Below are 57,671 nucleotides of genomic sequence, written 5' to 3'. Positions count from 1 at the left end.
TCGTGTACAGCTCGTCGTCATTGGTAATGACGATGCCGCCTTCCCCGGAAGTCAGGTTTTTGGAAGACTGGAAACTGAAACTGCCCACATGCCCGATCGTGCCTAATTTTTTCCCCCTGTACTCGGCCCCGTGGCCGTGCGCGGCGTCTTCGATCACTTTGAGATTGTGACGCTGCGCAATAGCCATTATCGCGTCCATATCACATGTCAAACCACCGAAATGCACCGGAATGATCACTTTTGTACGGGGGGGTAATGGCGGCTTCTATGGCCTTGGGACTGACATTATAAGTATAAGGATCGATATCGGCGAAAACAGGGACGCAATTGCATTCGATGACCGACGACGCCGTGGTAATGAACGTATAAGGCGGAACGATCACCTCGTCACCCGGCTTCACGCCACATGCCATGAGCGCAAGCCTTAGCGACACCGAGCCATTCACGCAAGTGATCGCATATTTACTGCCGCAATAAGCCGCAAAATCACGTTCGAAGCGCTCCACCTCGTCGCCACAATCCGGATTGCCCCATTTACCGCCCGCAACGACCGCCGACACGGCATTTACCTCATTGTCATCGTAAATCGGCCATGGAAATGTTTTACCAACGGTCCTGGGGCCTCCGTTTAACGCAAGTTGATCTTTTTTACCACTCATAGATAGGTGTTTCCGGGAATGTCCCGACAATTAATCCAGACGAAATACTAGCACGACAGGCTTTCGGGCTATTGCCTTTGAGCCATCGGCAATGATATAGCCTTTTTGAACGGCAATCCAGTATTTAACCCACAAACCCTTAGTCGCATTCATACATGAACAACAGACAATTACTTTACGCCCTGCTGGTTGCCGGTATTTCGCTGGGGACTGCCTGGGCGATCCGAGGCCAGTTCGGTCACGAACAGGGCGCCGCATGGGCCGGCGGCATCGGCGGCCTGAGCATCGTTCTCATTGCCAAACGAAAAGACTGGTATGCCAAGGCGTTCCAGCTCGCATTGGCTTCGGCCGCCGGCTGGGGCATAGGCGGTATTATCAGCTACGGAATCGTCGTCGGCTATGCGCGCGGGCTCGAATTCGGGAATGTTTATTACGGTTTTCTGATGCTCTTCATTATCGGAGGGCTGTTCGGGTTAATCGGTGGCGGGTTGTTCGGGCTTACGCTGGCGTCCTCGCGCGAAAAACCAGTCCAATGGCCGCAATTGATCACCGAAATGACGGCCGGGGCAATCATTTTCTATTATCTGCTCATCGAACAGCTCGGCTGGCTCATGACCCCGCCGCGGTCGGAAGCCTGGGCAGCCTGTTTCGGGATGACCGTCGCGCTGTTCTGGTACATGATCCGGCACAGGCAATATGCCGCGATGCGGGTCGCCGTTTTCGCCGGTCTGGGCGGCGGGTTCGGATTTGCGTTCGGCAACTTCCTGCAAGTAATAGGCAACGTGTCGGGCATCGACTTTAATTTCTGGAATGTCATGGAATACGCTATCGGATTTTTCGGCGGTGCGGGAATGGCTTATGGCACTTTTACTTCCGAATGGGAAACGACCGACAGCCGGACATCCCGAACCTCCGTGCTTGTCCCGGTCATTATCCTGGCTTTAATTATCCCGTTCATCGTCTGGGACCAGTCATTTCAAACGAAACGGCTGGTTGAAACGATCCAGAGCTTCAATCCACTGGCCGATGCCGCCGGGATCACCGTCGCCGTGCAATGGATCGCATTGCTGTTAGTCCTCGCTTTTGCGGCGTTTACAGTGTCCAAATACTATATTCAGGAGAAAGCGCCGTTTTCGGAACTAACCTATGAGAGAATCCAGCTGTTCTTCTTCCTTAACCTCGGTTTGTACACCATTTACAGCATCCTCATCACCTGTGCATTCATGAGCTTGTACCGGATCGAGCAATACCTTTATATTCTGAATGTAGTGCTACTGGGTTTCCTCATGAAAAAAACACAGGCATCCTTCTCCGATCGCGGTCTGAACATCAGCCGCTGGGCTATCAATTTCGCATTCATCATCGCCATTTTCGCTATCCTCACCGCCGTCGCCATCAGCACGCACGGCGAGTTGAACGGGGCTAACAGGCGGTTTGAGTGATAGTAAATGAAAGTAATCGGCCATTCCGCTGAAATTCGGAATGGCCGATTGTTTTCATTTGTGCAATCCCATTTCCCGTAATCCCCGGATCACCTTTTCAGGTTCGTCCGTCTGGATAATGTTCGCGCCTTGTTTCGTAAGCTTTGTAAGTGCGTCGCGTACATTCCCTTTGCGGATCTCTTCATCGGGAAGGCCCAATGCATTGATCCAGACTCTCGCTCCCTTGCTCCCGATGAGTTTGGTAACCTCAGCCGTGTAAAACTTCGAATCGATATGGATCGCTTCCGGTCCAAAACGGGTCAATGCGGAGTCGGCCATGGCCTGCGAGTACGCCCGGGGCATAAGCATGTATGCTTTGGATGCGGAATCCACCTTTGCCAGTATTTCATAGTCGCTGTCGAAGAAGAAAACGTAATCCCGGGCCTGCATTTTTTTCACTACTTCAATAACCTTGTCGATCCGGTCGGTTTTGAGGTCGAGGTCAACCAGGATATGTCCTTTCGTAATCCGCAACGCTTCTTCCAGCGTGGGAATCGTTTCTTCCGTCACCTGGCCGTTTGAAACGAGCCGCAACTTCCTGAGCTCTTCGAAGGTTTGCGTTTCCAGATTTCCCTTACCGGTAGTAGTACGATCTACTTTGCCGTCATGCATCAGCATCGGAATGCCGTCTTTGCTCACTTTGACGTCAACTTCGACAATATCAGCACCTAACCGGATCGCTTCCCTGATCGCGGGCAGCGAATTTTCAGGTAATTGATGATGCACCGCGCGATGCGAGGCCACCAGCACATTTTTAGAGGTTGGGTCCAGGAATTCCTTCCTGATCGGCCGGATTTGTGCGTGGGTTTGGAAAAGAATAAGCAAGAGGAAAATAACGGGTAATGAAATGCGGGTCATTATAATTGAAATTATTAAATACTATTTTGTAATCGTCAGTTCGTCCTTTATCTCTCCGTCGGGATTGTAACACTTGTAATACAGCGAATTGCCCTTAATCGAGATGTGCTGATAAAGCGGCCCATCTTTATATCTTACCACTGCATAGTCTTCGTTCGGCCATCGCTTCTGCTTACCGGGAATACTGATAGACATCAGATAAATAGTACCCTTAGCCGGGCTTGCTGCTTCCTTATCCGCAAACATCGGCTTCGTACGCAGGTAATAATGCATATGCCCGCTCATGACCATATCCACATGGTATTTGTCAAAAAGCGTGCACCACTCCCGCTTGATCTCGTCATAGGGTTCTTCGAAATTGTAAGGTGGGAAGTGGAACATCGCGAATTTCCATTGGGCTTTGGAGTTGCGGAGCTGATTTTCCACCCAGGCACTTTGTTCTGCCACCGGGAGCGTCCCATCGAGCATCAGAAACAATGCGTCCTGGTAATTGAAAGCATAAGTCATTTCAGACGGTTGCCCTGCCGGCCCGTTCTCGGGCAGACTGAACATCTCCTTGTACATCCAGCCACCCAGGCCGTCCTGACTATCGTGATTGCCAGGCACGGGCATTAACGGCCGCGTCGTGAATGTCGGTCCGGCATGCGCCCAGAGCTGATCCCAATCGTCGCGGTGAAGGCCGGTCGACACAAGATCTCCCGCAATGGAAAAGAATGCCGTTTCCGGGTGTCTTTTGATTGATTTCTGAGCCATATCGCCCCAGATAGGTGAATAATGCGTGTCCCCGAACCAAATGAACGAGAAGTCCCTGACCTTGTCGGAGGCCGTTCGGAACGACGACGGCGCCGACCATTGCGATTTGCCTGTACCGATCGCGTACTGGTATAAAGAACCGGGACTTAACCCCTTCAGCCGGGCGGTAAAGCGGTTCACAAACCGGTCGTTCCGCAACAGCCTGTCTTCCATATTAAATACCGACGCAGGGGTAAAAAGCGTGTCGGAGGAACCGTCTTTCCAATATTTTACTTTGCCGGCAAGTATCCGGGGGCTGGTGCGCCATTGAATATCTACCGTCGTTGCCGGGTCGCCACTCCAGGTCAGGATCGTCTGATCAGGTTTTTCGGAAGAAGGAGTAGCTGTTTGCCGGAATGCTTTTACAAGATGTGCTTCGCGCGCACGTCCGCGTACGGTCGTCAGGAGCGCCTGCCCTTTCAGTTCCTCGGGCACTTCGGTCAACACCAGGCTGTCCCAGTCGTGGTAGGTAAATGCGCCCGGCTGCATGGTACCGAGCGCATATTGTGAAGGCATTACATGGGTAACCAGCAGCTTGTCGGATTTGTTTTGCGGCGCCACGCTCACGAAATACACGGGCCGGTCCTTATCGAATCCATTGATCCCCAACCCGATCACCCCCCTTATCGAAGTCCTTTTGCCAAACCTCATAAGTATACTCCTCGTTTTTGACGAGCATCGAGGTTTTTCTGAAACCATTCCTTTCCAGCCAGAATGGTGGTATTTTCTGTCCTGTATGCCGCATAACCGACACTTTAACGGGCACATTCGCCTCAAATGTCCAAAAACGCGTCGCCAGCGTTTCCTGATCGCGCCGACTGAGAACGCTGAGAATGTAGGCATCCGAAATGGTATCCAGCTGGGCCGGGGTCAGCGTTTCATATAACCTGGTCACAACGCGGTCCACCACTTCCTTAACCGTACGTTCGGGTTGCTCGCTATCGGCTGTATAGCAAGATACCCAGACCAGGCATAGCAAGCACCAGCGCTTTGTTTTGTTTTGCATCATACTATTCAGCTCACATTTAAATGTAGGCGCTTCTATTTCAGGAATTTACAGAACCGACTTATTATCCGTTAAGAAGACCCTCGTGCTCTCGGTGTACAACTGGCCCTGCGGTGTTTTGTATTTCAAATCCACATAGAAAGCACGGAAACCGCTGGACGGTAACTCGGCAGTCACCCTGACATTGGATTTCTGGCTTATTCTCAAACTTCTGGCAGTCCACGCGTCATTCCGCAAATCCTGGTCAGGCGAGCTGGCCGACCACAGGATCACGTCCACCAACGCATCCGGCGTCGCTTTAATGTCCAGGTTCACCTTTCGATCGGCCAACGACTGGCTCCATTTGCATTCGGTATAAGGCCGCTTGTTAATCGTCGCGCTGAAGAATGCGCTCAGGGCATCCATTGCCTGTTTGCCGTCGCCGAGGTCGTGGCCGGCATTGGGCACATAATGCAACATATTCTGCCCGGGAATCTTATCGAGGTAGTTTTTGACATTATCCACCACCCAATATTCATCGTTTGTTCCCATGAAAATCATTTTCGGCATGGTCAGTTTCGACCGGTAGGAATACGGGTCGATCATCGCAGTGATGGCTTGTCCGTCCGGTGAGCCTGTCGACTGTGGAATGCCGAGTTTCACATAATCCTCGATCTGAATGCTGTAATCTCCCCACGATTTGATCTGATAATCGAGACTCACAGGCATATTCAGCACGTCGATCACCATAGGCGCAATGGCTTCCACGCGTTTATCGCTAGCGCCGGTAAGCCAGGTCGTCCAGCCCCGCTTGGACGCACCCGTAACCACAAAGCGGTTGACCGTGTGTTTCAATTGCTTCTGAGCGAACTCCTGCACCGCATCCATGGCCTTTACCGCGCTTTTGACCATCGGAAATAACAGTGGCCAGGTGTAATCCTTGTCTTTCTTGAAATTGTGTAAAGTGTAAGAAATCAATGCGTCCTCGGTGAGATCGCCGAAAAAGGGCTGGTTCGGCGTCTGTTTAAGCAAAGCCACAATGGCCTGATTGGTCGAAGCCACCGCGCCGAGGGACGCATACATTTTTTCATCTTTTTTTGCTATTCCAATTGGGCTGCTTATTGGAATTGGAACCGCCTGTAATGAACAACAATGCGTCGTCGTGACGGTTCTCTTTGGGGACAATCAGCGTCAGTTGGTGGGTCCATGTAAATTCGCGCCATTTCTGGGACGTCAACAGGATCTGGTAAAAAGTGAGGTCGTCACGCGAAAACGACTCTTTCAATTCCCATTTGAATGTTTTGTCGCCATTGTTAAGATAACTTTCAAGCGCATTTTCCGGCGTCACTTTTTGGGCGTGTGCGGAAAATAATGTCAGAAATATGAACAGAATGATTTCGATAGCCCTGGCTGCTGTTTTCAAAAACATGGTTATTCGTATTTGGGTTTAAGAATCGGTTTTACTTTCCTTGTGATGGTTGGGGGCTTTCCTCGATCAATTTTAATGCCTGCTCAATGTAAATTTCACCCGTCATTTCGCCCAGGCTTGTCCGGCTGATGTAATCGTATCTTTTAAAACTGTTGAAATCGACTTTGGTAAGCATATAACCGAACGCGTCGTTCGTCAATCCGAACAGGAACGGTTGTTTGGTATTCATATGCCTTTTTACATAGTACCCGATATTGGGTAATGCCTCTCCGGGTACCGTCAGCACCTGCGCAGTACCGATATTGAGCAGGTTAATTCGCGTCGCAACGCGGTTATCTCCCGCCATTTCATTTTTAATCGGAGATTTTTGAAGGATAAAACGCATGATCTCCGAATCCACCGGAAACTCGATCCTGCGCGAAGCGCAATACAGACCGGGATTTTCCTGTTTGGGCGCCTCGCTTACGATCCGCAATGCCTCGTCGGCGAGCAGCTCTCCTATTCTCTTGCATTCGTTCCAATCGTTGGCTTCCTTCCCGTTGTCGAGGCGATTGTCGGCTGTTACCATTCCGCCCTGCGCCCCGTTCATGAAAATAGCGATGCCGCCGCCCCGCGCTTCGATCCGGTCGTAAAGCGGCCCACAGAGATCGGGGCTCAGAATGCCTCTTCCCGATCCGATCACTTCCGGGTGTATCGCATAATTCACCAGCGTTGCGATCGGCTTCCCTTTGCCTGCGCCCGACGTAGCCACGGCCTGGATCACACCACAGCGCGGGTCGTAAAGCCGGTCGGCGTAGTAGTTGTACGCGATCTTACCCTTTGCGTCGGCTACCGCTATTTTCAACGAAGCGTCTTCCAGCTTTCCTACCGCCTCGTTCACGGCATCCGCGATTTGTTGTACGCATCGGTCGAGATACGCCAGGTCGGCAAACGACTCGCCTTTTTCATTGGGAAACCCGTACGCGTCGGGCCCGCTATGCGTGTGCGTAGCGCCTATGAGCACATTTTCGGGTGCAATGCCTTTGATCAGCTTCCTCGATCTGTTTCCCAAGGCGGCCGGCCAGCCCAGGTTGTCGACATTCACGATCGCAATCCGTATCGGTCCTTTTTCCATTACGAACGCCCTCGCGTACAACTCACCGTTTTTCCCGGTAGCTTTTTTGGGCGTTCCGATGCCACCCGATACCGGCAGCAGCGGATCAGGCGTAATCACCCGCACGGCCGCCGCCGCTCTGAAATGCTGCGCCGTCACCACCGATGAAAGGCATATACAAAAGCAGCAAAATAGAATGGCCCTGGTTTTCATAACGGATTGGGTCTATGGGGAAAACTAAACCGGAACTGCGGGATTAGGCCCCCAGTCCCGGTTTTAAATACTCACCTTAAAACAAATATGACTACCAAGGCTTACCGGTTCCCTGTAAAAGCCATTGTTTCGACCATGGGCTATTGGCACCGTCGGCCTGGGAATAGCTGGTTACTTCCAGTTTGCTTACCGCATCCTGGGCGTTTGTTTTATTGATACGCAGTTCATCCTGCATATAGTAGAAACGCACTGGCAAAACTTCCCTTTTGGCCGCCGGACCGGCTTTCAAAGCAGGCAAACCGGTGCGGCGGAAATCGAACCACGCCTCGGTCGCGGCGGTCCAGCTGGCGATCCATTTTTGCTCGATGATCTGTTTCAGCGTATTGTCGAACGCCACACCCGGCGTGGCAATATAAGCCGCATATTTGTCGCCTACCGTCCAGGTTTCCATCGACGCTTTCACACCCGCCTCGTAGCGGTCTTTGGCAACCCCGGCCGCCCAGCCTTTCACCGCGGCCTCGGCCAGGATGAAATTCACTTCGGCGGCGGAAATGAGCCGTGCGCGCAACAGCGGGCCTTTTGCAGCTTTGTAAATGTCATTCAGGAACGATACGTGCGGATTGAACGACGTTTGGCCTGGTGTCGGATTGAGATTATAAGTCGACGGCAATGCGGAGAAGCTCGGTGGAAGGCCCACATATTCCGGATCGGTATCCACTACCGTGTTCTTAATCTTGTCTGGCGACAGAATGCGCTTACCGTTCACGATTTTGTCCGTTCCCGCCGGTTGGGTTGGGTCCACCACTAAAAGGGATTTCCACTTTGTTCGCCCAGATGCCCAGACGCGGATCTTTCAACGCCTGCAATTTTTCCACCAATGTCGCGCACATCTTGATGCGGCGGTAGTTGCTTCCGCTGGCGTCGATTACCGTGTTGGCCGGCCATGAATCCGCCTCGCTGTTGCCGGGGAAACCCATCGTAGCGTCATCCGCATTGGAAGTAATAATAGGATATTGCGCCGGATTGGCTACGATTTTCTCAATTCCTGCCTTCGCCACGTCCGGCTGCTTGGCCGAAATCCGCATATAATACCGCAACATCAGCGAATTGGCCATTTTACGCCATTTGCCCGGATCACCTCCATAGAATACGTCCACGTTATCGATAATACCTTCGTATTCCGCTTTCGGTTTTGACAGCAAAGTATTGGCCTTTTCCAGGTCGGCGATGATGCCCGCATAGATCTTGTCCTGGCTGTCGAATACCGGAAGAATATCTACCGTTGAACCAGCCTCCCCCTTCAATGCAGCAGAGTAAGGCGCGTCGCCCCAAAGGTCGGTGATGAGCCCGAACATGAACGATTTCATCACCAGCGAAACGCCCTGGTGAAACTCGAAATTCGTCTGAACGGCACGTTGGTACACAAGATCGTTGTTGCGGAGCACGTCGTAATAGGCATTCCAGCTCTGATCGCCACCCCAGTCGTAATCATTATGCCCGTTCGACCAGGCGTCTTTCTGCGTGTGCTGCACCACGCCCGCAATGTCCTGATAGCCCAGGTTCACATACAGTTTCGCGGCTTCCGTCAGCACTGTCGGCAGCACCAGATTCGGGTTCACCGACTCCGGCGCGACGCCGTTGGGGTTTTCATTGAGCTCCGTCAGGTCTTTACAGGAAAAGACCATGCATGCCAGCAGCAGCGGTATGATGACGAACTTGTTATGAAGCTTTTTCATGAATTTATTTCTGTTAAAATAGAATATAACCTGATATCAGAATGTTAAACCAAGTTTGAAACCAATCGGAATCACCCACGGCGTAACGTTGTAGCGCTCGATACCCTGCTTGAACTGGGTACCTGCCTGTGCACCCGACTCCTGCTGGAACGCCTGCTCGGGATCGATGCCAATCTTTGCTTTAGTCCAAAGGATGATGTTGCGGCTGTACACGGCGATGTTCGCATTCTGCAAACCGACGCGCTTCACGAATGCCGACGGAAGGTCGTATCCCAGCGAGATCTCACGCAGTTTGATAAATGACGCATCGAATGTAGCTGCACGGGTGAAATCCCATGGGTAATTGTCGCCGTACGGGATGTACTTCGTATCCGGGCCACCAAGGTTTTCGGTGTAGCCTGTAATTTCGCCGGCTTCGTTATACTGCGCAATCACGCCCGGGTTGAACACGGCGTAATCATACGTTTTATTGGCGTCCACAAACGGGAAGCCGCCATATTCCTTCGTCGGACCGCCTACGATATTGAATTTATTGCCCCGCACGACCACCTTGTCATTGTTCACAAGGTAGTTACGCAACTGGTCGCCCGTCATGCCGTTAGGATTGATCAGATTGTCCAGGAAACGCTGCGATTTGAGGTCAGATTCACTGTAACGATAAGTTTGCGACACGAATTCGCCGCCCTGCCGCCAATCGAACGACATATTCAGGCTGAAACCTTTGTAGGACAATGACGTCTGTAAGCCCATTAGGAAGTCGGGATTAAAGTTACCGATCTTATTGCGCGTTTTAGAAGCCGCAACCGCCTGCCAGGAGCCGTTTTTATCCAGGATAGGATAACCGTAATAGGGCGAGTTCTTATCTGTAACAGTCACGAGTTCCGCATCGTAAATATCGCCGATCTGGTCGCCTACGTATGTCCAGGCACCACCTTTCGCATCGGTCCAAAGGGTGTAGAATTCGAGACCGTCAGAAAGCGACTTGATCGTCGTGCGGTTTCGCGACCAGTTGGCATTGATATCCCAGCGCCATCCATTCTTGTCAATCGGCGTGCCGCCCAGCGTCAGTTCAAGCCCTTTGCTCACGAGCAAGCCCGCATTGATATTTTTGGAGGAAAACCCGCTCGATCCCGGAAGTTTGGTCGGGATGATCTGGTTGCGGTTTTCTACCTGGTAGTAAGTAGCAGTGAGGCGTACTTTATTTTGGTAAAGGTTCAGATCCAGCCCGTATTCATAGGAAGTCGCGATTTCCGGTTTTAGGTCCGGAAGCAGAATCTGGCCCGATTTGGAAAGGCGCGTAACGCCATCCCAGGCACCTGCATTACCCAATGTAGCAAGCAGGTTGTAAGGCTGCGTATCGTTACCCACCTGCGCCCAGCTTCCTCTCAGTTTCAAAAGGCTGAGCTGACCAGGCATCGGGATCATCTCATTCAGGAGCACACTTAATGACGCGGACGGATAGAAGTACGAACGGTTGGCTTTCGGCAACGTACTCGACCAGTCGTTGCGGGCGGTCAAGTCGAGATACACCATATCTCTGAACCCTATATTAGCCAGTCCATACACGCTGAAAACCGCTCTTTCCGACAGGTAGCTTGAATAGTTAAGGTTTGCCGGAGCAATGTTCGACAGGGTATAGAGTCCCGGGATCACCAGCCCGGTTCCGTTGCGGCTCGCATTGGTGAGGTCCGTATTTTTCTGGTAACGGGTATTTCCACCACCGGATACCGACAAACTGAAGTTGCTGATGTCACGCTTGTAGCTCAAGAGGAAGTCGGCATTGCGCTCGAACCGCGACAGGTTGATTATGCCATAGCCGCCGCGGCTGTCGTTGGTGTAGCTGTTTCCGATTTTGGTTTCGCGCTGTTCGCGGTAGGTGTCGAGCGCGTAGCGTCCCATGAGGCTCAAATGCGGAGTGATCTGCCAGTCGGCTTTCACATTTCCGAAAACCCGGTCGCGCACGAAGCTGTTGTTGACCTCGTAGGCCAGGAACCACGGGTTGTTATAAGCACCCGGACCTTGCGAAAGTTGTTGCAAACCTTCCTGTCCCGGTACCCAATAGTTGCGCAGATCGCGGATATCGATATGCGGAGAGACGGCGTAAGCCCATTGCAACGGGTTGGTTCCGCGGTTCGTCGCCGGCCGGTTGTTGGAATTATTGCGGCTGAGATCCACATTCGTACTCAGGGTCAGCTTTTTACTAAGCTTGACAGACGAGTTGATGTTCAAAGAATTGCGGAATAAATCCGAGTTCGGGATTATGCCGCGGTTCGACATATTCGAATACGACAGGCGGTAGGCCACCAGGTCGTTGCTATTGGAAATTGCCACACCATTGGTGGTGGTTATGCCGGTACGCACAAAGTTTTTAACATTATCGGGATGCGAAACGAGCTCGGTCGGGATCGGATTGCCGTTAGCGTCCTTCGGGCTGTTCCATTGAATAGCCTTGTAGCCTTTATCGAGCTCGGGCCCAACTCCTCCGGCCGATTTCTCGTCGATTTGCAACACACCGTCCGGATACGGGTTGTTGTCCGGTGTAAATGGCAGGACACCAGTTGCAAACTTGTGGTGCATGTCCAGGTATTTGTAAGGCTTGTCAAAAACGGTGTTCGAATTCACGGACACCGTCATTTTCGTGGCCTTGCTGCCGCTTTTGGTGGTAATCAGAACCACTCCCCGACCGGCGCGCGAGCCGTAAAGTGCCGCAGCGTTCGGGCCTTTCAGGATCGACACGCTCTCGATGTCGTCCGGGTTAAGGCTTGAAATTGCATTTCCATAATCGACGCGGTTGTCGTTACCGATCTGACTGACGTTGTTCAACGTGTTCGCGATAGGGACTCCGTCGACCACGAAGAGCGGCTGGTTATCGCTGCTGAGGGATGTGGCACCGCGGATGATCATGCTAACCGACGAACCCGTGCCGCCAGTAGAACTGATCGTCACGCCCGGAACCCGGCCGGAAAGTGAGTTGAGGACGTTTTCCTGCGCTACGCGGCTGATGTCCTTTCCGTTCACCTCGGCTACCGAATAGCCCAGAGAGCGTTTTTCACGCGAAAGTCCCAAAGCCGTTACCACCGTTTCGTTGAGGGTTTCTACCCCCTCGGCCAGAACCACATTGATCACCGACTCGTTACCGACAGGTACCTCCTGGGTTTCATGCCCGATGTACGAGAAAACCAGCACAGGCATGCCGGCTTCATTAATATTGATCGAATAGTTACCGGAAGCGTCGGTGGATGTACCGACCTGCGAACCTTTGACCACAATACTGACGCCCGGCAACGCTGCCCCGTCGATTTTGGAAGTTACCTTCCCTTTGATGGTCTTGTCGACCATCGGTTTCCGCGCCATTGCAGGGGTGGCCAGAAAGACAGCCACGAAGCAGCTTAGAAGCAACCTTCGCAGGCTGACAGTAGAATTTGGATCCATAGTTTTCGTGTTTAAGGTGATGGGCACTGTACATGATATTGGGAAATAGGCTTATGTTAAAAATGAAAGCGCGACAGAACTTATATCATCCGTGTCAGAAATTATTTACAACAAAACGCTATGTATCAAGCGGGTAGCAGGTCACATTCCGAGGCAAATGCCGCGGAGGGAAAATTTTCCGAAATCCTGATTACATTACTTGGGCTGGTGTTTCAAAGGCTATTCAGGCGCGTTAACTTTTAGTGATTTTTGAACCAAACAAACGATAAAGGAGGTTGCGTTACGACTATTTCTTATTACAATTATCATGTCCCGGCTCCGTCGCCGGATCCGTTTTCGTTCAACAGGCGATTAAAATAGATTTCGAGGGCATCGGCGTACTTTTTTCGTTCCTCTTCATCGGTAATCCCGGCCAGCAGCTCCGCCAGCTCCCCCTCGGATATCCTGTTGCTGATTAGCTTATTAATCAATGTTTCTGCCCGGGAGAATGACATGGTGTTAGTTAGTTTTGGTATGTGAACAGGATACTCGCCGGGCAGCATATCAGACTACTATTTTTGCCTGGATTTTTTACAATTTTTACTACTTTTTTCCTAAGCGTTGGCTGAGCTGCATTTTCCTGGTTCCATTCGCAAAACCGGAGGGCGCATGGTTGTAAGCCAACGGTCGCGGATTACACGACATGGGCCGGTAAAAAACAGAGGCTACCCGGCAGCCCAATTTCCGTTAATTGAACGTTGTCATTCCCACCGAACCCCTATTTTTGCCAAAGTTTTACCATATTAACAGGAAGTATCGTTTCTATACCGAAACCGGGCCGTGAAGAATGAACCCTAAGAAGTGCTGTCAGGAGATTTACTTTCTGCTTTTTATCCTTTTGATTTCACATTTTGCCGCTGGCCAGACTGTCGTGGCAGACAGCGCGGGCAATGTGATCGTAGGCGATATCACGGTGGAAGGGAACCATCGTACCCGTACGGGAATCATCATGCGCGAGATGGCCATCCGGCGGGGCGACACGCTGACCACCGAACTGCTCGCGGAAAAACTCGAAATCGACCGCAGAAAGGTAATCAATACCAATCTGTTTATCACGGTCGACCTGCTCACAAAACCTAATCCCGACTCCATTCACACCGACATCCGCATTGTGGTGAAAGAGCGATGGTACTTTATTATGCTGCCCGTTTTCCAGTTGGCCGACCGGAATTTCAACGAATGGTGGTACGAACGCAAACGCGATTTGTCACGCACGACCTACGGCGTATATCTGAGCTACGGTAATGTCACAGGCCGCGCCGACAAGCTTCGTTTCCTGGCCGAATTCGGCTTTATTCCCAAGTTCGAGTTGGCATATACGTTGCCTTACATCGATAAAGCACAGAAGACAGGCATTACCGTCGGGACTTCCTACTCCATTAACAAAAACACCGCATTCAGGACATGGCGCGACAAACTGCAATATCTGAGCAGCGAGGAGATCAACCGCGAGCGGTTTTATACTTATGTTAGCGTAACACGCCGCAACAGGTATTACACTTTCCATTCATTGGACCTGCGGTGGAGCTACATGACGATTTCGGATACGATAGCGGCACTCAACCCCAATTATCTGCTGAATGGGGATAAACGGCAGCGTTATTTCCAGCTGACCTATACATACAGCTACGACAAGCGCGACAATGCCCAATATGCTTTGCAGGGGCAAACGGCAGGATTGCAGATTTCCAAAACCGGGCTGCTACGGTCCGACGACGTGAATACGCTGTATCTGTACGGTTCCTACCGCAAATTTATCCCGCTGGGCAAGAAGTTCTTTTTCAACACCAATGTTCGCGGGCGGCTTTCATTTCCCAAGCGACAGCCCTACACGCAGACCGTCGGCCTCGGCTACCGCAACGACCTCGTACGCGGGTATGAGTTGTACGTGATCGACGGACAGGATTACGCATTGATCAAGAATGAATTGAAATACAGACTATTTTCCATTCAAAAACATTTTTCGTTTATACCGGTCAGGCAGTTCAACACTATTCCGCTGGCTGCCTATATCAATACTTTCGCGGATGCGGGTTATGTAAAAAACAGCTATCCGGAGTTCAGCAATACGAAACTGGGAAACTCCATGCTGTACGGGGCGGGGGCGGGACTGGATGTGGTGACTTTCTATAATATCGTGGCCCGATTTAATGTTACGCTGAATGGCCTGGGCGAACGCAGGTTCTTTTTCAACCTTGCGCGGGAGTTCTAGGTCGTTTCCCGAAGCGATAAATATGTATAAATTGCAATTGAACTACCGTCGAATTAGTTATAAGGCACGATAATTTTTCAACTTTATTTAAACCGGATGACACAACCTCTACGCTTATGAATACGCTGAAAAACGGGGCCGCAATCCTCATTCTGGCACTGTTTGCCACGGCTTGCGACACTAAAACAAACGAAAAAACCGAAGCCGCAGCCGATTCCGTCGCGCTGCATGAACCCGCACCGGCGGATTTGAACAGCGACCAGTCCGCATTGTTGAAAACAATCCTCGGCCCTGCGGAACAAAAGCTCCGCAGGCACGGTTTTAAGAGGCATTGCATTCGGCGATCCCATCGCCAAAGTGAAAGCGACGGAAACGTTCGAGATGTTCGAAGAAACGCCCGACCATTTGGGTTACACCTCGGAAACCGCCCAACTGGAAACAATCGACGTACAGTATTTCCTGACGCCCGATAAAAAGGTGAACAAAATCACGATCGACGTTTATCTCAACAGTCCGGAAGCGACCAAACAGCTTTGGAACGCCAGCAAGCGGTATTTTAGCGAAACTTATTCTTCACCCAAAGAAGACGCCAAAAAGATTACCTGGAACAACAAGACCGTCCGGGTAGACATGGAGGATGTTTCGGAGGGAAAGGATTATGGCCTGAAATTTCAATTCTTTCCGGCCGACAAAAATGTACTGGCCGCTAAATAACACCTATGAAAACCAAAAGATCGATTATCCTGGGCGCATTGTGCCTCGTTGCCCTCAATGTTTGCGCACAAAAGCCGTCGAAGAAAGATGAAGTGATTAGTATTGAAACCGACAAAGGAACGATGCGTTTCATCCTTTTTGACGAAACGCCCAAGCACAAGGCCAACTTTATCAAACTCGCCAAAGAGAAATTCTATGACGGATTGCTCTTTCACCGCGTTATCGACGATTTCATGATCCAGGGCGGCGATCCAAATTCGCGCAATGCGAAGCCCGGTGAAATGCTCGGCCGCGGAGATAACGGTTATAAAATCCCGGCTGAGTTCAATGGAAAGTTGTTTCACCAGAAAGGCGCATTGGCCGCCGCCCGGGACAATAACCCCGCAAAGGAATCCAGCGGATGCCAGTTTTACATCGTAGAGGGCCGTAAATGGAGCAAGGCCGATCTGGAAAAGCAGTCTGCCCGCGCAGCCCGTAAATTGACCGACGATCAAAAGAAAGTTTATGAAACCATCGGGGGAACACCGCATCTGGATGGCGCATATACCGTTTTCGGGCAGTTGATCGACGGGATGGATGTGATCGATAAAATCGCGTCGGTCGATAAGGACGAGCGCGACCGGCCTGAAAAAGACGTGGCCATGAAAGTATCGGTCAAAAAAATGAAGAAGAAGAAGATTACCCGTAAATACGGCTGGAAATACGAAGCTTAACTTGGAAAAGAAAAAGATCCTGATCACCGGCTCCAACGGGTTGCTCGGACAAAAACTGGTGGAACTGCTGGTTTCAAAAGCACATATCGAGACGATTGCCACGGCCAGAGGTAGTAACCGCTTGCCTTTCAGCAGCGGTTACCGTTATATCGAAATGGACATTACCCGTCCGGAAACCGTTGATCAGCTGCTGGGAGCGGAACGTCCCGATGTAATCATCCATACTGCGGCTATGACCAACGTGGACCAATGCGAAACGGAAAAGGACGCCTGCTGGAAACTGAATGTAACGGCCACCGAAACGCTCGTCGCCGCCTGCGCGAAGTACGGAATTTTCCTCGTGCACGTTTCAACCGACTTCGTTTTCGACGGAACCTCCGGCCCTTACCGTGAACAGGATATTCCGAATCCGATCAGTTTTTACGGTTGGAGCAAATACGCTGCCGAAAAGGCCGTCATGTCGTCCGACATTGACTGGGCGATTGCACGCACGGTGCTCGTGTACGGCGTCGCGCACGACATGAGCCGGAGCAATATCATCCTTTGGGTAAAAAAATCATTGGAAGAGGGAAAGGCGATTAAAGTCGTAACCGATCAGTTCCGCACCCCTACACTTGCCGAAGACCTTGCGACGGGCTGTTTTCTGATCGCCGACCAGGAGGCGAAAGGCATCTATCACATTTCGGGGAAAGACTTTCTGACTCCTTACGACATGGCGATTATGACCGCGGAACACTTTGGTCTGGACGCTTCGCTGATTTCGCCTACGGATGCGTCCGCTTTCACGCAACCGGCCCGAAGACCGCCGAGAACTGGTTTCAATCTTACGAAATCGAGGAATGTGCTGGGATATGAGCCACATTCATTTCGCGAAGGGATCGAGATTTTGGCCGGGCAAATTTGAGTTTTTAATGCCACGAAGGCACGAATTTACACGAAGCATATTCGTGCCTTCGTGGCATCTTTTACTTTTCTATATCAGCCAGATTCAAAATAAAGCCAGGAAATAGCGGCTCTCCTGAAAGTTGAATATCAAGACTTGAATATTCAACGATGGCACGCTCGGGTTCATAAACATATGCTTTCTTTCCATACCGGTCGATCAGCCAGGCAAGGCGACAGCCATTGGCCAGATATTCCTGCATTTTATTTTGCAGGTAAATGAGGCTATCCGATTTTGAGCGGACTTCAATCACAAAATCGGGGCACAATGGAGCGAAGCGCTCTTGCTCGTCCCTCGACAGAGCATCCCATTTTTCATGGCTCACCCAGGCCACATTCGGCGAACGGACGGCGCGGTTCGGGAGTGTAAACCCGGCCGAAGGACCGAAAGCCTTCCCCGGAATTTTGTTTTCGCGCAGCCATGTGCCGAAAATAGTAGAAATTTCAAAATTAAAGCTGTCTGAAAAACATCCCGCAGGTGACATAAAGATAATGTTGCCTTCGCTGTCACGCTCCAAGTTCAGCGTATCGTTCATCTGGCAGAAACGAAAAAATTCGTCCTCGCTCATGATATCTCCTACAATGAATGTAACAGGCATGTCCATAACTTAACGATGTCCTGGAAGTCTTTCAATAATGTAAATCAAATATAACGAATTTGCCGCAAAGGCCTGACGGCGGCTAACAGCCGATTTTCATAGGTTCAACCATAAGTACCAACTGCCAGCCGCCGCTTTTCTGTGGCTCAAATTAATTATACAATAACTCATAATATTCCCTCGCCATCCGGTCCGAGTTGAATGGTTCCGAAACGTCATTCATACTATTCAAAATCATCTGCCGCCATTTCTGTGGCGCATTGTAGTAGGTCGGAATGACGGTGCGTTCCAGCGTTTCCATCAGGTTATCGCAGTCCTGTTTGTTAATACCCTCCCCTTTGGCAACCGGCAACAGAAATGCATTATGCCCGTCCCTCGCGAATTCGCAGATCCAGCCATCGAAGGTCGACAGGTTCAGGGCGGCATTCATAGCGGCTGTCATCCCGCTGGTCCCCGACGCCTCGCGTGTAACTACGGGGGTATTGAGCCACACGTCCGCGCCGTCTTTCAGCATTTTCGAAAGCGCCAGTTCATAGCCCGTCAATACTGCCATATTGGGAAAAAGATGGCTGAGATAAAACAAATGGTTAAACGTCCCGACGGCCCCCTCATCTTTCGGATAAGGCTTTCCGGCCCAGATAATCTGCACCGGCTGGTTTTTGTTTCCCATGATCCGCTTAAACCGCTCTATGTCCCATACGAGCATATCCGGCCGCTTGTAAGCCGCAAATCGCCGTGCCCAGACGATCGTCAATACGTCGGGGTCGAAAAGCTTCCCGCTCTGGTCGGCGACTGTTTTGAATAAAACTCTTTTCAGTTCCTTCTTTCGTGCCGCTATCGCATCGACATCACCGGCCAGCCTTGCTTTTTCCAGTGCCGGATCTACCCAGTAAGCATTATTCTGTGCATTGGTGATGTGCCCGATCGGCGCGATCCCGGGATATGCCTTCCACATTTTTCTCGAAACTTCGCCGTGCAGTTTCGACACCCCATTTGCCTTTCGACTCAAATTCAATGCTGCAAGCGAATGGTTGAAAACGCCGTCGCGGATGCCGCTGAGCTTCCGCACCGTTTCCAGATCGATGCCCGAGAAGAACCCGAGTTTTTCCAGAAAATGAATGTCGTGTTTTTCGTTACCGGCTTCTTCGGGGGTATGGGTTGTAAAAACCACCCTCTTCCGGACCTCAGCAGCACTTTTATATTGATTATACAAATGAAAAACCGCCGAAACCGCATGTGCTTCATTCAAATGATAGACGTTCGGCTCATATTGCAGCGCTTCCAGCAACCGGGCTCCGCCGATGCCCAGCACCATGCATTGCGCTACTTTATAAGTCACGTCGGCGTCGTATAACGAATAGCTGATCGCCCGCGTCGATTCGTCGTTACCGTCCGTGTCCGTAGTCAGGAGGAATAACGGGGCCGAGCCGAATGTTTCCGGATCGAGGTAATAGGCGGCTACCCATACGTCCTTTCCCATGAGCGGTATCTGGAAACGGATTTGAGTGTCGATCAGATAAGAATACATTTTCTCCCGGAACTCTGGCTGCATGCTGCCGTCCTTTTTCCGGCCCTGATCGTAATAGCCGTATTTCCACAGCACTCCGATGCCGATCAGGTTCTGTTTGAGCGCGTATACGCTCCGCATATGCGAGCCTGCGAGAAAGCCCAGTCCGCCGGAATAGATCTTTAAAGCCTGATCAATGGCGAACTCCATAGAAAAATAGGCAACTGATTTCTGGTATTTTTTATCCGCCGTAAATGGATGCTGGTAGGGAAGAGAGAAAGTTTGTTGTGACATTACAAGTAATTTTAATAAAACAAAAAAAGGTGCGGGACCGACCCCGCACCCATTATCTTCCAAAGAGGCGTGCCCAGAAGCCCTTGGCCTTCGTTTTCGTCTCGACAACCTTTTCCGATGTTTCCTCTTTCAGTTCCGCTATTTCTTCGGCGGCTTTCGCTTTGAGCTCCGCAGCCTTGGCCTGCGCTTCGGCCAGTTTCTCTGCCGCGGCTTCCCTGGCGTCCGCGTATGCTTCGGCAGCATCTTCCCTGATGTCTTCGAATTTATCGGTAGCGGCCTCTTTGATATCTTCAAATTTGCCCGCCGCAGCTTCTTTTATATCAGCAAACTTGTCGGTGGCCGCTTCCTTGAGATCGTCCAGCTTGTCGGTAGCGGCGTCCCGGATTCCCGCCAGCTTCGCTGCGAAACCCGACTGTACTTCTTCTGCTTTTGCAGCTACTTCTTCTTTCGCCGTCTGCGCTTTGGCGGCTACCGCCTCTTTGGCTTCGCCAACTGCCTCTTTTAGCGGCCTCCGCTTTCTCGCTGATTACCTCCTCTACTTCCGTGGTTTTGGTCTCCGCTTGCGCTTTCAGGTCGTCCAGCGTTTCGTAAACTTCGGTTTTAATGCCGTCGGCGGCCTCTGCCGCCTCCTTCGCTTTGTCCTCCGCCTTCGTTTCAAGCGCGGCAGCTTCTTCTTTCACAACCTCCTTCGCCTCATCCTTGATTTCCAGCACTTCTTCCACGATCTCGTCTTTGGCATCGGCCCCCGTGGATACGGTTGCAGTGGTTTTGAGCTCTTCAACTTTATTTTCCAGCGATTCTTTCGCTTCTTCTGGTGTAGGTTCGGTATTCTCAGCCATGGGAAATCAGGTTTTAAAGTAAGAACTGTTGATACGATGAATGCGTAAGCTACAAAGGAGTTCCCAAGGTTGCAAGCAATTCGGGCAGCTTTCTGTTACGTTAAACGTCTAATCATCAAATTTTTAACCAACTCATAAAATGGTTCCGGCTGCATGGTGCGCCAGTTATCGAGGTGCAGCGTACCACCGAAATTGATGTAATAATCGAGCCTGTACTTCTTCCATTGCTCCTCCACGTGTTCCCGGAAGTTGATCGCCACGATCCAGCCGTCCTCCACATCGTCGAACCATTCTGCGTAGTAGTCGTCCTCGTTGCCGCCATGGAAATCGAGTACATTTTCGCCCATGAGAATAAACTGGTTAATGCCCTGGCCTACGAGCGGGTCTATCACCTGCCGTTTCAGGAACATAATGTCGTTATGCAATGCGTCGTTCCATTCCCCGAACATTTCGACAATCACGAAATGTCTTTGGTAATCCGCGAAAAGGATTTTCACATACAATGTCTCCGAACCGATATCGTCCCAAAGCGGATGAATATAGTAGCCGTAGATCGCGTTCTCGTAATAATCAAGGTTATAAGTCCTGCCATAGAACGGCGAGCGTTCATCGTGGCTGGCTACATAATGCTTTTCCCAATTATAATAGGGTTCTAATTCCTGCATGGCGACGGTTGGGATAGGGTAAAAACGAATACAAATGAAAACAGAAAAGGTGTGCTCCGTGTTACCAATCGTTTAAAGGATTTAAAATTATTATACCGGACGAATTACCTGTTGCCGGCAGGCGGTCCTGAGAATATAGCCCGGGCAGCGCTCATGGGAGCGGCCACTGTGCCCAATAACCTTACCTCCAAAAAGGAGCATTGTCACCGGTTGAACCGCGGATTTGTCATTAAAGAATATAAAAAAGGCCGCTCCCTGCATGGAAGCGGCCTGACTCATTATATGCTGAAATCTTACAACTCGCGGATCCAGATGTTCCGGAAGCTGGTAGTATTGTTGTGGTCCTGCAATTTGATCGGGCCCTTGCCATGCGGCTCGATCGTCGGCTGACCAATATAAGGGGTCGTTCCCTGGATGGCCGTGTGGTTTTGCACCAATACCCCGTTGTGGATCACGGTAATATATGGCGGATGTGTCATCTGACCGTCTTTATTGAAATGCGGCTGGGTATAGATCACATCGTAGGTCTGCCATTCGCCCGGGCCAACGGAAGCATTCACGAGCGGCATGGTTTGCTTGTAAATCGATCCGGCCTGGCCGTTGGAATAAGTCGGGTTATTATAGCTGTCGAGTACCTGCAATTCGTAGATTCCCTGCATAAAAATACCGCTGTTACCACGACCTTGCCCGTTTCCGTCCACTTTCGCGGGGGTTCTCCATTCGATGTGCAGCTGGTAGTCGCCGAACGTCTGCTTTGTTTGAATATCGCCTGATTTGGGTGCAACGGTCATAGCGCCGTCGGCTACCGTCCAGGGTGCTGCCGATTTGCCGTCCTTGCCCGAAACCCATTGATCGAGGTTTTTACCATCGAACAGAATGATCGCGTCGGAGGGCGCCGTGAAGCCGGAAACGGCCGAAGAACTTTTACCGGGGGTTACAACACGGGGTACCGGATTCCACAATTCGCTGGATTCGGGTGTTTGCTTCGCAGGTTGCAGTTGCGCGTGTGCGGCGAAGGCAGCAGCCATGCTGAACGCGGTAAGCATCAATTTTTTCATTTGAAAGGTAACAGTTTTAGTCTAATAACTCTTTGATATCGTATCAAAACACAACATTAAGTAAAAAGCAGCAACAAAAAGGATTCTCATCTATATAAATGTAATTTTCCCGATTCTTATCGCGTAATTTGCAGGGCTAAAGGCATTCGTGGCCTGGATTGCTAATCTAAAACCGACTAAGCTTACTGCAAGTATGTTTAAAACCAACCGTTCACTTTTTCAATTAATCGCCTCTGGGGTAGCGGCCTTCGCCATGCATACCGCCTGCGCCCAGCAGCCCATTCCCCTCAACGACCTCAGTGCTTTTACGACCAAATCCAGTGACTGGAAAATCGTCGGTAACGCATCGGCGGATCTCTCCAAAGAAAATGCGCTGGTAACCAGCCCGGGCAAAGGCGTGCTGGCCTGCCTCCACGAAAAAGGCAAGTACGGCAGCGACTATGAACTGATTTCCAACTTCAAACATGGCGATCTCGACATTGAACTGGATTTCATGATGAGCAAAGGTTCCAACTCAGGAATCTATCTGCAAGGCAACTACGAAGTACAGCTTTTCGATAGCTGGGGTAAAAAAGGCGCTAAATACAACGACTGCGGTGGTATTTACGAGCGCTGGAACGACTCCAAACCCGAAGGTGAAAAAGGCTACGAAGGATATGCGCCACGCTTTAATGTGGCGAAAGCGCCGGGCTTGTGGCAGCATATCAAAATCTCCTATCAGGCTCCCCGTTTCGATGCCAATGGCAAGAAAATCGCGAATGCGGTGTTCCTTTCGGTGGTGCTGGACGGCGTTACAATCCATGAAAACGTGGAAGTAAGCGGCCCTACCCGCGGTTCACTGACGGCTGAGGACGTACCTATGGGCCCGATCCGCATCCAAGGCGACCACGGTTCGCTGGCAATCCGCAACATCGTGGTCAATAATTTTGACAAGAAACCGGCTACCCTTTCCGAATTGACTTACAAAACCTATTACGGTGCGCTGTCGGAAACGGAGGATCTCTCCAAGCTTACCCCCGCTGAAACCGGCAAATCGGAATCGCTGAACTGGGAAATTCTGAAAGAAAACAATAATTACTCTTACATATACAACGGCCGTTTCAATGCCCCTACCGAAGGCGAATATGTTTTCCGCTTGCAGGCTTCGGGTAACTCCTACCTGAAAATCGACGGCCAGAATGTGATCAAGCCCGAGTGGAAATCGAACAACGAGTTCCGTATCGGCAAAGTAAACCTGAAAGCCGGCGACCATATGCTTGAAGTTTTCAATAACAAAAGAGACGGCTGGATGCGTCCGGTATTGGGCCTTTGGGCCAGCGGACCGGGCTTCCGCGAGGTAGCTTACCACGCCAAGAGCTCTGCGATGGGCGGCGGCTCTGCCGACCCGATCCTGATCCAGGCGCCTACCAACACCATTACCCGCTCCTTCATGGATTTCAGGAAGGACGAAAAAGCCAAAAGAACACGCGTAGTGCATGCCGTATCTGTGGGAAGCCCTGCGAGCCTGCATTATACGTATGACCTCGACAAAGGCGCGATCCTGCAAGTTTGGCGCGGCGAGTTCCTCGATGCAACCCCGATGTGGCACGACCGAGGCGACGGTTCTTCCCGCCCGCGCGGTAGCGTGACTTTGCTTGGCGACGACATGTTTTTGGGTAAATCAGGTAAATCAAAATGGGAAGCGGATACGACCGGCAGCGGTTACCGCCCGAAAGGTTATGTATTGGATGACGCGGATGTGCCTACCTTCCAGTACCAGGCATTCGGCTCGGCGATTACCGACTATATTTCGGTCGTAAATAACCAGTATTTCGAGCGCATTGTGAAGGTGAACAACCCCGCAAAAGACCTCGTGGCACGCCTGGCAGACGGCTCTTCCATTGAAAAAATCTCGGAAGGACTTTATGCGGTGGATGACAAATCGTACTACATCCAGCTGGCCGACAAAAAACTTAAACCGGAAATCAGAGGCGCCAAAGGCGAGCAGGAACTCATCGTGCCTGTGTCCAATGGCGAAGTGAAGTACTCTATCCTGTTCTGATTTTAACCTTATTATTCCTGATTGAACAATGAAAAAACTTGCTCATATAGCATTTGCTCTTTTGGCCTCACTGTGTACGCTGAAAGCGCAGGAGTCCCCGAAAGAAGAAGATTTTTACAAGATTATCACCCCGCCGATTCCGGAGGGTATTATCCTTGAAGTTGGCGGTCTGACAACCCTGCCAAATGGTTCCCTGGCGATTTCAACCCGTCGTGGTGAAGTTTGGATCGTGGACAACCCAACCAGCCGCACGCCGTATTTCCGCAAATTCGCGACCGGTTTGCATGAAATCCTGGGTTTGGCTTATAAAGAGGGTGCATTGTATTGTGCACAGCGCGGCGAACTGACCAAGCTCGTTGACAAAAACGGCGACGGCAAGGCGGACGTTTACGAAACGGTTTACGCATGGCCACTGTCGGGTCACTATCACGAATATTCGTTCGGTCCTAAACTGGCTCCGGATGGCAGCTTTTTCGTGAGTGGCAACGTGGCGTTCGGTGACGAAGAATGGTGGAGAGGCGAAAGCCGTGTACCTGGCCGTGGCTGGATATTCCACATTACCAACGACGGAAAATATGAACCATGGGCAACGGGTGTACGCTCCCCAGCGGGTATCAGCATGCTGAACGGCGAGCTGTTCTATACCGACAACCAGGGCGACTGGATGGGTACGGGCGGTATTTTCCAGGTTAAAAAAGGTAGTTTTATGGGCCACCCGGCAGGTTTGAAATGGGCGGGCCTTCCGAACTCACCTGTTAAACTGACTGAAAAACAGTTCTTCGCAGAGCGTGATAACCGTCAGCACAAAGACGCGAACGGACGCGCTATCAAGCCTGAGAACACATTGGGAGAAGAACCACAGTTCCTGTACCAGCTGAAACAGAAATACGACATGGTACAACTTCCGGCCGTATGGTTGCCTTACGGCGTACACGGCGTTTCGACGTCGGAACTCATTCTGGACGATACAAAAGGGAACTTTGGTCCGTTCACAGGCCAGGTTTTCGTGGGCGATCAGGGACAAAGCAACATTATGCGTGTTGTTTTGGAAAAAGTGAAGGGCGAATACCAGGGAGCCAGCATTGGCTTCCGCAGCGGATTCCAGTCCGGGGTACTTCGTATGGCGTTCGATAAGGACGGATCGATGTTCGTAGGTGAAACCAACCGTGGCTGGGGATCGGCCGGCGACGCCAACCAGGGCTTGCAGCGCCTGGTATGGAACGGTAAAATGCCATTCGAAATGTACACTGTGAAAGCACAGCCTGACGGCTTCGAAATCGAATTTACGATGCCGGTTGACCGCAAATCGGCCGAGGACCTGGATTCTTACAAAGTGAGTAGCTACCTCTACAAGCATTACCCCGTTTACGGCAGCCCGCAGATCAACCTGGAAGACGTGAAGATTACCGGCGTGAAAGTGTCCGACGATAATAAGAAAGTGCGTATCGTACTCGAAGGAATGCGTCAGTATTATGTACACAAAATCTCGCTGGAAGGCATTCGCTCGGCTACCAACAGCTGGTCGCTGGTGCACCCCGACGCATATTACACGCTGAATAACATTCCCGATGGAGAAAAGCTGAAAGTTTCCGAACTGAAAACAACGCGTTCGGGCAAAGCCCAGGCCTCGGTTTCCACGGAACCTGCGAAAGAGCATGTTTCTCCGGATGGTAAAGGCAAAGCAACTCCCGCGAAAGCCGGTGCAACGGCCAAAGCGCCAACCTGGGAAGAAGTAAAGCCATTGCTGGCCAAAAATACTTGCCTTGCCTGCCACGCACCCGACAAGAAAGTAGTGGGTCCATCCTATGCCGATGTCGCGAAACGTAAATACAGCAACGAGAAGATCGTAGAACTGATTTACGCGCCGAAGCCCGAAAACTGGCCTGACTACGCCACTCCTATGGCGCCTATGCCTCAGGTCCCCAAGGCGGAAGCTGCTAAAATCGCGGCGTGGATCAACTCGCTTGCGAAATAATTGCATAGCCGGGCCTCGTCCGAACAGACTATAAAAGGCTGCTTCCGTAATGGAGGCAGCCTTTCCTATTGAATGTCAGCTTGTTTACATTAAAATTTATTACATTATATTCACATTGAAATCAGACTAATGCATGAGCTGCGGCACGTTTTACCTCTGAAAATGCGTTAGTTGGTATTGAATGCGACCAAAACTATGTCTACTCTGCGTGGCCCGTCTTTTTTGAAATCGGTGAAAGGAAAGATCTTCCTCGGCTTTTTCATAGCTTCACTGGCATTGGCAGCGTCCTGGATTACCAGCAAGCTGGCGTTCGACAATATGCTGACGACGCTGGAAACACTATCGACACCGGACGATAAAATGCGCCTGGTGAACAAAATCTTCCGCGATATCCTCACCCTCGACCACCTTCAGAACGAGCGTAAACTGAAAGGCGAAGAACTGGACGACGAGGTTCTTGCCCAATCTGTCGAACTGATCGCCACGCTCGATACTTTGAACGACCGGAGCCTTGGCGACGAAATGCAGATGATCCGGATCGATTCCATGAAGAAAATCCTGAAGGAACGGGAAAAAATATACGGAGATTATGTAAAAGTCCGCTCGCAACTCGTGACTAACAAGGACCTGGAAGATGAAGTCAAATCCATCTCCGGATTGATTACAACCAAAACAAGGCCGGATAGCACGGTTGTGAAAACGGAAAAACGCACCACTACAACCACCGTCTACACCGAGGTCCCCGACACCACCCAGAAAGCCAGCGAGAAGAAAGGCTTTTTTGGCCGCGTTTTCGGGGGGGAACAAGAAAAGTAAAAAGCCTGCCCCCGAACCGACTAAAATGGTGCAGAAGCAGGAAGTCAACGTTCAGGTGGATACAATCCGCATTGCCAAGCAGGATAGCACCATCGAGAAGGTCGGCGAAGCGGTTCACGCCATAGAAAAGTCGCAAAAGAAGCGGACAGTCAGCTTCGTAGACAGGGAGCAGGAGCTTGCCACAGCCGGTAATTCACTGGTAAAACAGCTGCTCGACATGATGCACCAGGTTGAAAGGGAGGTCATCAAGGAATCCGACAAAAGCAGCGCCCAGGCAAGGCAGATCGTGGAAGGCAGTATCAACTATCTCGAATGGATCATGCTGGGCTTCTTTTTCCTAACCGCCGTGATGGCCTACCTAATTTTCGCGGATATTTCCAAAAGCAACGAATACCGCCGGCAGCTCGAAGAGGCCAAAGAGGAAGCCGAATACCACAGCATGGCCAAGCAGCGCTTCCTGGCCAATATGAGCCATGAAATCCGAACGCCGCTGCAATCCATCATCGGATACGCGGAGGCATTGAAAAACGAAGAAAAACCCCGGAAACAGGACCTCGAAACGTTGCATTCGGCTTCCGAACATCTACTGTACCTCGTGAATGAGGTACTCGATTACAGCCGCATCATTTCCGATCGTTTCACATTCGAGGACAGGGTGTTTTCCATCAACCAGCTTCTCAATGAAGTGGTGCAGGTACTAAGGCCAAATGCATTGTCGAAAGGGCTCATATTAAGGCTTGAAAACAAGTTACCATCCAACCTGTACCTGCACGGCGACCCGTTCCGGTTGCGGCAGGTTCTGTACAATTTGCTGACAAATGCGATAAAATTCACCGAGAACGGTGAGGTAGTGCTGCGGGTTACGGGGCACGAAAACGGCAACCAGGTCAAGATCGAATACCAGATTTCCGACACTGGCATCGGGCTCTCGCAAGAACAGGTTGAGCGCATTTTTAACCAGTTCGAACAGGCCGACCCGTCCATCCAGCGCAGATATGGCGGTACGGGGCTCGGTCTCAGCATTGTGAAGGCATTGGTGGAGGGTATGTCCGGCAATATCCATCTCACCAGCAAACCCGGCGAGGGCACGACTTTTTTTGTAACCACCAGCATGAAAAAGGCAGAAACACTGGAACTGGCTGAGGAAGCACCGGAAAGAAGCTATCGGATCAACGGCAAGGTCTGGCTGGTAGACGACGATGCCTTCATTCTGAAGTGGTGCTCTTCCGTCCTTGAAATGAACGACATACCACATACTGCATTCTCATCGGCCGAAGAGGTCCTCAACCGGCCGTGGGACAATCAGGTGAAATTTCTTCTCACGGACATGCGTATGTCGGGCATGAACGGGGCCGAGCTCGTGAAACGGCTTCGGAAATCCGCTCCGGCCGACGTGAAATTTTTCGTACTCACCGCCCAGGCTTTACCGGAAGAACGCAAAAAACTGCTTGGAATGGGCTTCGACGGCTATTTAATGAAGCCTTTCCATTCCAAGGATCTGCTGGAACTTCTCGAATCGTCGTCGGTACCCGGATTACCGGTTCAGTCCGCTGAAAGTAATGCGGACAGGCCGGGGAACAATCTGGATTTCGATTTTTCGATGCTGAGCGAAATGACATTCGGCGACGAGGGCCTGTTGCGTGAAATACTCGACCAATTTGTCAAAGATTCCCGCACCGATATCGAATCGCTTCGGCAGCATATCGCCGCCAATGAACCCGAGCATGTACAGGAGCTCATGCACCGCATGGCCGGACGGACGGGCCAGATCGGCGCACGGGATTTGTCGGGCAGGTTCAGGAGCCTGGAAATAATGCTGCGCGAAAACCCATCGGAAGTCTCGGAAAAAGAAATGACGCAGGTCGTAAACGACGCTGCGTCCATGATTGAGCAAGTGGAGGAAAAAGCGCTCTCCTACTCGATATGATATTTTTCGATTTTGTAGTATAAAGTCTTGCGGTCGATATTCAGCAACTTCGCTGCCTTGCTTTTATTGTAGCGCACTTCCTGCAACACTTTTTCGATCATCTCTTTTTCGTGCGTTTCCTGCAATGCCTTCAAATCGGAGCCGGGCGCGGGTTTCTGCTGGTCTTCCATGGCCGTGATCATTTCCGACGGCAATGCGCTCAGCGTCGCCACTTCCTCTTTGGAAAGGAGGACCAGACGTTTGATCACATTGTTTAGCTCGCGGAGGTTACCAGGCCAGTCGTATTTTTGGAAAACGTCCATTACCTCTTTCGAAAGCTCCTTCACATTTCTGTCGAGTTCTTCATTGGCTTTCTCCACAAAATGCTGGACAAACAACGGCAAATCCTCTCCGCGCTTGCGTAATGCGGGTACTTCGATTTTGAACTCGTTCAAACGATGGTAGAGATCCTCGCGGAAATCGCCGGCGGCGGCGCTGGAAATAAGGTCTTCGTTCGTCGCCGCGATCAGCCGCACGTCTACCTTCACCTGCTGGGTACTTCCGATCGGGACGATAATGCGCTCCTGCAGGGCACGTAGCAACTTGATCTGCACATCGTAGCTCAAGTTCCCGATCTCGTCCAGAAAGAGAGTCCCACCGTCGGCCGCTTCGAACTGGCCGATTTTATCTTGCAACGCACCGGTAAATGCGCCTTTTTTATGCCCGAACAACTCGCTGGCCGCCAGGTCTTTTGGATAACGAACCACAGTCGATCGCGACAAAGGGACCGTCGGCTCGCTTGCTAAGGCGGTGAATCGACTTCGCTACGTGCTCCTTGCCCGTACCGCTCTCGCCCTGGATAATCACCGACATATCTGTAGGGGCTACCAGCCGGACGTACTCGAACAGCTGCTTGGCCACCTTGCTTTTACCCTCTATGTAATCGAGCGTCTGTTTTTCAGCCTTCGCATTACTTTTAGCCTTCGGCGCAGTTTTCACACTCGTAACTTCTCCCTTGTTTAGCGCTTCTCTCAGTACCATAAGCAATTCCTCCGGGTTTACCGGTTTTGTGATATAGTCGAAAGCTCCGATCTGCATGGCTGTCACGGCCGTCCTGACATCATGGAAACTGGTCATAATGAATGCCGGCGTACGGTTGCCCTCGCTTCTGAGTGTTTTGAGAAAATCCACAGAGTTACCATCGGGGAGCCGGTAATCGAGCATCAGCACTTCGAACGGCCCTTCGGCATTATTCCTTCCGAGCGCCTCCCGTGCCTCTTTGATATTTGTACAAACCTTTACCTGATGACCATGCTTGCCGAGGAAATTGGTGAGCAACTTTGAAAATGTGGAATCGTCTTCAACGAGGAGCAGATGAGCCATGGGTGATACTATTTCAGAAAATAAATATTAATTAACGAGTGGGTTGAATGTAAAAATACAAAAAACAAACACCAAAAAGCCGGAGATGTCTCCGGCTTTTGAGTGTGAGTCTGCCAGACACTGGTAGAGACCGTTTTCTAATCGATTTTCTTCCCGTACTTGTCCAGATTTAATGTAGATGTTTCTTCCGCGCGCTTGATATTGACTTCGTAATACTGTGAATTATCGTCCCGGGTAACCAGGTAAGCACTGGTTACTTTCCATTCGGCGTAAGATCCTGCCAATGTGCTTTTGACGGCCTCCGGAAGATCCTCCGGTCGTACGGCCACTTTGCTTTGCTCCGTATTGACAATGATATGCACCGAGGAGCGGGGAGCGGCGTCAACGTAAGGCGCAACGGCAAGTAGCAGGAGGGAAATCGCAATGGGGGTTACTCGCATAATGGATCAGGCATTTGATTTTTACTGTAAACTGGAAAAGATATTCGTGCCAATGGAAATTCGATACAAAAAAAGTTGATAATCAGATATTAACCAATTTTTATCACCAACACTATTCCCGGAAGGAACGGGAGGTATACCTCAAGTTGGGGAATTTCACATCAATATGTGAAATATAACAACCACTTTGCCCGTATAACCGTATCTTATTACAGTAACTAAAAAAAATTCAAATTTTTTTGGACATTTATTTCCTTGTTAAAACTGCATTCGCTTATATTTGCGTAGAAATTATTTATCCACCAATGGTAGCACAACTACTACACACACGCTAGAACTTAACGCTATACATTCATTTATTGAATTATATCTCAGGCATTTATTTACTCAACGTTATTTAATACAAATCGGTTAGTCTGAAAGCATCAAGAGTCCCCTTCAAGGACTCTTTTTGTTTATTCTCCATATTCCCTAAAGTCGGGCTCCGCTCCCGTCGAGTCGAAGCAACCGGGCCGCTATGGTCTGTCAAAACTCATTACATCCGCACGCGTTTAGCGAGAATGTTAAGTATAAGCTCCACACCACTATGGATCAATGGGTTACCCGAACATGCGGACCGTTTTTTATTTATATAGCTTTCGAATTGACCTTCAGGCATGGTTTAAGCCGCGCGGTTTATGTAAATTTGGAAATAATGTTTTACAAGTTTTCCTGAACCAGTTGATGAATTCCGACTTAAACAGAAGAGATTTTCTCAAACAAGGCAGCCTCACGGCATTGGCGACTGCTATGGGTAGTCAGATCGTCTTCGCGAAGCACATGCCGCCCGGTTACCGACCGGTTTTCCTTGATGAAAAGGATGCATTGAAAGGAAAAAGCACGGAAATGATCGTCCAGGGCGACAAGCCATGGAACGTGGAATCGCCGGTGCACCTGCTCGACGACCGCATTACGCCGGTCGAGAAAATGTTTATCCGCAATAATGGCCTCGTTCCCGAGAAAATCGATGTGGCAGCATGGACGCTGACGATCGACGGGGAGTCGGTGAAAGCGCCCAAAACCTACACATTGGCGGAACTTAAAACGAAATTCAAACCCTACACCTACCAGCTCGTGCTCGAATGCGGTGGCAATGGTCGCTCGGGCTACCAGCCACAGGCGTCCGGTAACCAGTGGGGCCAGGGGGCGGTGCATTGCGCTCAATGGACGGGCGCCCGGTTGAAAGATATCCTGAATGACGTTGGTATTAAAAACGACGCCGTGTACATCGGTTACCACGGAAAGGACCTTCATCTGAGCCGCGATCCTAAAAAAGAATCCATTTCGCGCGGTGTACCCATTTCCAAGGCCATGGAAGACGAAACGCTCATCGCCTGGCAAATGAACGGCAAGGATATTCCCGAGTTTCACGGCTACCCGTTACGGCTCGTAATCGGCGGCTGGCCGGCTTCCGTTTCCGGAAAATGGCTGAGCGGCATTTCGGTCCGTAACAAGGTACACGACGGTGCCAAAATGGAGGGGCATAGCTACAAAATCCCGCGTAATCCGGTCGCACCGGGCACGGATATCCCCGCTACCGATGATTATTACAAGATCATCGAATCGATGCCGGTCAAATCCCTGATCACTTATCCCAAAACCGGCGCGATGATAGGATCGGGCGCCGAACTTGCGTTGCGGGGACATGCATGGGCAGGCGACCGTTCCGTCAAAAAGGTAGAAGTTTCCATTGATTTTGGCGCCACCTGGAAGGAATGCAAACTGGAAGCTCCCGTGAACAGGCTCGCGTGGCAGCATTGGAATACCCAAATCAAGTTCCCTACGGACGGCTATTATGAGATCTGGGTAAAAGCCACCGACGATAAAGGCAATGCACAACCTATGCTCGTGCCGGCCTGGAATCCCGGCGGCTACCTCAACAATGCCTGCGAACGCATCGCCGTCAGGGTAGGTTAATGTGAAACCGCAAGGCTTCCCGCTAAATCGATATTGTATGAAAATCCTGTTAATTGCCATGATCGGCGCGGGGATTGTATTCCAAACCCTGCCCGAAATGCCGGCTGCTTCTAAAACCAGCCGGACAACCGCCTTGGCCGACACCCTAAAGAAAGACCCGGAAACCGGCCTTGTCGTGGACGAGAACCTATATATGGTAAAAGCACAATGCACCAGCTGCCATTCCCCCAAGCTCATCATCGCTAACCGTTTCACGCGCGATGGATGGAAGCAGAAGATCCGGTGGATGCAGGCGAACCATAACCTCTGGGAACTGGGCGATGCCGAAAAACCCGTACTCGACTACCTCGAAAAAAATTATTCGCCAACTGCCTCAGTGGCAAGGAGAGCGCCATTGAAGGATATCAAGTGGTATAAGCTGGAACAAAACTGATCGGAAACAATAGCTATCTTTGAGTATTCAAACCAATACTTTGTACGCGTGCCTGCTTTCCGTTTCCCGATTTCCAGATTTGCATTTTCATGCCTGCTGTTCCTCATTTTTACAAGTGCACCCACAATGCTCGCGTCGTGCGCCCCGGCGTCGGACGAAAATCGGCAGCTGCATGGTAACAGCGACCTACCGAACCCACTCAAAGCGGAGGTAATTGGTATTCAGGATGGTGACACCATTGAATTGAAGTATTTGTATTCAGGGAAAAAAGCGGGCCGTCGGATGGGCAAAAATGTGCGTGTCCGCTTCCTTCATGTAAATTGCCCGGAAAGGAACATGCCTTTCTATAACAATGCGAAGCAGTTTACAAGCGAAAAATGCTTCCGGAAAGTGGTAAGCATCCGCCACAAAGGTGAATTTGACAAATACGGCCGTCTGCTGGGCGAAGTGGTGCTGCCGGACGGTAAAATTTTGAACAGGGAGCTGGTAAAAAAAGGTCTGGCGGTGCATTTCAAGAAATACTCGAAAGACCAGGAATATGCCAACCTGGAAATCAACGCGAAAAAACAGAAACTGGGCATTTGGACCCTTCCGGGAATGGAGCTGGGGCATTTATAGTAAATTATGGAGCACTCGCCGGTAGCACTTTTTCAGATACTTTACCAGGACGAAACTTTGTTTCGGCTGGAAGATCGCGTCGTGGCTGAGCCAACTGCCGCTGTGCCGGAACGGGCACCGGTGCCCGTTCCGGTGGCCATTCAGCCCGACACGCCATCGTTGCCGGCAACACCTGCGATACAGGCATTGCCACCGGTGCCATCATCGGTGATGCCTGCCAAGTCGCTTACCCCGGAACCGGCAGAGAAGCCGGACCCGGCTTTTCCCGCGTTGAAACACAAAATTCTGGTCCTCACCGACGAACCCCGGCAGCAGGACATGATCGTGTCGGAAGCGCTGTTCCTCGACAACATCCTCAAAGCCGTAGGCCATTCGCTGGAAACGAGCGACGTCCTGAATTTCAGTTTCCTGCCCGGGCAGGATGCGCGCTCGGTACTTTCGGGCAAAAAGACCAGCTTCTTTATTTCCTTTGGCGTGCCCCTCATCAAACTGAACCTCGACCTGCTGCTCGTGCCATACACCCCTAAAATTGTAGAAGGAATCTGGTTCCTGCTCGTTGATCCGCTGGTGGTTATCGAGGCCGACCGGAATCTTAAGAAAAGGCTCTGGCAAGCTTTACAGAAGATGTTTGAAATGTCCTAATTCCCAGGACGTTACCTTTTTTAATGGCCGGTCATCACAATATTATAGTGATTTTGTTTGTTTTCATGGATAATCGCAGGCTAACCCATGAAAAACTATGGCCAAACTGACTGAATTAATTGCCGGCTGGTTTCGTCCGAGAGAGTCCGACGAAAACCAATTCTATGATGATGAGCCTGTTGAGGCAAACGACACCCCTACCCCATCAGTGGAGCAAAATCCGATCACTCAGACACCCCTTGCCGAAACCAGACAGCCTGTAATGGCTGCAATGCCCCAGCAAAACACATTCGGAGCGGCGCCCGGGCAAGCTGCACCTATGCAGGCCACACCTGTGCAGGCTGCACTTCAAACAGCTATTCCGCAGCCGCCAATAACCGGGACGCAAAAAGTGGAAATACCGATCCCGTACTGGCTGGAAGACGAGGATACGCTACGCGACGAAGGCGTGCTCTTCGGGCTTTCGGAGTCCGATCCGCACGAGAAAACCGACATCATACATAAGTACTTCTCGAACCTGGCCGCCTCCCACATTGCCGACATCGAGCAGCATAACGAGCGCATTCAGGAGTTGAACCTTTTTATCGGTCAGAAGCAAAACCGCATCGACGAGCTGCAAGAGCGGCTGAAAAACCCAGGCTCACGTGCCGAGGGCGAACACCACCTTCCGCGCACGCTCATAGGCATCACGCTGTGCGCAGCCATGTGCGTAGGTAACTTCTTTCTGATCCGCGAATCGCTGAAACCGGCATTTGCGGATAACTCGTGGATCGCGCTCGGCGTGTTCCTGGCGGGAATGTTCAGCTTGTTCGGCCGGATCTCGCTTTTCCATGATACCGATTCGAAAGTGACCTGGAAATCGCTGCTGGAAGAAATCGGGTTACCGTTCGCGGCTGCATTGTTTGTATTTGCCAATGTAATCACCTACCAAACGTGGTGGCAGGCTTTCGCGCTGTTCATCTTCGTATTCTTCCTCTTCCTTTTTGCCGGGAAATTGCTGCTCAGCAACATTACGGTGCTACGCAACGACCTGCAAATCTGGTTAAATATTCGTCGGGGCCGCCAGGATTTTGTTGAAAATAACTACAACTGGGAGTCGGAATGCCAGACGTTACAGGAGGAGATCGACGACCTGCGGGTGAAGAAATGGCAGGTGCTACGCGAACAGAGCCATGCCGAAACCGAGCGCGACCGCCTTTTCGCCAGACGGGATATGCTGATCAAGCTTTTCGAGAGCGAATTTTACCTCGCACGCCGTATGAAAAACGAGCTTACTACCCGGCAGCTCAACCTGATCCAGAAAGGCAAATAGTGGCCGCGAGCTGATCAGATAATGCGCTGATGGCGCGGTTTTTTACCCCAACTTACATTCGATCAACCCCAATAAAGGTCATGAACGAGCAAAATCTAAATGAAAACGGAGATTACCAACACGGCTACACACGTGGAATCGAAGGTATCGACCGTCAGGTATACGAAAACTATTTATCGAGCAATGTAAACCACAGCTGGATACAGGACCGGCTGAACGAGAAAAAGCAGGAGCTTTCGGAAGTTCGGTCGCGGAACCAGCAGACGTTGGCCGAACATAAAACAGCGTACGGCAAATTGCAGAACGAGGTAATGGGCCTCAACAATGCCGCGGCACAAATGAAGGACATGGAGCGGTCGATCGGCGAGATCGACACGCAGACGGAGGAGCTGCGCCAGAGACGTGCCGAAAAAGCACCTTCCTATTCACTGATCGCCGGGCTGATCTTCCTCGCCGCCGGTATTTCCTTTATCGCCGGCGACCTGATTATCTCACACGAAATCGTGGCCTATGCGCTTAATATCAGGAATACCAACGAGGCATGGGCATTCGCGATCGGTTTGGCAATGCTTTCGGTGCTGCTGAAACCGGCTTACGACCGCCTGGTGGAGGAGCCCTATCATAATGACGACACCCCGAAGGCCAAATCGCGGTATGCAGGTTTCAAACTGATCTTGTCGATTTTTGCCATTGTGACACTCGTAGTACTCGGCTGGTTCCGTTATGAAGCCTACCGTACCGACAAGCTGAAAGAAGCGATCAACAAATCGGTGAAAAACCTCCAGTTGAACGCGGTTGACCCACTGACGGGCGCGCCCGTCGACAGTCCCGAGCTGACTAAAAAAATCGAACAGTCGCTCCAGAATTCCGATCAACTGAATCTTGACCTGGTGAACAGCCCGTGGGCATTGCTCTCGTTCGTTTTGAGCGGGGTGCTGTTCGCGATTGCTGGTGCGGTTTCGCTGGGTATGGCGCTGCCGGTCCTTCAGGGCTTCTGGTACCGCTGGTTGCAGATAGATCCGAAACTCGCCCGCTTGCGCAGACGCAGAAAGCGTATCCTGAAACAAATGGAACCATTGCAGCAAGTCGTTACCCGGCATGTGACCCAGAAAACAGTGCTGGAAAACGAGATCGCGCTTTTGCCCGAACTGGGAGAGCTGAAAGAGGAAGAAGCTAAAATCAGGGCCGAAATCGATTCGCTGGAAAACGAGCGGAAACAGGCCTTGACCGACAGTCGCATCCAGTCGTTCGAAGATGGTTATGCGCATGGCCAGGTAACGCGCGACGTGATGGACGAAGAAGAATACGAGGCCTGGCGCAACAGCCATCTGACCGTCTCGAATCTGGCGTTACGCGCCAGGTCGAATGCGCAGGCCGATCGTGCCGTACCGCGCACGCGCAGCACCGGAATGCGCCCTCACCAGGCGATCCGGAAGGCAATTACCGACCGTTTTGATGAAAACAATTCATAGTTTCTTAAATTGGGGGGGCTCATTTTCCCTATTATGATTCTGACCCCCCGTTTAAGGATTATCTCCTGCGACGATACGCTTTATGACGCGATCCGCATGGGTAACAACACATTAGCCCGTGTAATGGGCGTCAACGTCCCGAAAAAGTGGACGGAATTCCGCGACACTTTCACCCCGTCTTACCACCGATGGAAAGCCCACCCGCCGCTGCGCGACTGGTGGGTTTATTTGATTGTGCACGTTCCCGATAACATGCTGATCGGTTCCTGCGGCTACAAAGGGGAACCGGATTCGAACGGCGTAGTAGAGATTGGTTACGAAATCATTTCCTCGCATCGCGGGAGAGGCCTGGGAACCGAAACGGCCAGGGGGCTGCTGGACCACGCATTTCAGCATCCGTCGGTACGCAAGGTGATCGCCCATACGCTCGCGGAAGAAAACGCGTCGGGGCACATTCTGGAAAAGCTGGGTTTCACGCAAACCGAAGATGTGAACGATCCCGACGAAGGCCTGCTCTGGCGCTGGGAAATTAGCCGGCGGTAATCATAATCTTCGCGGTTTCATACAAATCCGCAGGTTTTTGTGCCAAAAATAAATTGGATTGGTTCGATATTTTTTTGGCTTAATTGATTACCTTAAAATCGATTATTCGTTCATACCCTTTGCTCTGTACTATTATGACTGCGATATCGAAGGATACCTATCCATGGCTTCAAAACTACCCGGAAGGCATTCCCTATGAAATAAACCCCGACGCTTACTCCTCGCTGCTCGAACTGATGGAGACGAGCTTCCGCGAAAATGCCGGTAAGCCGGCATTCACCAACATGGATAAAAAGCTGACGTTCGGGCAACTGGACGAGCTTTCGCAGAATTTCGCGGCATACCTGCAGAGCATCGGCATGAAACAAGGCGACCGCATTGCCCTGCAAATGCCCAATTTATTGCAATATCCGGTTGTCATGGCGGGTTCGCTCCGCGCGGGCCTCACGATCGTGAATACCAACCCGCTCTATACACCACGCGAAATGCAGCACCAGTTCAAGGATTCGGGTGCAAAAGCCATCGTAATACTGGCCAATTTTGCCGCTAACCTTGAAAAGATCATCGCCAGCACCAACATTGAACATGTGATCGTTACCGAAATCGGCGACATGCTTGGTTTTCCAAAAAAGCTGATCGTTAACGCCGTAGTGAAATATGTAAAGAAAATGGTGCCGCCGTATCATCTCAAAAACACGGTATCGCTCGCCCACGCACTATCTGTCGGATCAGGCGTTACCTACGAAAAACCGAACGTCTCGGGTCTCGACCTGGCATTCATCCAATATACCGGCGGGACTACCGGGGTGTCGAAAGGGGCAATGCTCACACACCGGAATTTGATCGCCAATGTGGAGGGCGTTAACGAATGGCTGATGTCCAAATTACGAAATTCGGAAATCTGGGGACAGCTCACCCTCATAGCCGCACTGCCGCTTTATCACGTTTTTGCAATGACCATCAACGGCTTGTGCGGCATCAAATGGGGCGCATTGAATGTATTGATTACCAACCCGAAAGACATTCCTGCATTCATAAAAGAACTGAAAAAATTCCGTTTCCATATTTTTCCGGGCCTCAACACGCTTTTCAATGGCCTGCTGAACAATCAGGATTTCAGCTCGGTCGATTTTTCCAATCTTAAAATCACCATTGCCGGTGGTATGGCGCTCCAGAAGGTCGTTGCCGAACGATGGGAAAAAGTGACGGGCTGCCCGCTGGTGGAAGGTTACGGCCTGTCGGAAACGTCGCCGGTGCTTTCGGTCAACCCTCTGAACGGTAAACATAAGCAGGGAACAATAGGCCTGCCATTCCCGAGTACGGAAATGCGCATCCTGAGTGACGACAACCAATGGCTGCCGGTCGGAGAGCGCGGTGAAATCTGTGCCAAAGGCCCCCAGGTCATGCTGGGCTATTACAACCGTCCCGACGAAACAGCCAAAGTAATTCTGGAAGATGAAAGCGGGCGCTGGTTCAGAACGGGCGACATCGGTATCGAGGACTCCGACGGCTTTTTCAGGATTGTCGATCGCAAGAAAGACATGATCCTGGTGTCCGGGTTCAATGTTTACCCCAACGAAATCGAGGACGTAGTGGCGCGATGTCCGGGGATTGCGGAGGTAGCCTGCGTAGGTATTCCGGATGAGAAATCAGGGGAGATGGTAAAGATCTACGTGGTTAAAAAAGATCCGGAACTGACGGAAGAAAAAATCAGGACATTCTGTAAAGAAAACCTTACAGGCTACAAGATTCCACGGAAAATCGAGTTCCGGAACGAGCTTCCGAAAACCAATGTAGGCAAGATCCTGCGCCGGGCCCTGCGCGAGGAGGAAATGGCGAAAGTTGCCCATTAAGGCCTGAAAACGGTGGAAGGTTTAGTATATTTAGGCAAACAAGTCTCAACCTTGAATGCGAATATATTATGAATCTACACCGGAAAACTTTGGTTTTACTACATGGTCATGGCATAGATGACACGATTTGGGACAGCCTCGACGCTGCGATCAATGACTCTTACACCGTTGTGAGGCCTAATATTTCACTCCTTACTTCCTGCCAGTCGGTGGAAGAATATGCCGACGAGCTCTATCGTTTCCTGACCAACGCCAACATCCAGAAATGCGTCCTGATCGGCCACTCGATGGGCGGCTATATTTCCCTGGCATTCGCCGAAAAATACATGGATATGCTCGAAGGCTTCGGACTTTTCCACTCTACCGCTTTTGCCGACGACGATGCCAAAAAACACCAGCGCGACCAGATGATCGATCTGCTGCGGACCTACGGTACCGAGTCGTTTATAAAAAACACCGCACCCAACCTCTTTGGCGACCGTTACAAGGAACTTCATCCCGAACGCATAAAGGAGCACATTGCATATTTTGGCAAACTGCCCGCCGATGCGCTCATTGCGGGTATTAACGCTATGCGCAACCGTCCCGACCGCACTGCCATGCTCGCCGGCATGCCGTTCCCGGTGCTTTTCATCATAGGGATGCAGGACAAGCTCATTCCCTTCGAAAGCGTGATCGAACTCGCCGAATATCCCGGCAAGAGCTATCCGCTGATTTTCGCCGAAGCCGGTCATATGGGCATGGTGGAACGTCCGGATGCCACCGCCCGGATGATCAACTGGTATATGAGTAAAATTTAATATCAAGAAAAAGCGGAAACCATCATCAAAAACAGGCCATTATGCGTTACTAGTAATGTACTGATGGCCTGTTTATCTTTTAGTTATGCGAAAATCTACCTCCCTGGCTCTCCTGCGCAAACTTTCCTACCTGCTCGTATGGAGCCTTCTTATCCTCAGTTCATGCAGTGAGGACGATACCAAGCTCGTACCGCCTACACAGCAGAATGTTTATTTAAAGGAAAGTACCCCGGTCAAATCGATGACAAAGGAAGAGGTGCTGGAAAAGGCAACTTCCCTGGGCGCTGGAATCGTGAACGGCTACGTCAGGAATGGCATCAGGGTTTTCAGGATCACTTATAAAACAACAAACACCGACGGTACGGAGATTACCGCTTCGGGGGCATTGATATTACCCGCTGTAACCGGGCCCGTTTCAATGATCAGCGTGCAGCATGGCACCATCCGCACCGATGGAGAAGCACCCTCCTACTTTCAGGACGACTCCGAAGCCGCCTCGTTCGGAGCCATTTTCGGGTCGATGGGTTACATTATCGCGTATCCGGATTATATCGGCTACGGGGCGTCGAAAGACCTTCCGCACCCGTACGAGCACCGCGCAAGCCTGGCATCGGCGTCGCTGGATATGCTGCGGGCGGCGAAGGAATTTCTAAATGGCCAGACCGAGGTTAAATGGGATGGAAAACTGTACGTAGCGGGCTATTCCGAAGGCGGTTTCGCGACGATGGCGCTGCAACGGAAAATAGAAGAAGAGGCCTCGTCGGAATTCAATCTGCGTGCGTCCAGCTGCGGCGCCGGCGCTTACGACAAGACCGCGTTCATGAAATACATCGTCAATTCTCCCACACAAGGTACTTATAACTCTCTGTATTTATGGGTTTTGCTCAGTTACGACAGAATTTACAAACTGAACAAACCGGCCAGCTATTATTTCCCCGATCCATATGCATCGCAAATCGCGCAGAACGGCATTAATGTAAATATCAACCGGAGTTTCAGCAACATCCTCAACGATTCCTTCAAAAAGGCATTGAACGATGGCTCCGACAAAGATTTCATCGACGCCATTGCCGACAACGATGTATATAAATTCAAACCAAAAACACCGACGCACCTTTACCATGGCGATGCCGACCCGCTGGTTTTCTATTTCAATTCCGTGAATGCTTATAACGCCATGCAGGCCCTGGGTGCAACGAATGTGAAGTTTACGACCATTCCACAAGGAACCCACAGCAGCACAATTCCCTTTTTCCTGCTCGGGACCCTGGATTTTTTTACCACTACCCCATAAATAATGTGGTATATTGCATCCCATTAATTTAATAGGGTAAATATGCTTTTAACTGTCGAGTCACCTACATTTTCCCGCCTGCGGGCATTCTTTCGGCTTTTGCGATGTTGTTGATTTATGTTTAAAAAGCGGGCCGCCCCGGTAGCCGCATATACGTACCTTTTAGAATCACAACATTCGAATACAACACCATGTCATCATTACTGGATCTGGTAGGCAACACCCCCCTGGTCGAATTAAAGAAAATCAACCCCAATCCCGACGTACGGATTTTCGGTAAGCTGGAAGGCAACAATCCCGGCGGTAGCGTGAAGGACCGCGCCGCTTACAGTATGATCAAAGGCGCGCTCGAACGCGGCGAGGTAAAACCCGGAACGAAACTCGTGGAGGCGACGAGCGGCAATACGGGTATCGCGTTGGCAATGATCGCCCGGCTTTTCGACCTGGAAATCGAGCTGCTCATGCCGCAGAGCTCCACCCGCGAGCGCGTGCTCACGATGGAGGCGTTTGGCGCCAAGGTCGTACTGACCGAAACGATGGAAAGCGCCCGCGACCTGGCCGAAGAAAAGGCGGCTTCGGGCGGGTATTTCATGCTTAACCAGTTTGCCAATCCCGACAACTGGAAAGCTCATTACCGCACGACCGGCCCGGAAATTTACGGCGATACCAACCGGCAAATCACGCATTTTGTGTCATCGATGGGGACGACCGGCACTATTATGGGCGTTTCGCGCTATTTAAAGGAGCAAAACAACGGCATTCAGATCGTCGGCTGCCAGCCGAACGACGGATCGAGCATTCCCGGCATCCGCAAATGGCCGGAGGAATATCTTCCCAAAATATTCGAAAGAGAACGTGTCGACCGCGTGATCGAAGTGTCGCAGGAGAACGCCACCCTTACTACCAGGCGGCTGGCGAACGAAGAAGCCGTCTTTGCGGGAATGAGCAGCGGAGGCGCCGCGTGGGCAGCCATTCAACTGGCGAAAGAATTGAAGGAAGGCGTTATCGTGTTCATCATCTGCGATCGCGGCGACAGGTACCTGTCGAGCGATCTGTTTGGGTAAGACTTCGGCAGTCGGCTTTCGGCAGTCGGCTATCAAACTAAAAAAGCCGACTGCCGAAAGCCAAAGTCTTCTTAAAACCACCCCGACCCCAGGTTCCGGAACGGCCAGGGAATAGCTACCAGAATGATAATCAATGCCAGCGTGTAGAAATACAGAATCGTGCGGTGCTTATCGGCGCCGCCAAGCTTCTTTGACCGTACCCTTCCCACCGTAATGAGCACGATGGCGATCAGCATCATAAATACATGCTCGATCGAATAGAAACGAAATACTTTCTCGCTGATCAGATCGAAGTTAACTTTGGGGCTCATGAAATACAACACCAGCCCGATCAGCAGCTGTGTGTGGGTGGCAATAAGGGTAAAAAGATATAGTTTGCTGTCGTCCCGGCTTCCTTTCTGCCAGTTGGAATATGCAGCAAAAACAGCCGCGATTAAAAGTCCTAACACCACATAGCGGAGGCCCGAATGGGCGTGCAGAAGAATATTCATGATTATACTGGTTACGGTGAATAAGTATATGCCTGCAAATGTAACTCGCAAACAATAAATTTTTATAAAATGATTGTCTATAACATTACAGTCAACATCAGCTATCAGGCCGAAAAAGATTGGCTGCATTATATGAAATCGGTGTATATCCCGGAAATACTCTCGACCGAACTGCCGCTGGAATGCAAGCTGCTACGGCTTCTTACGGAGATCGAAAACGAGGGCTCTACCTATACTACCCAGTTTACATTCAGGACAATGGAAGATTTTCTGGCTTACCAGACCCACTTCCAGCCCCTGTTGCAGGAGCGTCATCACGAGCTTTTCAACGGTCAGTATGTATCTTTCAGGACACTTTTAGAGGAAGCGTAGCAGGCGGAACTGCCGAAATAAATGTACCTTAAAAACCCGTGTTATTGCTTGACATTAACTTAATATTTCCCTTTATTTAATCTACCGTTAAGGCCGGTTTAGCCAGGAGATCAGCCCGGATAGCATGTATTTTTTATAACTATCCGAAGATGAGTAAAACTCCGGTTTAAATATCGCAAGGGCGGTTGGAAATATTGTTTTACTATTAAATGATGTGTGCTTATGAGACTGCAGATGCAAGCAATTCACTTTGATGCCGATCCCAAATTGTTGAATTTCATTCAGCAAAAATTGGACAAACTGGATACGTTCTACGACCGGATCACCAGTGGAGAGGTATTCCTTAAGCTCGCCAAAAATGAAAACACCAAGTTGCATACCAAGCTCCTGGAAGTCAAGCTCTATGTACCCGGCGGAACAGTGTTCGTAAAGGAGCAGGGGTCTACATTTGAAGAAGCAACCGACCTAGCAATAGATACCCTGAAAATGCAGGTAAAAAAGTTCAAAAATAAACGTAACAACTCGAAAAGTCCTAAAAGCCGCAGCGGACTCCCCGAAGACAACGAGGTAGTCATGCTGGCCGAAGACGTGGAAGAATAACCCATTTATCCATTCGAAACAAGAAGCCGCCTCCCGCCAGGCGGCTTCTTGCGTTTTGGCGGTCCACTTAAAATAGTTGCGGAAAACGCCGCATTGCCCGTATTTTTGAAATTCATTTTAGAAAAAGAATACTATGCAAATAGAACCCGTTGTCGATGCCACATTCGACCATCTTTTCAAGTTTACACAAGAACAGGTCCAGGCATTCGCAGACCTGACCGGCGACAACAATCCTGTGCACCTCGATGCCGGTTATGCTGCTACCACGCAATTCAAGAAACCGATCATTCACGGTATGCTGGGGATCACCGTGTTTACGAAGGTGCTCGGCACGCAATTTCCCGGCTTTGGGTCGATTTATCTCAAACAAACCGTCGAATTCCTCCGTCCGATGTTCGTGGATACGGAGTACCGGGCCGTTTTCAGGATCGTCTCCATTAACCCCGCCAAGCACATCGCCGAAATCTCCACCGAAATTTACGACGCTACGACCAAAAAGATCGCCGTGCGCGGTATCGCGACGATGGTCAACGAAGAAAAATTCTGAGAAAGGAAAAGCCCCGGCGGGAATCCCACCGGGGCTCGAAAATCTTCCGTGTGCTTTGTGATTACTCGCCCGCGTTCTTTTTGTTCTGAACCTCCGCGCGAATCTCCTGAGCCAACGTTTTAAGGTCCTGCATACCTTTGCGAACGCGTGTTCCGGCAGCCTGGTTGCCTTTGTTATAGAACTTATCGAAATCGCCTTCCAGTGAAAGAACCAGTTCTTTTACTTCATCGAATCTTGCCATGTTTTCTTTGTTTTTTAGTTTAAAAAATGCCTCTCACACGCTAAAAACGCATGTTTTGACCGAAATTTAGTAATTAAAACCATTTTAGCAACCCAAAAAACAAAAAAAAACACTTCTAAAATCCAATTAAATACTTTACAACAAATAACTTACTCAAAAACAGACAGTTACATACTTCACATTTATTATCAAAAAGGAAATAAAAAAAGAGGGCCTTTTAAAAAAAAGCCCTCCATATGCGGGAAACGCGGTTTTATAACTATTCCACGACTTCCTGTACCGCATCGCTCTGATAAACCCTGTTTTTGAGTTTTTCGGCGAGCGTCGTAAATGCATTCAGCGTGTATTCCACATCTTCAAGGGTATGTGCAGCGGTAGGGATAATGCGCAGCATGATCTGGCCCTTCGGAACGACCGGGTAAACTACGATCGAGCAGAAAACCCCCATGTTCTCGCGCAGGTCGCGCACCATCCGGGTAACTTCGGGCACGCCGCCCTCGCTGTGCAGGAACACCGGCGTCACGGGCGATTCGGTTTCGCCGATATTGAAACCGCGGCTGCGAAGGCCATCCTGCATCGCTTTTACATTTTCCCAAAGCTTGGTACGTAGCTCCGGCATTTGCCTGATCATCTCGAGGCGTTTCCGGCAACCTTCCACATAAGGCATCGGAAGCGCCTTCGCGTAGGTTTGCGAACGCATGTTGTATTTGAGGAACATGATGATCTCGGGATCATCGGATGCGATGAATGCACCGATAGCCGCCATCGATTTGGCGAAAGTCGAGAAGTAGAGATCGATTTCCTTCTGAACGCCCAACAATTCACCTACACCCGCACCGGTTTCACCCATGGTTCCGAAACCATGCGCGTCGTCGACGAGCAGGCGGAAGTTGTATTTCTTTTTCAGCTCGGCAATGGCTTTCAGGTCGCCGACTTTACCCGACATGCCAAAAACGCCTTCGGTAATCACCAGCACGCCCCCGCCTTTTTCCTCGGCGAGTTTGGTAGCGCGGATCAGGTTCTTTTCCAGGCTGACCATGTCGTTGTGATTGAACTTGTAGTATTCCCCCAGCTTGGCTTTGTGCAGGCGGATTCCGTCGATAAGACAGGCGTGCGACTCGGCGTCGTAAACAATCACATCGCGGTGGTCGCAGAGACATTCGATCGCGGACATGACACCCTGGTAGCCATAATTAAGGAGAAATGCATCGGTTTTACCGACAAACTGCGCCAGTTCCTTTTCAAAAGTCTCATGCAGGACAGAGTTTCCTGACATCATCCTTGCGCCCATAGGGTACGCCAGGCCCCATTTAGCAGCGGCTTCGGCATCCGCCTTACGGACCTCCGGATGATTCGCCAAACCCAGATAGTTGTTGAGACTCCAGTTCAGCACTTCCCGTCCCATAAACCTCATGCGCGGCCCCAGCTCTCCTTCCAGCATCGGAAACGAAAAATAATGATGGCTGTTCAGCATTTTGGCCGGGTTTCCGATCGGGCCTGAATTGTTGCGCAATTTCTCGAAAATGTCCACTCTCTCTTATTTTATGTGGGTAACAGATGATTTAAATGTTAGATAAATGCAAAAATAAAAAATTTACATTTAACTTAAAAAAGACCGTTGTCATTGCAACTTATGGTAAGTTAGTAAAATAATGATAACAGTGCCTTTACTCTGCGCCCGTTATCCTGAACATCACCACCGATTTTTATGCCCCCAATCCGAAAAATTCTCATCGCCAATCGCGGCGAAATTGCCTTGCGAATCATGCGTACCGCACGGGAAATGAACATTGGCACCGTGGCAGTTTTCAGCGAAGCAGACCGCACGTCGCCCCATGTGCGTTATGCCGACGAAGCGGTGTATATCGGTCCGCCGCCTTCTTCCGAATCTTATTTAAATATCGATAAAATCCTGAAAATCTGCGAAGACCTGCACGTCGACGCGGTCCATCCGGGTTACGGATTCCTTTCCGAGAATGCGGCATTTGCCGAAAGGGTGCGGAAGGCAGGACTGATCTTCATCGGCCCATCGCCCGAATCGATCGAGATCATGGGCAGCAAGCTCGCCGCCAAACAGGCCGCGGCAAAATACGATATCCCGATGGTGCCCGGCACTGCGGACGCCATCGGTGACCGTGCGGAAGCCAAACGCATAGCCGCTGAAATCGGCTACCCGATTCTGATCAAGGCCAGCGCGGGCGGGGGCGGAAAGGGAATGCGCGTAGTGGAAAGCGCAGAAGAATTCGATGCGCAGATGGACCGGGCGGTAAGCGAAGCGCAGGCGGCATTCGGCGACGGATCGGTTTTTATCGAAAAATACATTACCTCGCCCAAACATGTCGAAATACAGGTTCTGGGCGATCACCATGGCAACATCATCCATCTTTTCGAGCGGGAATGCTCGATCCAGCGGCGGCATCAGAAGGTGGTCGAAGAGGCCCCGTCGATATCTGTTACCCCGGAAATCCGCGAGGAAATGGGGCGGTGCGCAGTCGATGTGGCACGCTCCTGCGGCTATTACGGTGCGGGGACTGTGGAATTCATCATGGACGCCAACCGAAACTTCTATTTTCTGGAAATGAATACCCGCCTGCAGGTGGAACATCCCGTAACGGAAATGATCACGGGTGTGGATCTCGTAAAAGAAATGATACAAATCGCCGAGGGAAAACCGCTGTCGATCAGGCAGGGAGATTTGAACATCCATGGGCATGCCATTGAAATCAGGGTTTACGCCGAAGATGCCTCGAATCATTTTTTGCCCGACATCGGAACCTTGCACACTTATGTGAAACCCGACGGTAACGGCGTGCGGGTGGACGACGGCTTCGAACAGGGCATGGAAATCCCGATCTACTACGATCCGATGATCGCGAAGCTCATTACCTACGGCGAAGACCGCCAAACGGCAATCCGGAAAATGATCCGGGCTATCGATGAATACCTGATTACGGGTGTCCAGACGACACTTCCGTTCTGCCGGTTCGTGATGCGGCACGAGGCATTCGTGAACGGTAGCTTCGACACCAATTTTGTAGCCACCCATTTTCACCCGGATTCGTTAAGTACAAATACCGATCATGAAGTGGCTGGCCTGGCAGCATTGATTTCGGCCTTTTTGAGCGACAGCTCTGCCGAAAGCAAACGCGTTCAGAATGAGGACGAGAGCATGCGTAAATCAAAATGGCGGAGCCGCCGCCTGGCTATGCGTTAAAACCGGGTGATTTATTGAAATTTTTTAAAAAAATTCCTACTTTTGCGGTCTTATTTTAGATAAGGGCTGATTATACAAATTTTCAGGCAATTTGAAACCGGCCGCAAGTATTCCCGCTACCAAAATTTCTTTGAATAGAGAATGCTTTCTGGTGAATAATTGCTATAATTCAGTTGCATTAAGTGCCGGAATCCGTCAGAAAAGCGGTATTTACCCTTTTTCTGATATTATCTACGACCAAAGAATTCACAGAATATCCAGCTATGAAGCTATCCGAATTTAAGTTTGATCTTCCCCAGAGTTTAATCGCACTTCATCCTTCCGACCGCGGAGAATCCCGCCTGATGGTCGTTCACCGCAAAACAGGAGAAATCGAACATAAAACATTCGCCGACGTAATCAATTACTTTGACGACGGCGATGTAATGGCGATCAACGATACAAAAGTATTTCCGGCCCGTTTGTATGGCCAGAAAGAAAAGACCGGCGCGAAGATTGAAGTATTCCTGCTACGGGAACTGAACCGTGAAATGCGCCTTTGGGATGTCCTGGTAGACCCCGCTCGTAAAATCCGCGTAGGTAACAAGCTCTATTTCGGCGATAGCGACCTGGTAGCCGAGGTAATCGACAATACCACTTCCCGCGGCCGCACCATCCGGTTCCTGTACGACGGCGATAACGATGCGTTCATGAAGCTGGTCGACGAGCTGGGCGAAACGCCGCTACCTCCCGAAATTATCTCGCGCCGCAAGGTCGAAAGCGCTGACCGGGAACGGTTCCAGACCATTTTTGCAGAGCATGTAGGTGCCGTAGCCGCCCCGACGGCCGGTATGCACTTTACGAAGGCGATCATGAAACGACTGGAAATTAAAGGGGTAAGCTTCGCGCCCATTACCCTGCACGTGGGGCTTGGCACATTCCGCACGGTGGATGTGGAAGATTTGACCAAACACAAAACCGACTCGGAAAACTACCGCATTACACAAAGCACTGCTGATATCGTCAACAAGGCGATCGATGCAAAAAAACGCATTTGTGCGGTCGGCACGACGTCGCTGCGGGCCATCGAATCGTCGGTATCCGCAAGCGGCCATCTGAAACCTGTCGAAGGCTGGACGGACAAGTTTGTGTTCCCTCCCTACGATTTTAAAATCGCGAATGCGTTGCTATCGAATTTCCAATTGCCCGAATCGATCCTTTTGATGGCCGCTTGTGCTTTCGGAGGGTTTGACCTGGTAATGAAAGCTTACGACGTCGCTATCAAGGAGAAATATAAATTTTTCACTTATGGCGACGCAATGCTGATCATTTAATATACAACCCGAAAATCCAATGGCCATTTATGATCAGAGACATTCGTCCTGAGCCGTAAATGGCCTTTTTGTTCTCAATCGATTCCATGCAAGAATATGTGATCATTGTGGCCGGCGGAAACGGAAGCCGGATGAAAAGCGACATTCCCAAGCAGTTTCTGCCCGTCAACGGCCTGCCGGTGCTCATGCATACCATCCGGGCGTTTGCCGGTTACTCGGAAAGTCTGCATATTATTGTAGTGCTGCCGTCGGAACAATTCGATTTTTGGGAAGAATTGTGTCAAAAACATGACTTCAAGATTGCCCATCAGCTGGTAGCAGGCGGAGCAACACGTTTCCATTCTGTCAAAAACGGGTTAAACAGTATTACCTGCATAAAAGAATGCCTGATTGCCGTTCACGACGGCGTGCGCCCGGTGATCTCCCGCGAAATCATCGCCGATAGCTTTGAAAAAGCCGCGCTGCACGGTGCGGCGGTGGTGAGTGTGCCCTTGAAGGATTCGATCCGGATTGTAGGCCAGAACGAAGGTAATAAAGCCATGGACCGCACGCTGTTCAGGCTCATCCAGACACCTCAGACATTCCGCTCTACCTGGATGCGCGCCGCATTCACCGCCGATTACCACGAATCGTTCACCGATTGCGCGAGCGTGCTTGAAGCCTGGGGTTACAACATCCGGCTGATCGACGGAGCCTATGAAAATATCAAGATCACTACGCCCGAAGATCTCCGCTGGGCTGAAATTTACCTTAAAGCCACTTCCTGAACCATTCAAACGCCTCTCGCTGCATATCTGCGTCGAATTTGTGCGGGCCATCGTAAAAACTGGCTTTGTATTTGTCGGAAGCACCCGCTTTTTTGAATACTTCGGTTAGAATGACGTCCGCATTCTTCATTTCCGGAAGCGTGTACAGTTCGTCCTGATTGTTGTTTAAAACCAGTGTAGGCAAGGGTGCTCTTAAACCCAGGATCTCAGGAAAATCGAGGTATTTGGGCAGCAGCGGCGTATAAGTCATCCAGGTGTGGTTGAATGATTTATTTAAGATCAGATCCTTCCAGGTAGTCATAAACCCGACACACACGGCACATTTAATGCGAGGATCGAGGCCGCCGAGGTAAACTGTCCGCAAGCCGCCTCCCGAAAGCCCGCCACAACCCAAACGATTTGCATCTACTTCTTTCCGGCTGGCCAGGATATCCAATGCAACCTGATCTTCGGTCAGAAACACGCCTGGCCATGTCGTACCTGCCGAAAAAAGCGATTTGGACATAACATGTTCATGCTCCGACGACCATTCGTTGTAGGCGCGGATATTGTCTTCCTTCTCGGGATCGGCATCCGATTTTCCTTCCGTGCTGACCGAGCCCCAATTCAGTCCTTTTGTGTCCCCATAATAGACCCTCCTGCTCCCGAATGCATAGGCATCGTGCACGAGCACCGCATAACCCAGTTTTGCGATCTCGTTCGCCCAGGCCCGCCCGCCGTAATCCGTTCGTTGGTGCTCCTTCAATATCGGATGCTGGTCGTCCGACGTTTTGACGATTTTTCTTAAGCCGAAATACTTCATCGCCGCGTGGTCATGAAGGCCCAGAATACCGGGTAACGGCTTGGTAACCCCGATCGGTTTGAGTAAAACTGCTTCGGTAGGGCGCCCGTAGGGCAACTGCCAGGCGAGCTCTTCTATTTCAAGGCCATCGTAAGTATACTTTTTTCGGACAGTAACTTCCGGCAACGGCGGCTTTGGTGGTGCCGAAACCAATTCGGCTGTTTTTTGAAGAGCCTCTTTTCGCCAGGTGTCGACATTACTCCATTTGGAATTACGAAATGAAAGAGGTGGCATGGACGGGAGTAACGAGGCCGCCCAGGGCCCATAAGCGCCAATCAGGCTTTTTTCTGATGCCATAGAAGGGATAGGATTGCTGTCTGCATTAAAAAACGGGGCGGCCGCGCCTATGGAAGCGCTACCGCTAACGAAAATGCGACAGTACCGGCCGTGTTTTTTAAAAATGTTCTTCTGGATAATTCCTCCGCATTGCGGTCTGCGTCGACGGTTTTCATAGCCTAAACTTTAACGAATATTTTCTGGCGGTAAAGAAAATAGAGGAACAACCAGACGAGCACGAAGCCACCCAGCGCATTGTAAACCTCGTGCCAATTTTCGGGGGCATGCTTGTAAATACCGCCGAAAAGCAGCCGGGACGACTCATTAAAGTCTATAAAGCGAACCGCCAGATAAATTACCAGCGAGTTTAAACCGATAACACGGAAAAAAAACGCCCATTTCCGGTAACCTTTCACGTCAATCAACCAGTAGAAGGTTGCCAGCATTACAAATGCCATTCCAGAGGTAAGCATGATAAAGGAACTCGACCAAAGGTGTTTATTGATCGGGAGAACCGCATTCCAGGCTAATCCCGCGACGATGCCCGCCAACCCGAAAATAAACAATTTACGGAGTTTCGGGCCGGCAGCGTCTTGTTCAAGCAGGAAATCCCCGGCGCCTGTACCGAAAATGGTCAGGCACAATGCCGGAAGCTGCGTAAGCAATGCCAACTCGTCGTAGGTACCTTGTTTCAATATACCGGGCATGAAATTCCGGTCGATCCAGCCTACCAGATTTCCCTCAAAAGAAAGATCTCCGGCACCGAATCCCGGCACAGGTACCAATATCAGCGTCAGATAATACATCACCAGGATACCCGCGGCTATGTACAACCGCCGGTTTGTACTAAATTTCATGTACAGCAACGCGGAAATGAATGTAGCAAGTCCGATGCGCCCGAGTACGCTTCCGTAGCGGATGTGCGCGGGGTCGAAAATATCCATCGGTGCATTTTTATCGAGAATACCCAGTGCGATCAGGATCAGCATTCTTTTAAAAACCTTGTTCCTGATCACCGTTTGCGAAACACCCTTCGCGAGGGCACCTGTGACGCTGAATGCCAGCGACGTTCCCGCCAGGAAGAGAAACAACGGGAAAATAAAATCATAGAAAGTAAAGCCATTCCACGCAGGGTGCTCAAACTGTGCGGCTACCGAATCAATCAGGGGAATGCCGGTTTTTCCGCCCAGCGTGGCAATGAACTGCCCCCCGCCGGCAATCATCAGCATATCGAATCCCCGCAGAGCATCGATCGACGCCAGCCGCCCGGGTACATGCCCCGCTTTTGCTTCCTTTTGAAATATTGCAGACGGTGCTTCCATAGGTTTAGGATAACTGTTTGAAATAGAAGTTACTCGACCACCGCTTTTACCCTAAAATGCAAAGATCATTTGGGCATTTCCACGCCACGCCCGCCGTCGACCGCCTCTTTGCCTGTCAGTAGTCCGGCCGATTCCCGGTCGAGAAAGAATGCGCAATGCGAATGCAACTGCAAAATACTTGCGGGGAAAATGTTGCTTACTTCGCTCTCCAAACTGTTTTTAACAGCGACCGCCTTTCGCTCGTCAGGCACCGAGCACACAATGTGTTGCGATTTCATGATTTGCCGCACCGACATACTGATTGCCTGCAACGGCACTTCGTCCAAAGACCCGAACCAGCCCTCGCCCATCTGCTGGCGACGGCAGGGCTCATCGAGATTCACGACCAGGTAAGGGGCTTCCGTATGGAAATCTGCCGGTGGATCATTAAACGCCAGATGTCCATTCTCGCCAATGCCTACCAATGCGACGTCAATGGGATGTTCGCTGATGTGTCCCGACAGATAGGTCAGCTCTTTATCGAGGTCGTTTTCCCCATTGATCAGATAAACCGCTTTTAATGGAGGAACTTGCGACAGGAACCGTTCCCGCAGATATTTCCGAAAGCTGGCCGGATGAGTTACGGGCAAACCGATATATTCGTCCAAATGAAACATCGTAACCTTCGACCAATCGATTTCCTTTTCGCTGACAAGTTGTTTCAGCGTTTCGAACTGGCTGGTACCTGTTGCAAGGACTACATTGGCATACCCCTGCCGCCGGATTGTATCTTTAATGATGCCCGCCGCATAGGCACCTGCACATTGCCCCAGTTCTTCCTTTGTCTCCGAAATAGTGATTTTCATATTTTTATGATTTTACTTCAGTATTGCCGCCCTCCTTCAATGCGATGTCGACAGGCTTGTTCTTCTTCCACGACCCGTTTGTAAAGTCAGGAATATCGATCGAATTGGATCTGTTGGCAACCGACCATTCACTCAAAGGTGCTATTACGCTCCACGACGCAGCGTCATATACGTCCTGATCCAGCGGTAACCCGTTGCGGAGGCAGTCAATCAGCCGCCAGTCCATCAGAAAGTCCATTCCTCCGTGCCCTCCCACTTTTTTGGCCAGCTCTCCCACTTTTTTGACGATTTCGGGTTGATACTTCTGTTCAAGCGCTTTGAATTCGTCAGGCTTGATCCATTCATGGCCATGCGAAATCCTGCCCGAAGTCCCGTCCTCGGGCAAAGGATATTTTTGTGCCGCACCTTTGGTACCGCTGATGAGATGCAGACGCGAATAGGGGCGGGGAGAGGATACATCATGCTGCAACATGATTGTTTTTCCCTTATTTGTTTTAATGGTCGTGGTGTTCATATTACCACGATAAGACTGGCCCGCGAATTTCTTAAAATCGGGATCTTTTGCCGCCAGTTCGTTCGCTCTGGCTTGCAGCATGAAATCGTTGCTGGCGACCGATGTCAGAAAATCCATTTTATCGCCGCGGTTAATATCCAGGACCTGCGCTACGGGGCCTAATCCATGAGTAGGATACAAATTTCCGTTACGCTGGTTTTCTTTCAGTCGCCAGAGGTCGAAACGTTTGTCCTTTTCAAACAGTGATTCAAAAATGTCGTGGATATAAGCACCTTCCACATGGACTATTTCGCCAAAATAGCCCTGCCGGGCCATATTTAATGTTAACAGTTCAAAAAAATCATAGCAGCAGTTTTCAAGCATCATGCAATGCTTTTTGTTGCGTTCGGAAGTTTCCACCAGCTTCCAGCAATCTTCTACGGTTGTCGCGGCGGGGATTTCGGTTGCTACATGTTTGCCGTGCTCCATCGCATACAATGCCATTGGCGTGTGCAGGCTCCATGGCGTGCAAATGTAAATCAGGTCGATATCGTCCCGCTTGCAGAGCTTCTTCCAGGCATCGGGCGAGCCGGAATATGCGTCAGGGGTATGTCCGGCGTCAGTCAGGAACTTTTTGGCCTTATTGGCCTTCTCGGGAACTATGTCGGCCACACCTTTCACTTGAACGCTGGCCAGGTGTACGATGCGCTTGATAGCCCCGCCGCCGCGGTTACCCATGCCGATATATCCCATACGCACAACATCCATTTTGGGAGCGGCGTAACCGCTCATATTAAAGAGCTGCTTCCGGTCACGCACGAGCGCATTCGCCGGCGATGCGATTACACCTGAGCCGGCACCAGCCATTCCTAATGAGCCCAGGCTGGCTATTTTCAAAAAATCCCGCTTTTTCATTTGCTCTGATTTGGTATAAATCCAAAAAAACATTTGCAATCGTACAATTTTACAATGTTTTATAGCGGCATTCCAGATATTTGCTTTAAATAGTAGCGAGAACGTTATCGAAACCGGAATTTCATTCCAATGCTGCGAGTAGCCTGAATTTCATGACGAAAAGAGTAACGACGATTAAGGATATCGCCAAAGCGCTTGGCATCTCGGTGGCTACCGTTTCGCGGGCGCTGAGAGATACCTACGATGTAAGCGCTGAGACAAGGCAGCTCGTCCTCGATACGGCCTCGAAAATGAATTACCGTCCTAATTTTAATGCGACCGGACTGGTCAAAAGCGGTACACATAAAATAGCGGTGATTATACCGGCGATCACAAACTACTATTTTTCGACCGTAATCACAGGTATTCAGGAATATGCTTTGGAGCAAAACTATCAGGTAATGCTCTATCTGACCAACGACGCAGCTTACTGGGAAACCAAAGTCGTGCGGGAGTTGTCTTTGAGCAGTGTGGACGGCCTGCTTGCCTGCATTACCTGTGAAACTACCGATTTAAGCCATTTTGAAGAGCTCATCGAAGCCGATATGCCGCTGGTCTTCTTCGACCGCGTGCCGGAATCTGTTAAAACCTCTGTTGTAGTGCAGGACGATTACACGGGTGCGTGTACCGCCACCGAACATCTTATTTCACAAGGATATACGCGGATTGCCCATCTTGCCGGTCCCCCCGGCCTGAATCTCACGCAACAGCGCATGCAGGGTTATCTGGACACCTTAAAGAAGCATAGTCTTGAATCTTTCGGAATTATCCATTCGGGGTTCAGCGATGAGAACGGTCGCCATGATATGAATGTCTTATTTTCGGGCGCGGAGACGCCCGATGCCATCTTCTCTGTCAACGACCGAAAGGCAATTGGAGCTATTCTCTGGCTCAGGGAACATAATATCGAAGTCGGCAAGGAGGTTGGTGTCATCGGCTTCACTAATGATCCGGCTTCCAGGATCATCTCGCCATCGCTATCCACTATCGCAGAGCCTGCTTATGAGATCGGGCGCAAAAGCTGCGAAGTATTGATAAAACATATTCAAAAGCAGAATTACCCAGTCCAGGCAATTTCCTTACCCACTGAGTTAATCGTAAGGGAATCTACAATGAGAGGTTCTTAGCCCGCATCCGAGCAGGGAGGCGCAAGCCTATCACACGAAAAAGCCTTCCCAAGATGAATGGCTTGTTAGCTACGAGGACCTCGCACTCCGCTTAGACAAGGCCGGTAAACGCCAAAAGTATCCATTTTGAGCAAGCTTTTATATGGGGAGAAGAATTTGGCGGCCAGGCCGGACGCTCCGGCTTACGTTCTGTATTGGGGAGGGTCTGAGGTAATCAAATGCATACAATGCAAAAAGCCTCACTTCTGTGAGGCTTTTGTAAATAATTGTGGCGACTACCTACTTTACCAGGTTTGAACCAAGTATCATCGGCGGTACGGGGCTTAACTTCTCTGTTCGGGATGGGAAGAGGTGAACACCCGGCCAATAGTCACCAACAAGCTCTTTGAGTATTTCAATGATTGAATGATCGAATTTTGAATGATTGAATAAAAGATATTCACTGATTCAGACATTCAACATTGAATTTCATGTCATATTGGAAGTAGAAGAGATGAAGATAAAGATTAAATGTGCAAGCTGTTGGGTAATTAGTACTGCTCAGCTGAGTGTATTTCGACACGTATACCTGCAGCCTATCAACGTCGTAGTCTACAACGACCCTTATGTGGAAGATTCATCTTCGGGCTAGTTTCGCACTTAGATGCTTTCAGCGCTTATCTATTCCCCACATAGCTACCCGGCCATGCTACTGGCGTAACAACCGGCTCACCAGCGGTGGGTCCAACCCGGTCCTCTCGTACTAAGGTCAGCCCCCGTCAATCTTCCTACGCCCACCACAGATAGGGACCGAACTGTCTCACGACGTTCTGAACCCAGCTCGCGTGCCACTTTAATCGGCGAACAGCCGAACCCTTGGGACCTTCTCCAGCCCCAGGATGTGACGAGCCGACATCGAGGTGCCAAACCTCCCCGTCGATGTGAGCTCTTGGGGGAGATCAGCCTGTTATCCCCGGCGTACCTTTTATCCTTTGAGCGATGGCCCTTCCATACAGAACCACCGGATCACTATACCCTGGTTTCCCACCTGCTCGACCCGTCGGTCTCGCAGTCAAGCCGGCTTGTACTATTGCACTCCACGCACGGTTACCAAGCGTGCTGAGCCGACCTTTGGAAGCCTCCGTTACACTTTTGGAGGCGACCACCCCAGTCAAACTACCCACCATGCACGGTCCTGCTCATTGAGCAGTTAGATCCCAGGCCAGCGAAGGGTGGTATTTCAACGTTGGCTCCTGAACGCCTGGCGACGCCCACTCACAGCCTCCCACCTATCCTACACATCCCTGACCCGAAAACAATGCAAAGCTATAGTAAAGGTGCACGGGGTCTTTCCGTCCCGTGGCGGGTAAGCGGCATCTTCACCGCTACTACAATTTCACCGAGCTCACGGCCGAGACAGTGCCCAGATCGTTACACCATTCGTGCAGGTCGGAACTTACCCGACAAGGAATTTCGCTACC

Annotated in this window: 50 protein-coding genes, 2 rRNA genes and 2 pseudogenes (2 of these 54 only partly in view); 27 read left to right on the top strand and 27 right to left on the bottom strand. The window is 50.7% G+C overall.

Annotated elements, in window-relative coordinates; genetic code table 11:
• Window positions 1–199, bottom strand: the 5' end (the start) of a protein-coding gene (locus ABV298_RS17215; RefSeq protein ID WP_353717427.1) for a DegT/DnrJ/EryC1/StrS family aminotransferase. 566 nt of this gene lie to the left of the window's left edge; only the first 199 of its 765 coding nucleotides appear in the window; its start codon is at window positions 197–199; its stop codon lies beyond the left edge, outside the window.
• Window position 200: 1 nt separating this feature from the next.
• Window positions 201–659 carry an aminotransferase class I/II-fold pyridoxal phosphate-dependent enzyme gene (locus ABV298_RS17210; RefSeq protein WP_353717426.1) on the bottom strand — a complete coding sequence of 153 codons (459 nt, stop codon included), beginning with the start codon at window positions 657–659 and terminating at the stop codon, window positions 201–203.
• 155 nt (window positions 660–814) lie between these two features.
• Between ABV298_RS17210 and ABV298_RS17205 the strand changes: the two genes are divergently transcribed.
• Window positions 815–2,101, top strand: a complete 1,287-nt coding sequence (locus tag ABV298_RS17205) for a hypothetical protein (protein ID WP_353717425.1) — start codon at window positions 815–817, stop codon at window positions 2,099–2,101.
• A 54-nt stretch (window positions 2,102–2,155) separates the two neighbouring features.
• Here the strand turns inward: ABV298_RS17205 and ABV298_RS17200 are convergent, their stop codons facing one another.
• From ABV298_RS17200 to ABV298_RS17160, 9 genes and pseudogenes are all read right to left on the bottom strand, one after another.
• Window positions 2,156–2,998, bottom strand: coding sequence for a glycerophosphodiester phosphodiesterase family protein (locus tag ABV298_RS17200; protein ID WP_353717424.1), 843 nt, complete (start codon window positions 2,996–2,998; stop codon window positions 2,156–2,158).
• A 21-nt stretch (window positions 2,999–3,019) separates the two neighbouring features.
• On the bottom strand, window positions 3,020–4,441 hold the full coding sequence (locus tag ABV298_RS17195; protein ID WP_353717423.1) for a metallophosphoesterase family protein: 1,422 nt from the start codon (window positions 4,439–4,441) through the stop codon (window positions 3,020–3,022).
• Window positions 4,377–4,799 carry a hypothetical protein gene (locus tag ABV298_RS17190; RefSeq protein WP_353717422.1) on the bottom strand — a complete coding sequence of 141 codons (423 nt, stop codon included), beginning with the start codon at window positions 4,797–4,799 and terminating at the stop codon, window positions 4,377–4,379. The genes ABV298_RS17195 and ABV298_RS17190 overlap by 65 nt, the downstream gene beginning before the upstream one ends.
• Before the next feature lie 45 nt (window positions 4,800–4,844).
• On the bottom strand, window positions 4,845–5,858 hold the full coding sequence (locus ABV298_RS17185) for a PhoPQ-activated protein PqaA family protein (protein ID WP_353717421.1): 1,014 nt from the start codon (window positions 5,856–5,858) through the stop codon (window positions 4,845–4,847).
• 4 nt (window positions 5,859–5,862) lie between these two features.
• Window positions 5,863–6,204 carry a PhoPQ-activated protein PqaA family protein gene (locus tag ABV298_RS17180; protein WP_353717420.1) on the bottom strand — a complete coding sequence of 114 codons (342 nt, stop codon included), beginning with the start codon at window positions 6,202–6,204 and terminating at the stop codon, window positions 5,863–5,865.
• Between the two features lie 31 nt (window positions 6,205–6,235).
• A complete protein-coding gene (locus ABV298_RS17175) occupies window positions 6,236–7,510 on the bottom strand; it encodes a hypothetical protein (protein WP_353717419.1) in 1,275 nt (424 codons plus the stop codon).
• Window positions 7,511–7,601: 91 nt separating this feature from the next.
• Window positions 7,602–9,246 (bottom strand): annotated as a pseudogene (locus ABV298_RS17170) (SusD/RagB family nutrient-binding outer membrane lipoprotein).
• A gap of 36 nt (window positions 9,247–9,282) precedes the next feature.
• Window positions 9,283–12,678, bottom strand: a complete 3,396-nt coding sequence (locus ABV298_RS17165; RefSeq protein WP_353717418.1) for a SusC/RagA family TonB-linked outer membrane protein — start codon at window positions 12,676–12,678, stop codon at window positions 9,283–9,285.
• 305 nt (window positions 12,679–12,983) lie between these two features.
• Complete coding sequence (locus tag ABV298_RS17160; protein ID WP_353717417.1) at window positions 12,984–13,172, bottom strand: hypothetical protein; 189 nt, start codon at window positions 13,170–13,172, stop codon at window positions 12,984–12,986.
• Between the two features lie 332 nt (window positions 13,173–13,504).
• Between ABV298_RS17160 and ABV298_RS17155 the strand changes: the two genes are divergently transcribed.
• The 4 genes from ABV298_RS17155 to rfbD all read left to right on the top strand — a co-directional run bounded on the left by ABV298_RS17155 (window position 13,505) and on the right by rfbD (window position 17,260).
• Window positions 13,505–14,929 (top strand): BamA/TamA family outer membrane protein, encoded by a 1,425-nt coding sequence (locus tag ABV298_RS17155; protein WP_353717416.1) that lies wholly within the window; start codon window positions 13,505–13,507, stop codon window positions 14,927–14,929.
• 357 nt (window positions 14,930–15,286) lie between these two features.
• The gene (locus ABV298_RS17150; protein WP_353717415.1) at window positions 15,287–15,643 is read left to right on the top strand and encodes a hypothetical protein; all 357 of its coding nucleotides are present in this window, start codon (window positions 15,287–15,289) and stop codon (window positions 15,641–15,643) included.
• A 5-nt stretch (window positions 15,644–15,648) separates the two neighbouring features.
• Window positions 15,649–16,356 (top strand): peptidylprolyl isomerase, encoded by a 708-nt coding sequence (locus ABV298_RS17145; RefSeq protein WP_353717414.1) that lies wholly within the window; start codon window positions 15,649–15,651, stop codon window positions 16,354–16,356.
• 1 nt (window position 16,357) lies between these two features.
• Window positions 16,358–17,260, top strand: a complete 903-nt coding sequence (gene rfbD / locus ABV298_RS17140) for a dTDP-4-dehydrorhamnose reductase (RefSeq protein ID WP_353717413.1) — start codon at window positions 16,358–16,360, stop codon at window positions 17,258–17,260.
• A gap of 61 nt (window positions 17,261–17,321) precedes the next feature.
• Here the strand turns inward: rfbD and ABV298_RS17135 are convergent, their stop codons facing one another.
• The 5 genes from ABV298_RS17135 to ABV298_RS17115 all read right to left on the bottom strand — a co-directional run bounded on the left by ABV298_RS17135 (window position 17,322) and on the right by ABV298_RS17115 (window position 22,260).
• A complete protein-coding gene (locus ABV298_RS17135) occupies window positions 17,322–17,867 on the bottom strand; it encodes a Uma2 family endonuclease (protein ID WP_353723202.1) in 546 nt (181 codons plus the stop codon).
• Between the two features lie 181 nt (window positions 17,868–18,048).
• Entirely contained in the window at window positions 18,049–19,698 is a 1,650-nt protein-coding gene (gene glgP, locus ABV298_RS17130; RefSeq protein WP_353717412.1) for an alpha-glucan family phosphorylase, read from the bottom strand.
• A gap of 320 nt (window positions 19,699–20,018) precedes the next feature.
• Window positions 20,019–20,537: a hypothetical protein gene (locus ABV298_RS17125; RefSeq protein WP_353717411.1), complete on the bottom strand. Its 519-nt coding sequence runs from the start codon at window positions 20,535–20,537 to the stop codon at window positions 20,019–20,021.
• A gap of 95 nt (window positions 20,538–20,632) precedes the next feature.
• Window positions 20,633–21,202 carry a hypothetical protein gene (locus tag ABV298_RS17120; protein WP_353717410.1) on the bottom strand — a complete coding sequence of 190 codons (570 nt, stop codon included), beginning with the start codon at window positions 21,200–21,202 and terminating at the stop codon, window positions 20,633–20,635.
• Window positions 21,203–21,495: 293 nt separating this feature from the next.
• Complete coding sequence (locus ABV298_RS17115; RefSeq protein WP_353717409.1) at window positions 21,496–22,260, bottom strand: DUF1080 domain-containing protein; 765 nt, start codon at window positions 22,258–22,260, stop codon at window positions 21,496–21,498.
• 193 nt (window positions 22,261–22,453) lie between these two features.
• On the opposite strand from ABV298_RS17115, the gene ABV298_RS17110 reads away from it, so the two are divergent.
• The 4 genes from ABV298_RS17110 (at window position 22,454) to ABV298_RS17095 (ending at window position 29,019) form a co-directional block, all read left to right on the top strand.
• The gene (locus ABV298_RS17110) at window positions 22,454–24,301 is read left to right on the top strand and encodes a family 16 glycoside hydrolase (RefSeq protein WP_353717408.1); all 1,848 of its coding nucleotides are present in this window, start codon (window positions 22,454–22,456) and stop codon (window positions 24,299–24,301) included.
• A 28-nt stretch (window positions 24,302–24,329) separates the two neighbouring features.
• Entirely contained in the window at window positions 24,330–26,276 is a 1,947-nt protein-coding gene (locus ABV298_RS17105) for a c-type cytochrome (RefSeq protein ID WP_353717407.1), read from the top strand.
• Between the two features lie 195 nt (window positions 26,277–26,471).
• On the top strand, window positions 26,472–27,092 hold the full coding sequence (locus tag ABV298_RS17100) for a hypothetical protein (RefSeq protein WP_353717406.1): 621 nt from the start codon (window positions 26,472–26,474) through the stop codon (window positions 27,090–27,092).
• A 25-nt stretch (window positions 27,093–27,117) separates the two neighbouring features.
• On the top strand, window positions 27,118–29,019 hold the full coding sequence (locus ABV298_RS17095) for an ATP-binding protein (protein ID WP_353717405.1): 1,902 nt from the start codon (window positions 27,118–27,120) through the stop codon (window positions 29,017–29,019).
• Here ABV298_RS17095 and ABV298_RS17090 read toward each other — a convergent pair.
• Both ABV298_RS17090 and ABV298_RS17085 read right to left on the bottom strand, forming a co-directional pair.
• Window positions 29,007–30,381, bottom strand: a pseudogene (locus tag ABV298_RS17090) (sigma-54 dependent transcriptional regulator). The gene ABV298_RS17095 and the pseudogene ABV298_RS17090 overlap by 13 nt on opposite strands.
• Window positions 30,382–30,518: 137 nt before the next feature.
• Window positions 30,519–30,821, bottom strand: a complete 303-nt coding sequence (locus ABV298_RS17085; protein ID WP_353717404.1) for a hypothetical protein — start codon at window positions 30,819–30,821, stop codon at window positions 30,519–30,521.
• A gap of 723 nt (window positions 30,822–31,544) precedes the next feature.
• Here ABV298_RS17085 and ABV298_RS17080 point away from each other — a divergent pair.
• From ABV298_RS17080 to cysM, 11 genes are all read left to right on the top strand, one after another.
• Window positions 31,545–32,777 carry a sulfite oxidase gene (locus ABV298_RS17080; protein WP_353717403.1) on the top strand — a complete coding sequence of 411 codons (1,233 nt, stop codon included), beginning with the start codon at window positions 31,545–31,547 and terminating at the stop codon, window positions 32,775–32,777.
• A gap of 37 nt (window positions 32,778–32,814) precedes the next feature.
• Window positions 32,815–33,210: a hypothetical protein gene (locus ABV298_RS17075; protein WP_353717402.1), complete on the top strand. Its 396-nt coding sequence runs from the start codon at window positions 32,815–32,817 to the stop codon at window positions 33,208–33,210.
• Between the two features lie 48 nt (window positions 33,211–33,258).
• The gene (locus ABV298_RS17070; RefSeq protein WP_353717401.1) at window positions 33,259–33,828 is read left to right on the top strand and encodes a thermonuclease family protein; all 570 of its coding nucleotides are present in this window, start codon (window positions 33,259–33,261) and stop codon (window positions 33,826–33,828) included.
• A 6-nt stretch (window positions 33,829–33,834) separates the two neighbouring features.
• Window positions 33,835–34,470, top strand: coding sequence for a hypothetical protein (locus ABV298_RS17065; RefSeq protein ID WP_353717400.1), 636 nt, complete (start codon window positions 33,835–33,837; stop codon window positions 34,468–34,470).
• Between the two features lie 97 nt (window positions 34,471–34,567).
• Window positions 34,568–35,782 carry a hypothetical protein gene (locus ABV298_RS17060; RefSeq protein ID WP_353717399.1) on the top strand — a complete coding sequence of 405 codons (1,215 nt, stop codon included), beginning with the start codon at window positions 34,568–34,570 and terminating at the stop codon, window positions 35,780–35,782.
• Between the two features lie 80 nt (window positions 35,783–35,862).
• Window positions 35,863–37,254 (top strand): hypothetical protein, encoded by a 1,392-nt coding sequence (locus tag ABV298_RS17055; RefSeq protein WP_353717398.1) that lies wholly within the window; start codon window positions 35,863–35,865, stop codon window positions 37,252–37,254.
• Between the two features lie 33 nt (window positions 37,255–37,287).
• Window positions 37,288–37,797 (top strand): GNAT family N-acetyltransferase, encoded by a 510-nt coding sequence (locus ABV298_RS17050; RefSeq protein WP_353717397.1) that lies wholly within the window; start codon window positions 37,288–37,290, stop codon window positions 37,795–37,797.
• Window positions 37,798–37,931: 134 nt separating this feature from the next.
• Window positions 37,932–39,650: an AMP-binding protein gene (locus tag ABV298_RS17045; protein WP_353717396.1), complete on the top strand. Its 1,719-nt coding sequence runs from the start codon at window positions 37,932–37,934 to the stop codon at window positions 39,648–39,650.
• A gap of 89 nt (window positions 39,651–39,739) precedes the next feature.
• Window positions 39,740–40,450, top strand: a complete 711-nt coding sequence (locus ABV298_RS17040) for an alpha/beta hydrolase (protein ID WP_353717395.1) — start codon at window positions 39,740–39,742, stop codon at window positions 40,448–40,450.
• A gap of 85 nt (window positions 40,451–40,535) precedes the next feature.
• The gene (locus ABV298_RS17035) at window positions 40,536–41,744 is read left to right on the top strand and encodes a lipase family protein (RefSeq protein WP_353717394.1); all 1,209 of its coding nucleotides are present in this window, start codon (window positions 40,536–40,538) and stop codon (window positions 41,742–41,744) included.
• A 191-nt stretch (window positions 41,745–41,935) separates the two neighbouring features.
• Entirely contained in the window at window positions 41,936–42,808 is an 873-nt protein-coding gene (gene cysM, locus ABV298_RS17030; protein WP_353717393.1) for a cysteine synthase CysM, read from the top strand.
• A 71-nt stretch (window positions 42,809–42,879) separates the two neighbouring features.
• On the opposite strand, the gene ABV298_RS17025 is transcribed toward cysM, so the two are convergent.
• Window positions 42,880–43,299 carry a cytochrome B gene (locus ABV298_RS17025; RefSeq protein WP_353717392.1) on the bottom strand — a complete coding sequence of 140 codons (420 nt, stop codon included), beginning with the start codon at window positions 43,297–43,299 and terminating at the stop codon, window positions 42,880–42,882.
• Between the two features lie 69 nt (window positions 43,300–43,368).
• Between ABV298_RS17025 and ABV298_RS17020 the strand changes: the two genes are divergently transcribed.
• The 3 genes from ABV298_RS17020 (at window position 43,369) to ABV298_RS17010 (ending at window position 44,818) form a co-directional block, all read left to right on the top strand.
• Window positions 43,369–43,671, top strand: a complete 303-nt coding sequence (locus ABV298_RS17020) for a DUF4286 family protein (protein WP_353717391.1) — start codon at window positions 43,369–43,371, stop codon at window positions 43,669–43,671.
• A gap of 222 nt (window positions 43,672–43,893) precedes the next feature.
• Entirely contained in the window at window positions 43,894–44,271 is a 378-nt protein-coding gene (gene raiA, locus ABV298_RS17015; protein ID WP_353717390.1) for a ribosome-associated translation inhibitor RaiA, read from the top strand.
• Window positions 44,272–44,404: 133 nt separating this feature from the next.
• Window positions 44,405–44,818 carry a MaoC family dehydratase gene (locus ABV298_RS17010; RefSeq protein WP_353717389.1) on the top strand — a complete coding sequence of 138 codons (414 nt, stop codon included), beginning with the start codon at window positions 44,405–44,407 and terminating at the stop codon, window positions 44,816–44,818.
• 61 nt (window positions 44,819–44,879) lie between these two features.
• Here ABV298_RS17010 and ABV298_RS17005 read toward each other — a convergent pair whose 3' ends face one another.
• Together ABV298_RS17005 and ABV298_RS17000 are read right to left on the bottom strand one after the other, a co-directional pair.
• A complete protein-coding gene (locus ABV298_RS17005; protein ID WP_353717388.1) occupies window positions 44,880–45,059 on the bottom strand; it encodes a histone H1 in 180 nt (59 codons plus the stop codon).
• Window positions 45,060–45,318: 259 nt separating this feature from the next.
• Window positions 45,319–46,590: an aminotransferase class I/II-fold pyridoxal phosphate-dependent enzyme gene (locus ABV298_RS17000; RefSeq protein WP_353717387.1), complete on the bottom strand. Its 1,272-nt coding sequence runs from the start codon at window positions 46,588–46,590 to the stop codon at window positions 45,319–45,321.
• A gap of 177 nt (window positions 46,591–46,767) precedes the next feature.
• On the opposite strand from ABV298_RS17000, the gene ABV298_RS16995 reads away from it, so the two are divergent.
• The 3 genes from ABV298_RS16995 (at window position 46,768) to ABV298_RS16985 (ending at window position 50,353) form a co-directional block, all read left to right on the top strand.
• The gene (locus tag ABV298_RS16995; RefSeq protein WP_353717386.1) at window positions 46,768–48,273 is read left to right on the top strand and encodes an acetyl-CoA carboxylase biotin carboxylase subunit; all 1,506 of its coding nucleotides are present in this window, start codon (window positions 46,768–46,770) and stop codon (window positions 48,271–48,273) included.
• Between the two features lie 263 nt (window positions 48,274–48,536).
• The gene (gene queA / locus ABV298_RS16990; protein ID WP_353717385.1) at window positions 48,537–49,586 is read left to right on the top strand and encodes a tRNA preQ1(34) S-adenosylmethionine ribosyltransferase-isomerase QueA; all 1,050 of its coding nucleotides are present in this window, start codon (window positions 48,537–48,539) and stop codon (window positions 49,584–49,586) included.
• Between the two features lie 86 nt (window positions 49,587–49,672).
• Complete coding sequence (locus ABV298_RS16985) at window positions 49,673–50,353, top strand: 2-C-methyl-D-erythritol 4-phosphate cytidylyltransferase (protein WP_353717384.1); 681 nt, start codon at window positions 49,673–49,675, stop codon at window positions 50,351–50,353.
• On the opposite strand, the gene ABV298_RS16980 is transcribed toward ABV298_RS16985, so the two are convergent.
• From ABV298_RS16980 to ABV298_RS16965, 4 genes are all read right to left on the bottom strand, one after another.
• Window positions 50,337–51,491 (bottom strand): hypothetical protein, encoded by a 1,155-nt coding sequence (locus tag ABV298_RS16980; RefSeq protein ID WP_353717383.1) that lies wholly within the window; start codon window positions 51,489–51,491, stop codon window positions 50,337–50,339. The two genes, ABV298_RS16985 and ABV298_RS16980, sit on opposite strands and share 17 nt — an antisense overlap.
• A 158-nt stretch (window positions 51,492–51,649) precedes the next feature.
• Window positions 51,650–52,792 (bottom strand): DUF5009 domain-containing protein, encoded by a 1,143-nt coding sequence (locus ABV298_RS16975; RefSeq protein ID WP_353717382.1) that lies wholly within the window; start codon window positions 52,790–52,792, stop codon window positions 51,650–51,652.
• A gap of 65 nt (window positions 52,793–52,857) precedes the next feature.
• On the bottom strand, window positions 52,858–53,637 hold the full coding sequence (locus ABV298_RS16970; protein WP_353717381.1) for a glucosamine-6-phosphate deaminase: 780 nt from the start codon (window positions 53,635–53,637) through the stop codon (window positions 52,858–52,860).
• Between the two features lie 4 nt (window positions 53,638–53,641).
• Window positions 53,642–55,045 carry a Gfo/Idh/MocA family oxidoreductase gene (locus ABV298_RS16965; RefSeq protein WP_353717380.1) on the bottom strand — a complete coding sequence of 468 codons (1,404 nt, stop codon included), beginning with the start codon at window positions 55,043–55,045 and terminating at the stop codon, window positions 53,642–53,644.
• Between the two features lie 152 nt (window positions 55,046–55,197).
• Between ABV298_RS16965 and ABV298_RS16960 the strand changes: the two genes are divergently transcribed.
• Window positions 55,198–56,211, top strand: a complete 1,014-nt coding sequence (locus tag ABV298_RS16960; RefSeq protein WP_353717379.1) for a LacI family DNA-binding transcriptional regulator — start codon at window positions 55,198–55,200, stop codon at window positions 56,209–56,211.
• A gap of 266 nt (window positions 56,212–56,477) precedes the next feature.
• Here the strand turns inward: ABV298_RS16960 and rrf are convergent.
• Window positions 56,478–56,589: ribosomal RNA gene (gene rrf, locus ABV298_RS16955) — 5S ribosomal RNA — on the bottom strand.
• A gap of 132 nt (window positions 56,590–56,721) precedes the next feature.
• Window positions 56,722–57,671, bottom strand: a 23S ribosomal RNA gene (locus ABV298_RS16950); it runs 1,864 nt beyond the window's last position.

The organism is Dyadobacter sp. 676, assembly GCF_040448675.1.
GTDB lineage: Bacteria > Bacteroidota > Bacteroidia > Cytophagales > Spirosomataceae > Dyadobacter.
Note: the sequence above shows the minus strand (reverse complement) of the source record. Positions and strands in the feature narration are given on the sequence as shown.

Coding starts and splice junctions, on each gene's coding strand:
- ABV298_RS17210 (WP_353717426.1), bottom strand. CDS start 659: ATGAGTGGTAAAAAAGATCAACTTGCGTTAAACGGAGGCCCCAGGACC.
- ABV298_RS17080 (WP_353717403.1), top strand. CDS start 31,545: ATGAATTCCGACTTAAACAGAAGAGATTTTCTCAAACAAGGCAGCCTC.
- ABV298_RS17075 (WP_353717402.1), top strand. CDS start 32,815: ATGAAAATCCTGTTAATTGCCATGATCGGCGCGGGGATTGTATTCCAA.
- ABV298_RS17145 (WP_353717414.1), top strand. CDS start 15,649: ATGAAAACCAAAAGATCGATTATCCTGGGCGCATTGTGCCTCGTTGCC.
- ABV298_RS17095 (WP_353717405.1), top strand. CDS start 27,118: ATGGTGCAGAAGCAGGAAGTCAACGTTCAGGTGGATACAATCCGCATT.
- ABV298_RS17100 (WP_353717406.1), top strand. CDS start 26,472: ATGTCTACTCTGCGTGGCCCGTCTTTTTTGAAATCGGTGAAAGGAAAG.
- queA (WP_353717385.1), top strand. CDS start 48,537: ATGAAGCTATCCGAATTTAAGTTTGATCTTCCCCAGAGTTTAATCGCA.
- ABV298_RS17035 (WP_353717394.1), top strand. CDS start 40,536: ATGCGAAAATCTACCTCCCTGGCTCTCCTGCGCAAACTTTCCTACCTG.
- ABV298_RS17205 (WP_353717425.1), top strand. CDS start 815: ATGAACAACAGACAATTACTTTACGCCCTGCTGGTTGCCGGTATTTCG.
- cysM (WP_353717393.1), top strand. CDS start 41,936: ATGTCATCATTACTGGATCTGGTAGGCAACACCCCCCTGGTCGAATTA.
- ABV298_RS17125 (WP_353717411.1), bottom strand. CDS start 20,537: ATGGCTGAGAATACCGAACCTACACCAGAAGAAGCGAAAGAATCGCTG.
- ABV298_RS17110 (WP_353717408.1), top strand. CDS start 22,454: ATGTTTAAAACCAACCGTTCACTTTTTCAATTAATCGCCTCTGGGGTA.
- ABV298_RS17085 (WP_353717404.1), bottom strand. CDS start 30,821: ATGCGAGTAACCCCCATTGCGATTTCCCTCCTGCTACTTGCCGTTGCG.
- ABV298_RS16970 (WP_353717381.1), bottom strand. CDS start 53,637: ATGAAAATCACTATTTCGGAGACAAAGGAAGAACTGGGGCAATGTGCA.
- ABV298_RS16985 (WP_353717384.1), top strand. CDS start 49,673: ATGCAAGAATATGTGATCATTGTGGCCGGCGGAAACGGAAGCCGGATG.
- ABV298_RS17060 (WP_353717399.1), top strand. CDS start 34,568: ATGGCCAAACTGACTGAATTAATTGCCGGCTGGTTTCGTCCGAGAGAG.
- ABV298_RS17180 (WP_353717420.1), bottom strand. CDS start 6,204: ATGTTTTTGAAAACAGCAGCCAGGGCTATCGAAATCATTCTGTTCATA.
- glgP (WP_353717412.1), bottom strand. CDS start 19,698: ATGTCACAACAAACTTTCTCTCTTCCCTACCAGCATCCATTTACGGCG.
- ABV298_RS17175 (WP_353717419.1), bottom strand. CDS start 7,510: ATGAAAACCAGGGCCATTCTATTTTGCTGCTTTTGTATATGCCTTTCA.
- ABV298_RS17160 (WP_353717417.1), bottom strand. CDS start 13,172: ATGTCATTCTCCCGGGCAGAAACATTGATTAATAAGCTAATCAGCAAC.
- ABV298_RS17055 (WP_353717398.1), top strand. CDS start 35,863: ATGAACGAGCAAAATCTAAATGAAAACGGAGATTACCAACACGGCTAC.
- ABV298_RS16980 (WP_353717383.1), bottom strand. CDS start 51,491: ATGGCATCAGAAAAAAGCCTGATTGGCGCTTATGGGCCCTGGGCGGCC.
- ABV298_RS17045 (WP_353717396.1), top strand. CDS start 37,932: ATGACTGCGATATCGAAGGATACCTATCCATGGCTTCAAAACTACCCG.
- ABV298_RS17165 (WP_353717418.1), bottom strand. CDS start 12,678: ATGGATCCAAATTCTACTGTCAGCCTGCGAAGGTTGCTTCTAAGCTGC.
- ABV298_RS17115 (WP_353717409.1), bottom strand. CDS start 22,260: ATGAAAAAATTGATGCTTACCGCGTTCAGCATGGCTGCTGCCTTCGCC.
- ABV298_RS17020 (WP_353717391.1), top strand. CDS start 43,369: ATGATTGTCTATAACATTACAGTCAACATCAGCTATCAGGCCGAAAAA.
- ABV298_RS16995 (WP_353717386.1), top strand. CDS start 46,768: ATGCCCCCAATCCGAAAAATTCTCATCGCCAATCGCGGCGAAATTGCC.
- ABV298_RS17185 (WP_353717421.1), bottom strand. CDS start 5,858: ATGTATGCGTCCCTCGGCGCGGTGGCTTCGACCAATCAGGCCATTGTG.
- ABV298_RS17025 (WP_353717392.1), bottom strand. CDS start 43,299: ATGAATATTCTTCTGCACGCCCATTCGGGCCTCCGCTATGTGGTGTTA.
- ABV298_RS17135 (WP_353723202.1), bottom strand. CDS start 17,867: ATGAGCGAGGACGAATTTTTTCGTTTCTGCCAGATGAACGATACGCTG.
- ABV298_RS17010 (WP_353717389.1), top strand. CDS start 44,405: ATGCAAATAGAACCCGTTGTCGATGCCACATTCGACCATCTTTTCAAG.
- ABV298_RS16975 (WP_353717382.1), bottom strand. CDS start 52,792: ATGGAAGCACCGTCTGCAATATTTCAAAAGGAAGCAAAAGCGGGGCAT.
- ABV298_RS17195 (WP_353717423.1), bottom strand. CDS start 4,441: ATGAGGTTTGGCAAAAGGACTTCGATAAGGGGGGTGATCGGGTTGGGG.
- ABV298_RS16965 (WP_353717380.1), bottom strand. CDS start 55,045: ATGAAAAAGCGGGATTTTTTGAAAATAGCCAGCCTGGGCTCATTAGGA.
- ABV298_RS17105 (WP_353717407.1), top strand. CDS start 24,330: ATGAAAAAACTTGCTCATATAGCATTTGCTCTTTTGGCCTCACTGTGT.
- ABV298_RS16960 (WP_353717379.1), top strand. CDS start 55,198: ATGACGAAAAGAGTAACGACGATTAAGGATATCGCCAAAGCGCTTGGC.
- ABV298_RS17190 (WP_353717422.1), bottom strand. CDS start 4,799: ATGATGCAAAACAAAACAAAGCGCTGGTGCTTGCTATGCCTGGTCTGG.
- ABV298_RS17050 (WP_353717397.1), top strand. CDS start 37,288: ATGATTCTGACCCCCCGTTTAAGGATTATCTCCTGCGACGATACGCTT.
- ABV298_RS17065 (WP_353717400.1), top strand. CDS start 33,835: ATGGAGCACTCGCCGGTAGCACTTTTTCAGATACTTTACCAGGACGAA.
- ABV298_RS17005 (WP_353717388.1), bottom strand. CDS start 45,059: ATGGCAAGATTCGATGAAGTAAAAGAACTGGTTCTTTCACTGGAAGGC.
- ABV298_RS17120 (WP_353717410.1), bottom strand. CDS start 21,202: ATGCAGGAATTAGAACCCTATTATAATTGGGAAAAGCATTATGTAGCC.
- ABV298_RS17200 (WP_353717424.1), bottom strand. CDS start 2,998: ATGACCCGCATTTCATTACCCGTTATTTTCCTCTTGCTTATTCTTTTC.
- raiA (WP_353717390.1), top strand. CDS start 43,894: ATGAGACTGCAGATGCAAGCAATTCACTTTGATGCCGATCCCAAATTG.
- ABV298_RS17155 (WP_353717416.1), top strand. CDS start 13,505: ATGAACCCTAAGAAGTGCTGTCAGGAGATTTACTTTCTGCTTTTTATC.